Source organism: Parafrankia sp. BMG5.11 (assembly GCF_004337455.1).
On record NZ_SJXI01000064.1, the window covers coordinates 1 to 51,265 of the forward strand.

The 51,265-nt window shown below is 70.3% G+C and carries 36 protein-coding genes and 1 pseudogene; 19 read left to right on the forward strand and 18 right to left on the reverse strand.

Translation table 11 applies throughout. The features are described 5' to 3' along the window. The coding region (locus E0504_RS36340) for a hypothetical protein (protein ID WP_131626737.1) at positions 1 to 187 on the reverse strand (187 nt) is incomplete at its 3' end. Between the two features lie 572 nt (positions 188 to 759). Between E0504_RS36340 and E0504_RS36345 the strand changes: the two genes are divergently transcribed. Genes E0504_RS36345 through E0504_RS36360 form a run of 4 tightly spaced genes read left to right on the forward strand, consistent with a single transcriptional unit; the run spans position 760 to position 5,727 of the window. Beyond that, entirely contained in the window at positions 760 to 1,515 is a 756-nt protein-coding gene (locus E0504_RS36345) for an IgiC (RefSeq protein WP_020461250.1), read from the forward strand. Between the two features lie 45 nt (positions 1,516 to 1,560). Next, positions 1,561 to 3,585, forward strand: coding sequence for an FAD-dependent oxidoreductase (locus E0504_RS36350; protein ID WP_112107792.1), 2,025 nt, complete (start codon positions 1,561 to 1,563; stop codon positions 3,583 to 3,585). Positions 3,586 to 3,593: 8 nt separating this feature from the next. Next, the gene (locus E0504_RS36355; protein WP_112107791.1) at positions 3,594 to 4,802 is read left to right on the forward strand and encodes a CaiB/BaiF CoA-transferase family protein; all 1,209 of its coding nucleotides are present in this window, start codon (positions 3,594 to 3,596) and stop codon (positions 4,800 to 4,802) included. A gap of 34 nt (positions 4,803 to 4,836) precedes the next feature. Continuing rightward, positions 4,837 to 5,727, forward strand: coding sequence for a hydroxymethylglutaryl-CoA lyase (locus E0504_RS36360; protein ID WP_071066929.1), 891 nt, complete (start codon positions 4,837 to 4,839; stop codon positions 5,725 to 5,727). Positions 5,728 to 5,888: 161 nt separating this feature from the next. Here the strand turns inward: E0504_RS36360 and E0504_RS36365 are convergent, their stop codons facing one another. The 7 genes from E0504_RS36365 to E0504_RS36395 form a co-directional block, all read right to left on the reverse strand. Continuing rightward, positions 5,889 to 7,058: an alpha/beta fold hydrolase gene (locus E0504_RS36365; RefSeq protein WP_373693974.1), complete on the reverse strand. Its 1,170-nt coding sequence runs from the start codon at positions 7,056 to 7,058 to the stop codon at positions 5,889 to 5,891. Then, the gene (locus E0504_RS36370) at positions 7,051 to 7,266 is read right to left on the reverse strand and encodes a hypothetical protein (RefSeq protein WP_131626738.1); all 216 of its coding nucleotides are present in this window, start codon (positions 7,264 to 7,266) and stop codon (positions 7,051 to 7,053) included. The genes E0504_RS36365 and E0504_RS36370 overlap by 8 nt, the downstream gene beginning before the upstream one ends. Before the next feature lie 266 nt (positions 7,267 to 7,532). Beyond that, positions 7,533 to 8,117, reverse strand: a complete 585-nt coding sequence (locus E0504_RS36375; RefSeq protein WP_235014338.1) for a hypothetical protein — start codon at positions 8,115 to 8,117, stop codon at positions 7,533 to 7,535. Positions 8,118 to 8,254: 137 nt separating this feature from the next. Beyond that, positions 8,255 to 9,421 carry an SGNH/GDSL hydrolase family protein gene (locus tag E0504_RS36380; RefSeq protein WP_207974647.1) on the reverse strand — a complete coding sequence of 389 codons (1,167 nt, stop codon included), beginning with the start codon at positions 9,419 to 9,421 and terminating at the stop codon, positions 8,255 to 8,257. Between the two features lie 1,045 nt (positions 9,422 to 10,466). Further along, a complete protein-coding gene (locus E0504_RS36385) occupies positions 10,467 to 11,147 on the reverse strand; it encodes a response regulator transcription factor (RefSeq protein WP_112107788.1) in 681 nt (226 codons plus the stop codon). After that, positions 11,050 to 12,381 (reverse strand): sensor histidine kinase, encoded by a 1,332-nt coding sequence (locus E0504_RS36390; protein WP_131626739.1) that lies wholly within the window; start codon positions 12,379 to 12,381, stop codon positions 11,050 to 11,052. Before E0504_RS36390 ends, E0504_RS36385 begins: the two co-directional genes overlap by 98 nt. Before the next feature lie 100 nt (positions 12,382 to 12,481). After that, positions 12,482 to 14,704: an MMPL family transporter gene (locus tag E0504_RS36395; protein WP_131626740.1), complete on the reverse strand. Its 2,223-nt coding sequence runs from the start codon at positions 14,702 to 14,704 to the stop codon at positions 12,482 to 12,484. Between the two features lie 610 nt (positions 14,705 to 15,314). Between E0504_RS36395 and E0504_RS36400 the strand changes: the two genes are divergently transcribed. Then, positions 15,315 to 16,415 (forward strand): DUF2993 domain-containing protein, encoded by a 1,101-nt coding sequence (locus E0504_RS36400; RefSeq protein ID WP_131626751.1) that lies wholly within the window; start codon positions 15,315 to 15,317, stop codon positions 16,413 to 16,415. Between the two features lie 912 nt (positions 16,416 to 17,327). Continuing rightward, a complete protein-coding gene (locus E0504_RS36405; protein WP_112107786.1) occupies positions 17,328 to 18,422 on the forward strand; it encodes a phosphatase PAP2 family protein in 1,095 nt (364 codons plus the stop codon). Positions 18,423 to 18,555: 133 nt separating this feature from the next. Here the strand turns inward: E0504_RS36405 and E0504_RS36410 are convergent, their stop codons facing one another. Next, positions 18,556 to 19,182 (reverse strand): SAM-dependent methyltransferase, encoded by a 627-nt coding sequence (locus E0504_RS36410; RefSeq protein ID WP_235014334.1) that lies wholly within the window; start codon positions 19,180 to 19,182, stop codon positions 18,556 to 18,558. Between E0504_RS36410 and E0504_RS54520 the strand changes: the two are divergent. Then, a pseudogene (locus tag E0504_RS54520) lies at positions 19,178 to 19,305 on the forward strand (IS6 family transposase); the annotation flags it as partial. The gene E0504_RS36410 and the pseudogene E0504_RS54520 overlap by 5 nt on opposite strands. Before the next feature lie 88 nt (positions 19,306 to 19,393). Here E0504_RS54520 and E0504_RS36425 read toward each other — a convergent pair. The 5 genes from E0504_RS36425 to E0504_RS36445 form a co-directional block, all read right to left on the reverse strand. After that, positions 19,394 to 20,899 carry an alpha/beta hydrolase domain-containing protein gene (locus E0504_RS36425; RefSeq protein WP_112107795.1) on the reverse strand — a complete coding sequence of 502 codons (1,506 nt, stop codon included), beginning with the start codon at positions 20,897 to 20,899 and terminating at the stop codon, positions 19,394 to 19,396. Positions 20,900 to 20,947: 48 nt separating this feature from the next. Then, a complete protein-coding gene (locus E0504_RS36430; protein ID WP_112107794.1) occupies positions 20,948 to 21,511 on the reverse strand; it encodes a TetR/AcrR family transcriptional regulator in 564 nt (187 codons plus the stop codon). 435 nt (positions 21,512 to 21,946) lie between these two features. After that, positions 21,947 to 22,408, reverse strand: coding sequence for a VOC family protein (locus tag E0504_RS36435; RefSeq protein WP_131626741.1), 462 nt, complete (start codon positions 22,406 to 22,408; stop codon positions 21,947 to 21,949). 261 nt (positions 22,409 to 22,669) lie between these two features. Further along, positions 22,670 to 23,176 carry a DoxX family protein gene (locus E0504_RS36440; protein WP_112107758.1) on the reverse strand — a complete coding sequence of 169 codons (507 nt, stop codon included), beginning with the start codon at positions 23,174 to 23,176 and terminating at the stop codon, positions 22,670 to 22,672. Between the two features lie 158 nt (positions 23,177 to 23,334). Then, positions 23,335 to 24,282, reverse strand: a complete 948-nt coding sequence (locus tag E0504_RS36445; protein WP_112107757.1) for an NADP-dependent oxidoreductase — start codon at positions 24,280 to 24,282, stop codon at positions 23,335 to 23,337. A gap of 182 nt (positions 24,283 to 24,464) precedes the next feature. On the opposite strand from E0504_RS36445, the gene E0504_RS36450 reads away from it, so the two are divergent. Then, positions 24,465 to 24,956 carry a MarR family winged helix-turn-helix transcriptional regulator gene (locus tag E0504_RS36450; RefSeq protein ID WP_112107756.1) on the forward strand — a complete coding sequence of 164 codons (492 nt, stop codon included), beginning with the start codon at positions 24,465 to 24,467 and terminating at the stop codon, positions 24,954 to 24,956. 180 nt (positions 24,957 to 25,136) lie between these two features. Here E0504_RS36450 and E0504_RS36455 read toward each other — a convergent pair whose 3' ends face one another. Then, positions 25,137 to 25,847 (reverse strand): hypothetical protein, encoded by a 711-nt coding sequence (locus E0504_RS36455; RefSeq protein ID WP_235014323.1) that lies wholly within the window; start codon positions 25,845 to 25,847, stop codon positions 25,137 to 25,139. Positions 25,848 to 26,151: 304 nt separating this feature from the next. Here E0504_RS36455 and E0504_RS52595 point away from each other — a divergent pair, with 304 nt between their 5' ends. Together E0504_RS52595 and E0504_RS36470 are read left to right on the forward strand one after the other, a co-directional pair. After that, positions 26,152 to 27,705 (forward strand): hypothetical protein, encoded by a 1,554-nt coding sequence (locus E0504_RS52595; RefSeq protein WP_243657782.1) that lies wholly within the window; start codon positions 26,152 to 26,154, stop codon positions 27,703 to 27,705. Between the two features lie 150 nt (positions 27,706 to 27,855). Beyond that, entirely contained in the window at positions 27,856 to 30,228 is a 2,373-nt protein-coding gene (locus tag E0504_RS36470; RefSeq protein WP_112107753.1) for a WD40 repeat domain-containing serine/threonine protein kinase, read from the forward strand. A gap of 71 nt (positions 30,229 to 30,299) precedes the next feature. On the opposite strand, the gene E0504_RS36475 is transcribed toward E0504_RS36470, so the two are convergent. Next, a complete protein-coding gene (locus E0504_RS36475; RefSeq protein ID WP_165938723.1) occupies positions 30,300 to 30,731 on the reverse strand; it encodes an NUDIX pyrophosphatase in 432 nt (143 codons plus the stop codon). 317 nt (positions 30,732 to 31,048) lie between these two features. On the opposite strand from E0504_RS36475, the gene E0504_RS36480 reads away from it, so the two are divergent. The 4 genes from E0504_RS36480 to E0504_RS36495 all read left to right on the forward strand — a co-directional run bounded on the left by E0504_RS36480 (position 31,049) and on the right by E0504_RS36495 (position 41,180). Further along, positions 31,049 to 31,306: a hypothetical protein gene (locus E0504_RS36480; protein ID WP_207974648.1), complete on the forward strand. Its 258-nt coding sequence runs from the start codon at positions 31,049 to 31,051 to the stop codon at positions 31,304 to 31,306. A 288-nt stretch (positions 31,307 to 31,594) separates the two neighbouring features. Further along, positions 31,595 to 35,344, forward strand: a complete 3,750-nt coding sequence (locus E0504_RS36485; RefSeq protein ID WP_131626744.1) for an AAA domain-containing protein — start codon at positions 31,595 to 31,597, stop codon at positions 35,342 to 35,344. Continuing rightward, positions 35,341 to 38,739 carry a phospholipase D-like domain-containing protein gene (locus tag E0504_RS36490; RefSeq protein WP_131626745.1) on the forward strand — a complete coding sequence of 1,133 codons (3,399 nt, stop codon included), beginning with the start codon at positions 35,341 to 35,343 and terminating at the stop codon, positions 38,737 to 38,739. Before E0504_RS36485 ends, E0504_RS36490 begins: the two co-directional genes overlap by 4 nt. Beyond that, positions 38,736 to 41,180: an ATP-binding protein gene (locus E0504_RS36495; RefSeq protein WP_131626746.1), complete on the forward strand. Its 2,445-nt coding sequence runs from the start codon at positions 38,736 to 38,738 to the stop codon at positions 41,178 to 41,180. The genes E0504_RS36490 and E0504_RS36495 overlap by 4 nt, the downstream gene beginning before the upstream one ends. 51 nt (positions 41,181 to 41,231) lie before the next feature. Here E0504_RS36495 and E0504_RS36500 read toward each other — a convergent pair whose 3' ends face one another. Further along, positions 41,232 to 42,353, reverse strand: a complete 1,122-nt coding sequence (locus E0504_RS36500) for a hypothetical protein (RefSeq protein WP_131626747.1) — start codon at positions 42,351 to 42,353, stop codon at positions 41,232 to 41,234. A 160-nt stretch (positions 42,354 to 42,513) separates the two neighbouring features. Here E0504_RS36500 and E0504_RS36505 point away from each other — a divergent pair, with 160 nt between their 5' ends. The 4 genes from E0504_RS36505 (at position 42,514) to E0504_RS36520 (ending at position 49,180) form a co-directional block, all read left to right on the forward strand. Beyond that, complete coding sequence (locus tag E0504_RS36505) at positions 42,514 to 43,914, forward strand: S1 RNA-binding domain-containing protein (RefSeq protein ID WP_131626748.1); 1,401 nt, start codon at positions 42,514 to 42,516, stop codon at positions 43,912 to 43,914. Between the two features lie 165 nt (positions 43,915 to 44,079). Next, a complete protein-coding gene (locus E0504_RS36510) occupies positions 44,080 to 46,575 on the forward strand; it encodes a diguanylate cyclase domain-containing protein (RefSeq protein WP_306769292.1) in 2,496 nt (831 codons plus the stop codon). 80 nt (positions 46,576 to 46,655) lie between these two features. Next, a complete protein-coding gene (locus E0504_RS36515; protein WP_131626749.1) occupies positions 46,656 to 47,810 on the forward strand; it encodes an AMP-binding protein in 1,155 nt (384 codons plus the stop codon). Then, positions 47,810 to 49,180: an aldehyde dehydrogenase family protein gene (locus E0504_RS36520; protein WP_112107739.1), complete on the forward strand. Its 1,371-nt coding sequence runs from the start codon at positions 47,810 to 47,812 to the stop codon at positions 49,178 to 49,180. The genes E0504_RS36515 and E0504_RS36520 overlap by 1 nt, the downstream gene beginning before the upstream one ends. 64 nt (positions 49,181 to 49,244) lie before the next feature. Here E0504_RS36520 and E0504_RS36525 read toward each other — a convergent pair whose 3' ends face one another. After that, the gene (locus E0504_RS36525) at positions 49,245 to 49,799 is read right to left on the reverse strand and encodes a hypothetical protein (RefSeq protein ID WP_112107738.1); all 555 of its coding nucleotides are present in this window, start codon (positions 49,797 to 49,799) and stop codon (positions 49,245 to 49,247) included. Positions 49,800 to 50,173: 374 nt separating this feature from the next. Between E0504_RS36525 and E0504_RS36530 the strand changes: the two genes are divergently transcribed. After that, complete coding sequence (locus E0504_RS36530; RefSeq protein ID WP_207974649.1) at positions 50,174 to 51,211, forward strand: zinc-binding dehydrogenase; 1,038 nt, start codon at positions 50,174 to 50,176, stop codon at positions 51,209 to 51,211. The last annotated feature ends 54 nt before the right edge of the window (positions 51,212 to 51,265 follow it).

Here is a 51,265-nt window from a genome sequence, read left to right on the forward strand (position 1 = left end):
ACATGTGCACGAAGTTCGGGTCAGGAATACCGAAGATCGTCTTGATTCCCTCGGCTTCGAACAACTGGAGGATGCGCTCGTAGACTTTTACCGGCATATTCGTCCTTTCGGCAATAATCGCGAATCCGCCACGGATGCCGTCAACCTGCCTGGTTCGCGATGCGGGCGGGGCGGCCTGGACGCCCACCGCGCTCGTCGATCATTTGGTACGTGGCGACCTCTGGTGCGTGGCGACCTCGGCTGGTCAGGCCTGGCCCCGGTGGTCGCCTCGCCGGTCAGCTCCGCCCCGCGGTGCGGAGCGCGGCGTTGCGTCATCCGTCGACAGCCCGGCTTCGGCTCGCCAGCCTCGTTGGCCCGGCCTGTCTCGTTGGCCCCGGCTGCGCGGCGGCGGCCGGGATGCCGCGCTCCAGGGCGCCGCGGTCCTGTCCGTCGAGGGCCCGCGTTGGCCATCCGAACACCGCCTCAGGAGGAAGAGTGTATGCAATATAGGTCGGATGACCGTTTCGTTGCAAGGCTCTTGCAGTGCTTCCGGTCAAAGTGTATGCAATAAGGACGTCCGGCGCCGTCGGTCCGGCGCCGTCGGCCCGGCGTCCTCGGGTGCGCCTCGGTGCCTCCCGGCGTCTCCGGGCGGCTCGGGCGCGCGTCGCGATGCGCCAGGGACGAGTGGGCAGAACCCGTGAAGCACACCCGCCGGACTAAGGGCGGGCCGCGCCGGTGGCCGCGCGCCACTCGCCGGGACCCGACAGAACGGAGCTTGTGATGACGGACGCGTTAGGCTGGAGACTGAAACTGGGCGTGGTCACGCCCTCGGTGAACACCGTCGTGCAGCCCGAGTATGACGACATGCGGCCGCGCGGAGTGACCAACCATATCGCGCGTATCCATATCCCCGACTGGGTCGTCAACAACGATGAGGACTTCGACGGGCTCGTGCGGGACATCGACCGCAATGTCGATGACGCCGTGGGCTCCGTTCTGACCTGTGACCCGGCGTGCGTGGTGCTCGGAGTCTCCATCGAAGCGGTCTACGGCGACCCGAAGGCCGGTGAGGCGATCCGGGATCGGCTGCGGGCCAAGTTCGGTGAGGATCTTCAGCTCATCCACGCGGGAGACGCGATCCCGAGCGCGCTGCGGGCGGTCGGCGTCGACGAGGGGCCCATCAGTCTGATCACCCCCTATCAGCCGTCCTCCGAGCCGCATCTGCGTTCCTTCGTGGAAAGCCGTGGCTACGAGCTGCACACCGCGGTCCACCTGCGTTCTCCGACGGCGGTGCAGATCGCGCACACCTCGGGGGAGACCCTGCGGCGTGAACTGAAGCGGCTCGCCGCCGACCGGCCACGGGCGATCGTCCAGTTCGGCGCGAACATGTGCATGGGCCGGATCGCCGCGGAGGCCGAACAGTGGCTGGATCTCCCGGTGATCTCGGTCAACACGGCGACCTACTGGTATGCGCTGCGCAGCAACGGCATCGACGACCAGGCGGAGGGCTTCGGGCAGCTCCTGGCCCACCACTGACCCCCGCTGTTGAAAGCCACCGCTGCTGAGGGCCAGGAGGCACGAATGCCCCACGACCACCCGACGGCATCTTCCTCGAGCGCGTACCCGGTGACGTTCTCCCCGATCGCGCTGGGGCCGCGCACGGCCCGCAACCGCATCTGGCTCGCCGCGCACGCCACCGAGTTCTCCACCGACGGCACCTTCGCCGACGCCAGCGCGGACTACTACGCCGAGCGGGCCCGCGGCGGCGTGGCCGTGATCACCATGGAGGCGATGGCGGTCCACCCGACCACCCGGCCACGGCGCGGCGTGATCCTGGCCTACGAGGCCGCGGTGGTGGACAGCTACCGCAAGGTCGCGGCCGCCGTCCAGCCTCACGGCACGCTGCTGATGGCCCAGCTGTGGCACCGCGGCCGGCAGACCGACGGCATCATCAGCCGTCTACCCACCTGGGCGCCGAGCCCGGTGCCCGACACGGTGTACCGGGAGATCCCGCACGAGGTGACCCGGCGGGAGATCGACGAGCTGGTCGCGCACTACGTCCTGGCGGCGCGGCACGCGATGGAGGGCGGTGTCGACGGCGTCGAGGTCCACGGGCTGGCGCACGGCTACCTGCTCGGCCAGTTCCTGTCCCCGGCCACCAACCACCGCACCGACGAGTACGGCGGCTCGTTCGACGGGCGGATCCGCATCGTCCGTCGCATCGTCGAGGAGATACGCCAGGTCGTCCCGGCCGACCGGGTGCTCGGGATCCGGCTCAACAGCAGCGACGGCCCCGGGCAGAACGGCCTCGACAACGCCGACTGGGTGCGCATCGCGACGGAGATCGAGAGCTGGGGCGCCCTGGACTACATCTCCACCACGCAGGGCACCTACCTGGACCGGATGCAGATCTACGGCACCTCGGCGGCCCGGTCGGCCGGCTACGAGGTCGCCGACACCGCCAACATCACCCGCGCGGTCTCGCTGCCGGTCGTGGCCGTCGGCCGGATCACCACCCCGGAGATGGCCGAGGACATCCTCGCGAGCGGCAAGGCGCAGTTCGTCGGTATGGCCCGTCAGCTCATCGCCGACCCGCTGTGGCCCGTCAAGGCCGAGCAGGGGCGCCCGGACGACATCCGTCCCTGCGTCGGTGCGAACTGGTGCGTCGCCTCCTTCGCCCGCGGGCCGCTGGCCTGTATTCACAATCCGCAGGTCGGCCGGGAGCGGCAGTTCCGCCAGGACGAGACACGGCAGCGCCGGCGACGGCGGGTCGCGGTCGTCGGCGGCGGCCCGGCCGGGCTGCGCGCCGCGCTGACCGCCGCCGAGCTCGGCCACCAGGTCACCCTCTTCGAGCAGGACGACACTCTCGGCGGGCAGGTCAACCTGATCGCGCGGGCGCCGTCCTACCGGGAGTGGACCGGCGTGACCGACTGGCTGACCACCCAGCTGGCCCGGACCGACGTCGCCATCCAGCTCAAGCACCGGGTCACGGTCAACGACCTGGTCGGCCGGTACGAGGCGGTCGTGGTCGCCACCGGGTCCACGCCGCTGCGCCACGGCTGGACGGCCCGCCGTCCCGAACGGTGGGCCCGGGACGCCGCGGCGCTGCCGGGTTCGGACCAGTGGAACGTCTACACCCCGGTGGAGATCCTCACCGGCAGCGTCGAACTGCCGAACCGGATCCTGATCGTCGACGACACCGGAGACCGCCAGGCGTTCATCACCGCCGAGTACCTGCGCCAGCGCCGCCACGCGGTGCACGTGGTCTCCCAGTACCCCCAGCTCGGACACGCCTTCGCCGACGGCCACGACCTTCCGTTCGCTTTCGGGCAGCTGCGGCGCTCCGGCGTCACCTTCACCCCGAACGTCGAAGTGAACGCCATCGACGGGGACACCGTCACCCTCACCGACGTCTTCACCGGGGAGACCTCCCAACTGCCCGATGTCGACGGTGTCGTGCTCATCCTCGGCAACACCGCCAACGACCTGCTCGCCCGTGAGCTCGACGGCGCCGGCCTTGACATCCACCTCGTCGGCGACGCGCAGGCTCCGCGGCGCATCTTCAACGCGATCTGGGAAGCCGACACCGCGGCCCGAACAATCTGAGGAGACCAGTGGACAACGGAGAAGTGCACGGGCCGTTGGCGGGATGCCGTGTTCTCGAGCTCGGATCGTTGATCGCCGGACCGTTCTGCGGGCAGCTGCTGGGCGACTTCGGCGCGGAAATCATCAAGATAGAGGACCCCGCCGGGGGCGACCCGATGCGTAACTGGGGTAGCCAGGCGCCGGGCGGGCTGTCGCTCACCTGGCCGATCATCGCCCGCAACAAGAAGTCCATCACCTGCGACCTGCGGGACGCCCGCGGTCAGGAGCTGGTGAAACAGCTCGCGGCGCACGCGGACGTGCTCGTGGAGAACTTCCGCCCCGGCACCCTGGAACGGTGGAACCTCGGGTACGACACTCTTTCGAGTATCAATCCGGGGCTCGTCCTCGTCCGGGTCACGGGATATGGGCAGGACGGCCCCTACTCGCAGCGGGCGGGCTTCGGCTCCATCGGGGAGGCGATGGGCGGTATCCGCTACACGACCGGGAATCCGGACCGCCCGCCGAGCCGCACCGGCATCTCGCTCGGCGACTCGCTGGCCGGCACGTTCGCCGCGCTCGGAACGGTCATGGCGCTGCTCAGCCGGGAGCGCAGCGGCCGCGGTCAGATCGTCGACTCCGCCATCTACGAGGCCGTGCTGGCACTGATGGAAGCTCTGGTCCCGGAATGGGAGCTGGCCGACTTCCGGCGGGAGCGCACCGGATCCATCCTGCCCGGCGTCGCGCCGAGCAACGTCTACACCGCCGCGGACGGCGCGGAGATCCTGATAGCGGCGAACCGGGACACCATCTTCATCCGCCTCTGCGATGTCATGGGCAACCCCGACCTGGCGACGAACCCGCACTTCCAGACGCACCAGGCACGCGGTGAGCACCTGGAGGAGCTCGACAAGATCATCGGCGAGTGGACCGCGACCCAGCCCTCGGCCCAGCTCCTCGACCGCCTGCACGAGGCGGGCGTCCCGGCCGGCCGGATCTACACGGCGGCCGACATGGTCACCGACGCGCACTTCAAGGCCCGCAAGGCCGTCGTCCGCCTGTTGCACGACCGCCTCGGTGAGTTCCCCATGCAGAATGTCGCGCCGCGGCTGTCCGCCACGCCGGGCGGGATCCGCTCGCTGGGCCCGGAGCTCGGCGAGCACAACGAGTCGATCTACGGCGACCTGCTCGGTATCAGCCCCGCCCACCGCGAACAGCTCGTCGCCGACGGCGTCATCTGACCACCACCAGTCGAACACGTGAACGGAGTACCGCGTGGCCATCACGATCTGCGAGGTAGGCCCGCGGGACGGCCTGCAGAACGAGAAGACGCTGCTCCCGACCGAGACCAAGGTGACGCTGATCCAGCGCGCCGTCGCCGGCGGCGTGCGCCGGGTCGAGGCGACGGCGTTCGTGCACCCGAAACGCGTCCCGCAGATGGCCGACGCCGAACAGGTGATGGCACAGGTCCCCCGCGACAGCGGGGTCTCGTACATCGGCCTGGTCCTGAACCGGCGGGGATTCGAACGCGCCGCCCGCGCGGGGGTCGACGAGGTCAACATGGTCGTCCTCGCCACCGAGACGTTCAGCGAACGCAACCAGGGGATGACGGTCGAGGCGAGCCTGCGTGCCTGGTCGGAGATCGCGGGCCTGGCACACGAAGCCGGTATCCGGCCCTCCGTCACGCTCTCGGCCGCGTTCGGATGCCCGTTCGAAGGCGAGGTGAGCCCGGACCGGGTCCGGGACCTGGCCCGCCGGGTCGTCGAGTCGGGCCCCGCGGAGATCGCCCTGGCCGACACCATCGGTGTCGGGGTGCCCACGCAGGTCACCGAGCTGGTGGCGGCCGTCCGTGACGTCGCCCCCGGCGTCGCCCTGCGGTGCCATTTCCACAACACCCGCAACACCGGCTACGCCAACGCCGTCGCCGCGGTCAGCGCCGGTGTGGAGACCCTCGACGCCAGCGCCGGGGGCATCGGGGGCTGCCCGTTCGCCCCGGCGGCCACCGGCAACATCGCCACCGAGGACCTCGTCTATCTGCTCGACCGGATGGGCGTCGCGACCGGCGTGGATCTCGGCGAGCTCGCGGCCACCGGCCGCTGGATCGGCGAGCAGCTCGGGATCGACGTGCCGGCGCTGCTCGGCCGCGCCGGCACCTTCCCAGGCTGATACCGAGGCGACATCTGGGAGTGTCCTCGGGGTGGAGTCGGCGCGGCAGGGCGGCGATCGTTTTCTGGATCTCGGTACCGCCATCATGATCAAGATGCTGGGGAGAGATCGGGACGGCGCAGACACGTGGCAGGGGCGCGGGACGGGCCCGGATTCGGGATTTATGCATTGGGTGTCGGCATCCGGTGATGTGTGGCGGGTGGGTGAGTCCTGGCTGTCACTGAACCGCCACGGTTGCTCGGTACCCGTGCATAGGGGCCGGGCCGGCGTGAATATCTATCGCTTCCAGCCGTCTGCAGGGGCTCCGGCGTTCCCTCGCTCGCCGCCCGCGCGACGGCGCGTCCGCTGTCGCAGTCGCCCGGCGGCCGCCCGGTAGGTCGGATCGTCGAGCACGTTTCGCAGAGCATCGGCGATCGTTGCAGGAGTCGACCGTCGGGGTTACGGGCTGGACGCCTGAGGTCCGGCGGCGGTACTTTCTCGCGCACCCAGGCGGGCATGACGAAGCCAGGGCCGGGCGGCGGGATGTAGGTCGGCATGGGTGCTGTTCCGCGGTGGAACAACCACCAGTGCGTCAGTGTGCGTAGGTAGCCGGTGGCCTCGCGGAGCACCGCGTGGGTATGGTTACGCAGGACGATCAGAGTGCAGTCGGGCATCAGCGATGACAGGCTCGCGGCGTGGTCGATGAGGTCCGAGTTGGCGCCGTACACGGCGAGCACCGGCGCGGTGAACGCGGCCAGCCGAGCGGGGTCGAACGACGGAGTGGCGAGCATGTCCCGCCTCAGCGTGGTCTCGCGCAGCAGCCATCGAGCGGTGCACATAGTCCGCGCGACCGCGCGCCTGGCGTCGTTCGCCAGCCACTGCTCGACCTTCTCGTGCGAGGTCGCCGTAAGCACCCGGCTGAGCGAGTGTTCCATCTGCGCGCCGAGACCTTCGATGAGGAAGGGGGGCTCGATCAGGGTCAGACTCGCCACCTGCTCTGGGTGGGCGAGGCTGTAGGCCAACGCCAGTGTCGCTCCGTAGCTGTTGCCGACCATGTGTACCGGCCGGTCGATGCCGAGTGCGACCAGCAACCCGGACAGGTCGGCGAGGGAGCTGGCCATGTCGTACCCGTCGGGTGTCTGATCGCTGCGCCCGTGCCCGCGCAGGTCGTAGCACACGACGTCGCAGCCCGCGTTCGCCAGAAAGGTGCCGAGGCTGAAGTAAAAGCTGGACAGATTGTCGATCACCATGCCGTGCAGCGTGACGACGATCGGCGCGTCGGGATCCGCCCCGCGTGTCGGCGTGAGGTGCTGGACGTTCAGGCGGATCCCGTTGGCAATGACGTCAGCCATGGCTGGCACCGGACAGGCTATCGGCGATCAGGTAGACGACGTCACCGACGGACGATCTGATCGCTTCGGCCAGGTGCATCGTGGCCAGAAAGGCGACGAGATCGACCGATGATCCGTAACGGAGGCGCGTGCGGTCGGCCGGGGCTACGAACTCGATCCTTTCCAGGTCAGGATCCGTCTGGAACGTCGTGTCCCTTGTGACCTCCATACTGTCCGCGTGCTCCTCACCGACCACGTACCCGGGCGAGCGCAGCGAGCACGTCCTCCTCGAGTTCGTGACGGCCCTCAGAGCCGGTCGGGGCACCGGGTTTCAGTGATGTCACGGAACGTTCTCCTGTCCTCGGTGCGCATTGCTGCCGTACGCATCCAGGCCCTCTACAGTTCTCCGGCTAGGCCGCCCGACGGCGGGAGGATTCGCGTATCGCAGAGGTGACTCGGGGTCCGCCCTCGTCGGTGGCGGCGATGTGATGCGTGTCAGCGGATTCCACACACGGTTGACATGGCCAACAGTGCAATGTTGTGGAGTGTGAACTGGTCGGCTGTTGATCCGCCGAGACCGTAGCGCTCCCCCATCGAGGGGGTGGTTATTTTTCTGCTGGCAGCCATATCGGAGCAGCTGGCCTCAGCATCGCCGATAATCTGCGCGTCGGTTTTTCCCTGCGCCAGCCGAGGAAATTCCTCGCGGAATCTTCTGATATATGTTTCGGTGCCTTCCGAGTTGCCGGCATCAGTTCCCGGGCTCGCCGATACATACGTTATTCCGGTCGAGGGATTCGTAGCCGAGTTCTCATCCGGCGTGCTTGTCGTGTCACAAGCGGCTAGTGAAACCACGGCGATGGCGATGGCGATGAATGCTATTCGTCCGCTCGACCGGGAACGCCGGAGGCGTCCAGAGTCTGTGGGTGCCTGGATATCCGCAGCGCCTTCGTTTCTTTTCTGATAGAAATCCATGTCGTCAGCCCTCTCTTCTATGTCATATTTCCACCTGAACCGGGAAGGTTCAAGGGTGGTTCCGAAGCATTCATCTCTGCAGAGGAGGCGGTACGCGTTGCCCGGCACATTTCCCGCTAACTGACACCAGTCCTTGTCCGGCGGCAGGTGAGGTCGATGGGGGACCTGATAGCGGAGACGGATCGACGGGGTCGGTCAGCCAGACCGTGCGGGATGGGCGTGTGCGTGTGCGTGTGCGTGTGCGATCACGATCGGGTCGGTGGCGTCTGATGCGACATGCTTTGGAGGATCGCGTCGGCCATGCCGCGTTCGCCGCGTTCGTTGGGGTGGACGGAGGCGGCGGGGTTGAGGGGAATCAGTGGCTCGACCCAGCGGATGTCTCTCGGCGCGCAGGCGTCGCGGTCGAGGGAAGGGGTGTAGGTGTCGATGTACCCGGCGCCGGCGGCTTCTGCCTGCTGTTGCAGCATGGTGTTGAGCTCCTGCTCCTTCTGGCGCAGGTAGGTGATGTCGCCGGTTGTGAGTCCCATGGTGCGTGCGCAACCGACGCCGTCGGTGGGAAGGATTGCCGGGTATCCCACGATGTACACGTCGGCCTGCGGCGCGCGACGGGTGATCTCGCCCAGCGCGACGGACAGCTGTTGCCCTGCGGCCTGGATCTTCTCGTGTACCTCGTCGGTTCCGGCGGAGACGTACTTCCTCTTGCAGGGTGCGTAGTTCGAGGTGCCGCCGGCGAGCGCGTTGTAGAGCACGCCGGCCCGGACGCACTGATTGACCACCGAGGTGAAACCGATGTCGTTGCCGCCGATGCCGATCGTGACCAGCCGCGTTGTGGCGGAAAGGGCCGAGAACTGGGCGGGGTTGACTCCGTCCCCAGTGGACTGGGGCGAGGACAGGTCCGCGATCGTGGCCCCGGAACAGCTCATATCCGTGAAATCGGATTCCTCAAGATCCAGATTCTCGGCGATCAGCGTCGGGTAGTTGCGGTCCGAACGATCGCAGCCGCCGGGTTCTCCGATCTGGGAGGGGATTCCGGGACCGGCGGTATAGGAGTCGCCCAGGGCGACGTATGCCCCCTGAGCTGGCGCTGGCGCTGCAGTTGCAGTTGCTGTCCGAGTCGGAACCGGCGTCGTTGTCGTCTCGGGAAGCGCTGCGGCTGCCGCTGCTGGAGCTGAACCGCCGTCGTGGCGGTTGAGGGCGACCGCGGTGATCAGAGTGCCGCACGCGAGTGTGCAGACCAACCCGGCGCGTAGCTGAGTTCTTATCATTGCCTCCCACTTCCGTCTCGGGTGGCACTTCTGATGTCTGACCTGCGGGCATGGAAGGTAACCGCCGGTTGTGAATGATGCTCCGGTGTCGAGGGCGTCAGGCAGATGATCGTAGCTGCGCGGGAACGGCGAGCCGGCGTGGGTCACGATGAGTCGAACCTGAATGCCGGATCGAGTGTTGTGTTTTCTCGCGTTTCTGCAGGGATCGTTTAGGCCTGAGCCGGAAATGGCGACGCTCGGGGCAAGGTTTGCAGGTCGGGGGACGAGGCCCGGCCTTCTGGTGTCTATCGGACGGTGGCGTACCGATGGATGGTCGGTGCGCCAGGTTCGGTTGGATGCGTGGGTCGGGGCCGTGTACCGCGGCCTGGGCGTGGTGGTGTCCAGGCGCCGTGGGCCCGGCGGGGGCTACCGCCGGGCCCACGGGCCCACGCCGTGCACCCGCATTGCACAGGGCCCGGCGCGTACAAGGGGCAGGGCTGATCAGTCGCGCCCTACTTCCGGATGACGGCCTCTGTCGTCTGGCGGCCTACTGCAGCCCGCCAGGTGGTCGTGCATTTCTCGGGTCGTTCGGTCGGCGAGGAGCAGTTACAGCATCTTCTTCGCGGCTGTTCTCGGGCACCTCTTCAGTTTGTCTGAACAGGGATCGTCGGTCGTCGTGCGTTTGTCGACAACTGCCTACTGCGAACGCGGTACGCCGGCCTCCTACCCAGTACTCCTGATGGGGAGGAGTGTGATGGCTGTTAACCAGCGCGTTCGTGTCCAGGCGGAATAGGCCTCGGCCAGCCAGGCGACTCCGAGTTTTCAGTGGCTGTGAGGTTCTGGCATCCATGCTGCCTCGATCTGTTTGCGGGTTCGAGGGGGAATCTTCCCCGGCTGGTGGTGTAGCGGGCCACACCACCTCAGCCGGGCACCGGATTCGCCGTGTCGCGGGCGAGCGCGTGCCGGCATGTCAGAGGTCCTGGTACCCCTGCCCACGCAGATCGGTTTCCGGGAACATGCCAGAATCTCGGCCCGAGAACGGTACGCAGTGCCGCCGCGACGACCCGCACCGATGATTGAGAAGATAGGCATGAAGGCTGGGAGGAGGGTGGCCGGGGAAAGGCTGACGCGAGGCGGGCCTCTGGGCGCGGCCCGTCGATCGAGCGTGCGGTGGTACAGAGAACCGCGACCGGGCTGTGAGGTTCTGGGGCGGTCAGTCCGATGGGGTGGTTTGTAGCAGGCCGGACTGGTAGGCGATGACGACGAGCTGCGCCCGGTCGCGGGCGTTGAGCTTCGCCATGGCCCGGTGGACGTGCGTGCGGGCGGTCAGTGGGCTGATGACAAGGCGACGGGCGATTTCATGGTTCGAGTAGCCCTCGGCTACCAGCACCATGACTTCTCGTTCGCGGGCGGTGAGCGTCGTGAGGACTGCGGGGTTTGCCCGGGCGGTGGCTGTGGGTTCGGGGGCGGCGAGGAACCGGGCGATGAGGGCGCGGGTGGCTGCCGGGGACAGGAGAGCGTCGCCGCCGGCGATGGTGCGGATGGCGGTGAGGAGCTCGTCCGCTCCGACGTCTTTACCAAGGAAGCCGCTTGCTCCGACGTGAAGTGCCTGGGTGACGTATTCGTCGATTTCGAAGGTGGTGAGGATGAGGACGTGCGTGGCGGCGAGTGTTTCGTCGCCGCAGATGGTGGCGGTGGCGGCGACTCCGTCGGTTCCGGGCATGCGGATGTCCATGAGCACGACGTCCGGGTGGTGTTCACGGGCCGCTGCGATGGCTTCGTGGCCGTCCGCGGCCTCAGCGACGACTTCCATGTCCTCGCACGAGTCGATCAGAATCCGGAAGGTCGCTCGTAGGAGGGTCTGGTCGTCGGCGAGGAGCACTCGGATAGTCATCGTTTTCCGTTTTCGTGGGGTTTCTGGGTTGTAGTGGCAGGATGGCGGTGACGTGGAAGCCGACTTCGGGATGGTGTCCGGCCTCGAGATGTCCGCCGACGGACAGTGCGCGTTCCCGCATGCTGATCAGGCCGAATCCACTGTTCGAGGATGGGATCGACCTCACCGTGTCGGGCCTGTGGTCCCCATTGGCCGAGCTTTTCCCCCCACCACCATTAATGATCATTAGGGTGACGCTGTTGGGAGCGTAGGTGATGTCAACGCATGCGCTGTTGGTGGTGGCGTGTTTCGCCACGTTGGTGAGCGCTTCCTGCGCGATCCGGTATGCCGTGAGGTCGATGCCGGGGGAGAGCGGGGACGGTTCGCCGCGGGTGTTGATGGTGACCGTGAGTCCGGTGGCGGTGAACGTGTGGGCGAGTTCGGGGAGCTGGGCGAGTGAGGGGGCTGGTTCCAGGGGGGCGTCCGGGTCGTCGCTCTGCCGCAGGAGACCGACGGTGGCCTTGAGGTCGCGCAGTGCGGAGGAGGTGGTGGCGGTGAGACTGGCGAGGATCGGTTCCGCCTGGTCGGGGTTGGTGCGGACGAGGTGTGCGGCGGTGCCGGCCTGGGCGTGGGCGAGGGTGATGTGGTGGGCGACGACATCGTGGAGTTCGCGGGCGATGCGGGTGCGTTCGTCGGCGACTCGGCGGCGTGCCTCGGCCTCCCGGGTGCGTTCGGCGTATTCGGCGCGGGCTTTGACGGCGTCGAGGTAGTCCTGTTTGATCCGCCGCGCGCCGCCGAGTGACGCGGCCATCAGCAGCCAGGCGGTCGGGCCGATGGTCTTGAGCTCCAGGGGATAGCCGTCGGGGTCGGCGATCAGTGCGGTTGTGACCACCAGAGCGCAGGCGGGGAGGACGATGCTCAGGGTGGTTCTGCGGTCGGTGTGCGCGGCCAGGAAGTAGAGCGCGGCCATCGCGGGAGCGATCATCAGCGAGGTGAGCAGGTAGCCCAGGCCGGCCAGGACCACGGTGCAGGCGATGGCCACCACGGCGGTCGCGCGGGGGTGGCGCTCGTTCCAGAGCAGGGCCGTGCAGGTGACGGCGGCGAGCAGGACCGCGGGGTACGGGGAGCTGTCGTGGGCGACAAGCTGCGGGTTGAGTCTGCTGGCGGGGCCGGCGGCCACGAAGGCCAGGAGCGCGATCACCACGGTGCCCCGGTGATGGTCCTGGATGTGCCGCCACCGGCTGGTGATCGTCATAGCGGGTTCCTGTCGGGTGCTGTGGCCGTGGCGTTCACGGTACGGGGCCCCGTCCGAGGACCGCGGTGTTGTGCGCGGGCGGTCCTCGGACGGGCGGTGCTCACCGGGCGGACGCGGATTCCAGGGTGAGGGGCTCCTCGAGGCCGGCGGCTGGCGCGGGAGCGGCTGGCCGGCTCAGCGTCTCGCCCTCGACGTCGATGTGGGGCAGGACCCGGTCGAGGTGGCGTGGGATCCACCACGCCTTCTCCCCGAGAAGGGCGAGGACGGCGGGGACGATGGTCATGCGGACGACGAAGGCGTCGAGCAGGACGGCGGTGGCCAGGCCGAACCCGATCATTTTGATGATCGGTTCGGCGGTGCCGATGAAGCCGGCGAAGACCGCCATCATGATCAGTGCGGCGGCCGCCACCACGCGGGCGCTGTACCCGAACCCGGAGGTGATCGCGTCCCGGGCCTTCTCGCCGTGGACGTGGGCCTCGCGGATGCGGGCGACGAGGAAGACCTCGTAGTCCATGGCGAGGCCGAAGACGATACCCACCATGAAGATCGGCATCATGCTCATGATGGGTCCGGTCTGGTGGAGGCCGATGAGCCCGGCGAGCCAGCCCCATTGGAAGACCGCGACGACCGCTCCGAGGGCAGCCAGGACGGAGAGCAGGAACCCGAGGGCGGCCTTGAGCGGGACGAGGACCGAGCGGAACAGCACGAGCAGGAGCAGGAACGCCAGGCCCACCACGATGGCGAGGTAGGGGACGAGTGCGTCCTGGACCTTCTGGGCGATGTCGATGTTCACGGCGGTGGTGCCGGTGACCTGGAACGTCGCGCCGGTGGCGGCGGTGACCGTGGCGCGTTGCGCGCGGATGGTGTGGACGAGGTCCTTGGTCGCTGCCTCGCTCGGTCCGGTGGCCGGCACCGCGGTGAACACCGCCGTGTCGCCCGCGGTGTTGAACCGGGCGGCCGAGACGGAGACGACACCGGGCGTTGCGCCGATCCTCTGGGTGATCGTGGTGACCGCCGCCTGCGCGTCGGCGGAATCTGCCGCGTCGACGACGATGGTCAGCGGGCCGTTGAAACCCGGCCCGAAGCCCGCGGCAAGGTCGTCGTAGGCACGCCGCTCGGTGGTGGAGGTGGGCTTCGCCTCGTCGCCGGCCGTGCCCAGGCGCAGGTCCAGGACGGGCAGGGCGATCGCCCCCAGCGCGAGTACGGAGAGGATGAGGACGGGCAGCGGGCGGCGCAGGATCAGGTTCGCCCAGCGGGTGCCCGCGTTGGGCCCGCGGCGCTCGGTCTTCTTCCTTGTCCTCTTGCGTGCGGCGCGTGGGAGCACGGCGCGTTGGAAGAAGCCGAGCAGTGCCGGGACCAGGGTCAACGCGACTCCGACGGCGATACCGACGGTGCCCGCGGCGGCCAGGCCCATCTTCGTCAGGGTCGGGACCCCGACGATGAACAGGCCGGCCAGGGCGATCACGACGGTGAGTCCGGCGAACACCACCGACGACCCGGCGGTGCCGGTCGCGATCGCCGCGGCGTCCTGGGGTTCCAGCCCGCGGGCGCGTTCCTCTCGGTAACGGGAGACGATGAACACGGCGTAGTCGATGCCGACGGCGAGTCCGAGCATCATCGCGAGGGTGCTGGTGGTCGAGGACAGGCCGAGGGTGCTGGCCAGGGCCATGATCGAGGCGATTCCGACGCCGACGCTGACGATCGCGGTCAGCAGCGGCAGTCCGGCCGCGGCCAGGGATCCGAAGGTGATCAGCAGGACGAGTGCGGCGATCGCGATTCCGACGGCCTCGGTCACCCCGCCCGCCCCCGGTCGGGTCGTGAGCGCGTCCCCGCCCAGCTCGATGGTCAGGCCCGCTGCCTGGCCGTCTGTGACCGCGGTTCGCAGGGCTTCCTTGGTGGCGTCGGTGAGATCGTCACTGATCGCCGTGTAGGAGACCGTGGCGTAGGCGGTCGCCGCGTCCGTGCTGACGGCCCCGCTCTGGAAGGGGTTCACGGCGCTGGCGACCTGTGGGCTGGCGGTGGCCTCCGCGACGACCTGTTCAACAGCGGCGCGGTTCTCGGGTGTGGTCAGGGTCTGGCCTGGTGGGGCGACGAAGACGATGCGGGCGACCGCCCCGTCCGCTCCGGTGCCGGGGAAACGTTCGTCCAGGAGGTCGAACGCCCGCTGGGATTCGGTACCTGGCATGGAGAACGCGTCGTCCGGGGCGGCGGGCGCCCTGGCCGCGCCGAAACCGACGGCGACCAGCACTCCCACCCATAGCAGAAGAACGTATCGGCGCCGCCGGAACGACAGACGGCCCAGCCGATAAAGAAAAGTCGCCACGGGGGAGATCTCCACATCTTCTCGGGTACACGAGAAGACTGCGCGAAACCGGTGGGTCCCGTCGTCGTCCGTACGCCGGCACTTCCGGCTACAAAGAACGCAGTACCCGCGACCCGGCCCGTCATGCTTCTACTGAGCCTGCAGTAGCCGAAAATGACTGCCTCCGGCCGACGCGGAAGCGGGCCACTCCGGTGCACAGTGGTCGAGGTCCCCAACGTGACCAAGAAACGGCGTCCCGTTACCCGGCTCCGGGTTGGGCGCGACACACCACCAGCGAACGGCGATGCCGCGCCCAGGAACTCGACGCGGCGCGGAGTGGAGATGTTCGGTGAACCACACACCCGACGGCGACGAACACAAACCCGCGGACACCGCTCACGACGGCTCCGTTCAGGCACCGGGCCGGAGACCTGGCCCGGACGGCGACCGGCCAACCTGGGACCTGCACGGCCCGTCCCAGCAAGCGGCCCCGCCACGGCAGGCCCCTCATCGGCCGACTGGACCGCCGCCACCCGCCGACGCCTTCCGCCCGGGTCGACCAGTGCGTTCCCCGGCAGGAAGCGCGCAAGACGCGCCGGAGGTCACCCCGCCGCCCGGCAGGACAACGGAAATGATCGGCAGAGCCGGGATCGGCAGGAGTGTCCCGACCCCGGGCATGCCAGCCGGGCCAGAGGCCCTGTGGAGGGAGCGGATCCAGTCCATCCCATCCGCCGATCCCCAACCCGCTCACGCGGCCTGGGCCGACAGCGGAACCCACCCACCCACCGGGAGTCGCATCGGTACGCAGACCGGCGAGGACCACTACCGGCAGGCACATCCGGACGCGGGGGACAGTGCCACCCCCGCGGGTCCAGACGGTCACCCGCCTGCCGTCGGCCCCGGAGACGGATCGGTCTCCCCGAAGCGCCGCCGGTGGCGACGACGCCGACGGATCCTCGCGATCGGCGCGGTGGTCCAGCTCGTGGTGCTCGTGGCGGGCGACCGGTTCGCGGTCTCGGCCGCCGAGGACCAGATGGCCAAACAGATCGAGGCGAGCGTGACCGAAAGCCTCGCCTGCGATGTCATCCCACCGACCGTGAGCAATGTCAGCATCGGCGGATTCCCGTTTCTCACCCAGATCATGTTTGGCACGTTCAAGAACATCGGAGTGAGCGTCGAGGGAATCTCAACACCCGGCCCCCGCATCTCGTCGGTCGAAGCGCACCTCAAAGGACTTCACATTCCAGTCAAGAAAATCCTTACCAACAGCGTTGGTGAGGTTCCGGTCGACGATGTTGAAGCAACGGTCCGTCTCGACTACGACGATGTGAACACGTTTCTGGCCGACCAGCCCGGCAAGATCCAGATCAACCCGGTGGACGGCGGAGAGCAGGTCGAGGTCTCCGGCACGGCCGACGTGCCGATGCTCGGCGCCCAGGAGATCGGCGGTGTCACCACCTTCGAGGTGCGGGACAACGAACTCACCCTGGTCCCCTCCGAAGTCTCCCTGCGCGGGGGACTCAACTTCAGCATCCCCGTGCCCGGTGGCGTGGGGGAGCTGCTCCCCTCGGTCCCGATCCCAGTCGGAGGCCTGCCGTTCGACCTCAGCATCGTCGAAGCGTCAACCGACGCGTCAGGCCTGTCGCTGACCGCGACAGCCAAGGACGTCGTCCTCCCCGAGGCGGAGGCACGAACGCGCCAGTGCCCGCCGGCGGACAACAGCGGGAACTGACCTCACGCCCTCACGCCCTCCCGTCCAGGGACACGGCTGCTGCCCGAGCCTGATACGTCGACACCCCGTCTCCTCCGGGCCACGGCGCACATAGACCCGTCACAAGGTGGGTTGGCACCGTTCCCGGGCGCCGTGACGTGCTGATGCGGGTCCGCGCCTGCGGCGTCGACGCCGCCTTCCTGCGTAGGGGCGGCACACTACGCCGCCCGGATCGTCCGGTGACCCCGATCCGCCTCGGCTCGTTAACCCCAGAACGCTCCCGCCGACATGATCGGCTCCGGAGGATCGCTCGCCGCCATGCGCGAATACCTACTGATCGAAAACGCCGTGTCATTCTCTGGGAGTAAGGCGGGCGGCGTGTACTGCATTCTCCGTAGCTGGGATTGTCGGCACGTGGACGACGACGGGACTGGCCTGGTCGGACAGGCTGGCGCGGTACCTACGGAGACATCGAGATACCTACCCATCACCAGATCGTTCAGAAGGCGACCTGGTCGCAGCCACCCCCGCCAGATCGGTCAGCGACATCCTCCCTCGGCAGGCAGGCAGGCGTACGAGAGGAAGAGGCATGGCCAGACAACTCGCCTTCGTCACCGCGGCCGCCGCGTCGCTGGCCGCCTGCAGCGCGTCCAGCACACCGACCGGGGACTCCGTCGTTCATCAGTCTTCCTTGGCGCGGTGCCAGAAATTTGGCGGATCATATCATCCTCACCCTCCGCGTGCCGCGCGCGCTTCCAGTCGGTGGCGTAACGCGACGGGGATGACGGGCAATGTGTAGAGCACGGCTGGTTCTGCGCGATGAGAGCGGCGTCATAATTTCTGGGTGCTTGCCTAACGTACCGATCGGCCGGCACGAGCAGGGGGTTGAAGGGGCATGTCGGCAGAAGAGTGTGAAATGCGCCGGGGTCGTTCATGGTAAGCATGTCATTTCATGCACACGGCAAGGCGACGTCCGCATCCCGCAACGTCGCGCCGCCCCCACGGGACTCGTGGTGGCACAGATCACGGATCGGCCGCCTGACCTCGACGGCCCTGTCCATCGCCGGCCAAGTGCTCCTCCTTGACCTGCTCTACATGCTCTATCGGATGGGCCGGCATCTGGCCGTCGGCCGGGAATCGCAGGCCCTGGCGAACGCCCGGGATGTTTGGAACCTCGAACGACTGCTGTATCTCCCCAACGAGTCCGCGATCCAACAGCTCGCACTGCATTCGACCCAACTCCTGGAGCTGGCGAACCGCGTCTACACCGGCGTCCACTTCCCGGCGTCGACCGCCTTCCTCGCCTGGGTCCTGGTACGACACCGCAACGCGTGGCCACGGGTGCGGACGGTCATCCTCGCCTCGACCGGGGTCGCCCTGGTCATCCACATCCTCTATCCGCTGGCACCACCCCGGTTCCTCCCGCAGACACTGCCGGACGTGACCTTCGTGGACACCGGAACGGTCTTCGGCCCGTCCGCCTACACCGCGGGCGACACCGTAGCCAACCAGTACGCCGCCATGCCCAGCCTGCACGTCGGATGGTCGATCCTGGTCGCCTGGGGCGTGGTGACCATCCTGCGGTCACGGGCACGATGGCTGATTATCCTGCATCCACTGATCACCATCGCCGTTGTTGTGATAACGGCCAACCACTACTGGCTGGACGGCCTGATCGGCGGCGGTCTGGTCGTCACGGCGGTCCAGCTGACCCGGCCTGAGGTCCATGCCCGGATGCGGCTATGGCGCATCTCAGTCAGAGAGCAGCTACGTGGACGGGCCCACGACCTCGACCCGATAGCAGCCAGCACGCCCCCCTCGACAGACGACCTCGACGGGGCATGGCGCAGCGACCCGTGGACGGCCGATGTCGGGACCCAACAGGACCGCAGCCCTGCGGCCAGTACGGCTGCTGCCGGTGCTGCTGATGCCGGTCGCGCTGCCAGCGATGCTACGACGGCATCAGCCGCCCGGCCGGCCCTGCCTCCGGCGCGTACCGGCAAGCCGCCGCCGGCGGTCCGCTCCTGAAAAACTGAAATCTGCGCTGGCATCTTGGACATCCGACGCCGGTCTCAAAGGGCGTGGTTCGAGCGATCCCTTGCCACATGATCAAGCGCAGGACCGCGCACCCGCGACTCCATAGGAGCCTCGACTCGGCAGGCTACGGTTTGCGGGCTATTCCGCCGTACATGTGTACGTGAGCATCGTCCACGGCAGCCGCTTGCTCGTCGGGATGCCAGTGGTTGACGAGCACTACTCCGGGGTCGAGCAGTTCCAGCCCGTAGAAGAAACGCTCGACCCCCGCTTGGCCGCGCGCGACCAGCGGAATGCCGTTGGCGTTGTACGCGGCCACCCCGACTCGAACCTCCTCGGGCGCGCTGTCGGCCGTGCAGGTGGACAGCGCCAGGATGCTGCCCGCCGGCAGCGGACGCATGATCCGATCGATGAGGTCCTTGACGACGGTGTCGTCGACGATGAAGTGCACGATCGCGATCAGGCTGACCGCGATCGGCTGGCTCAGATCGAGTGTTTCCCGCAGCTGGTCGGACTCCAGGATCGTCTCCGGGTCGCGGAAGTCGGCGTCGAGATACGCGGTCCGACCCTCGGGGGTGCTGGTGAGTAGCGCTCGGGCATGCGCCAGGACGATGGGGTCGTTGTCGACGTAGAGAATCCGACATGATCGGATGGTGCATCGACGTGCCGCCCGTCCACCGGTCTCGGTCTCGGAGTTCACCGGCTTCCGGTTCCCACCCGAGGTGATCGTGCTGGCGGCCCGAAGGTTGATCATGCGCCTCCGCTCCGCCCAGACGATCAGCACCGGGCGCGCTCTGTCCAGAACATCCGCCGCGGACATTACGAACTCGCTATCGAGACCGAACCCCGGCTCCGCCTATCGGCTGCCTTCACCGACTCGCCCTCGCTGTCTGATCACCGGGTCCGACCGGGGCCTGGCACGCCACGCCTTCCCCGAATGCAACAGCCCCGTCGATGCCAGGGATCTATTGGATGCGGGTCGGTTGCGCGTAGGCGAGGAGCGCGTCGCGGTCTGCCGGCAGGACGAATCCGGCTTTGATCGTGCTGTCCGCGGCGGTGGTGTATTTCTGTAGGTAGGCGTCACTGGACGAGTAGAGCGCGGTGAGACGCTCGGCGGGCAAGGGTGTCGTGGAACCGAACAGGCTGCAGATCACGGAGGGGTTCGGGCCGGGGGTGCCCGACAGGACGTCGACCGGTACGTCTACGGGTGGGGTCCGCACGCCGCCCCGGGCGATGCCGTCGGCGTCGCGGGCGACCTGCGGCGGGCTGTTCTGGGTGACCTCGAGCCGCGGTGCCGTGGCAGGCAGCGTCCCCTCGCTTACCCATTCCTCCAGGGCGTGCAGTGCCGCCTTAACGACGACGTGCATGGGTGCATTATTGATCGCTCCGCAGCCGAGTGCGTCTGCGAACGGCCCGACTGTGTGTGCGTCAGCGTGCGCGGCCCCGGCGACCTCCCAGAGGCGGAACTGGCCGCTGTCGGGTTGGCGCGAGACGACGGAGTTCAGCGGGGCGCGTAGGTCCCCCTCGGCTTGCACCTCGAGCACCGGCACGTCGGTGTCGGCCCGGATGATCACAGGTGAGGTCGCCGTCTCGGAGCCGAGGCTGGCGGGCTCACCGGGCGCGACGAGCGGAAGGCCGCCGCTGCCCCGGCTGTGGACGAGGAAGCCGTCGAACTCGCGCGTGAGGGGTTGCACCCCGTTGAGGTAGGTGACGAGCGCGTACGCCGACTGGGACTGTCCCGCCGCGAGCACGTGCTGCGGCTTCAGGTCACCCATCGCCACGCCGCCGGCACGTACCCCGCGCGCGGCTTGGGTGAAGATGTCGAAGGAGTACCCGTCGCCGGGTTGGTTGAGCGAGCCGTACCGTGCGGAGTCGGTATTGACCAATCCGCCCGCGGTGGCGCTACCGCCGCCGGTCGGGGTGAGCGCGGGGCCGCCCATGACGCCGATGCGCTGCGCCGAGACACCGACCCACGCGTCGCCCTGCCGCATCAGCTCCTCGTGCGTGCTCGACCACACGACGTCGGAGTCGGTCCCGGAGCTGACGTTGAGCCACTCCACGACGACAGTGCCGCTGAACTTGTCCGCGGCTGGTCGCCGTACGAGCACCCGGGTGGTGTACGGGGCGGTAGTGCCGGGTTGGAATGTCCAGCGCCCGTCGGCACCGAGCGCACCCCGCGGGTCGTACGACGTTGCCGTCCCCGACGCGGCGTACTCGGTCTCGACGTACCCGGTGCCGGCCAGGTCGACCTTCGTCGGGGAACCCAGGCCAACACCATTGCCGCCGCTGAGCTCGTGTAATTCGGCAGCCGGTCCCGCGGGTCGCGGCGGTGCTGTCGGAGTCGTCTCCGTCGCCGTGTTCGACGTCGGCCCCGACCCGTCGGAACATGCCGACCCGAATACGGCGACGGCTAGGAAACAGACGAACGCCGAGACATGCCTATCTGTTGAGAACTTGCGCTTTCTGGCCACGTTCTCCAACCCCAATCGTTTCTATGGAGGACACTGCTGCCCGGGTCATCAAACGTGACCTCCGTCCGCTCGGAGGTGCTGGCCAGCGGTGACGACCGACATGAGGCGGAGCAGGCGGTCCGTGAACTCCTCGGGATCGAGCGGGTCCTCGCCGTCGATCAACCAGTCGTTGATGACCGCTGCCATCCCGCCCGAGAAAAACGCCGTCAGGTCCTCCACCGCGGCTTGGTCCAGCTCGCCGAACAACATCCGCATGACCGGCCGTTGGAGTGAGCCGAGCACACCGTTCAGTGCCCTGGTCATGGCGAACGCGCACGAGCCGGTCAGCATCGCGCGGTAGAACGACCGGTGGTGGGCGAAGTGCCGCGCCGTTGCCAGTGCCCGCCGCCGCCCGGCCTCGGTGCCGCCCTCGAGCTGCGGAAAGAGTTCCCGCCTGACCAGGTCGATCGCGGCCTCCACCAGAAGCGACTCACGATCACCGAACTGTACGTAGATCACTTGCCGGCTCACGTCCGCCACCGCGGCGAGGTCGGTGACCGGGATGGCCGCCGTGCCGCGCTCGGACACCAGGCGCACCGCGGCCGAGAACAGAGCCGCGCGTGAGCGCTGCACCCTCCGGTCGAGGGGGCGGGGTACCTGCGGCGGCTCGGGGTGCACGAATCGATAATAGACATCCGTCCACAAAGCGACAAGTGTCAATTATCGCTGCCGTCGGGCAGCTTGACCGCACCAGCTGTCCCACTGCACCTGTGGGGTCGCAGAAGTCGGCCTGGGCCTGTTACCTGGGGTGATGCGACGACGCGGGGCCGGCGGCGTGATGGTCGGCTGTGTCCGTGCGTCTGCTCTGTGCCTCGCGGGTTTTCTCGTCGCCGACGGGCACTATGTCCGTAAGATCAGCCGCGCCGTTGTGGCTCGTTCGTATTCGTTGATCAGACCACAGAGGGACAGGCAGCCCGCTGTCCCGACCAAGCAATCATCCTCGTGACCAGCAGGAACACGACTTTGCGGTGACCCTGGGTGCAGAGGGGTCCGGCAGGCCGTGTGGTGTCATAGGCGCAGCGGTCGGGCGGTCGGGTCGGTCCAGTGCGCGGGGTCGTCCCAGTCGACGCCGGGTACGTCGATGAACAGTTCGATCTCGTTGCCGTCGGGGTCGAAGATGTACAGGCTGTGCGTGAACCCGTGGTCGGTGGCGCCGCGGATGGGGACGCCGTTGGCTACCAGGGTCGCGAGAACCTCGCGCAGTTCGTCGTCGTTGTCGCCGACCTTCAGCCCGAAGTGGTAAAGGCCGACGTGACGACCACGCTGCAGCGGGGCCGCGGACCGGCCGACCTCGAGGAGCAGCAGCTCGTGGTGGGTACGCCCGCCAGCGTTGAACGCCATCCCGCGGTAGCGCAGGGGCTCGTCGCCGGAGTAGGCCGGGCGCCATCCGAGGATGTCGCGGTAGAAGTGGGCCGAACGGTCCAGGTCGCGCACGTACAGGACGATGTGTCCCAGCTCCTTGATCTGCACAGCCGTTCCTCTCGACGTGGTCCCCGGCCGGGGCCCTCCAGAGCCTCTTCACTTGCCGCAGCCGAATGTGAGCGCGGGTTTTCCGGCAGCGGGGCCCGCGAACACGTAGCTACGTCGGGTGCGGTGCCGCCGGACCCCGCGGCCGGTGTATGGCACGGTGATTGTTGATGTGGTCGCCCCCCAGGTCGTGGACCTGGGGGGCGATCGGGAATAGCAGACGTTCTTTCCCCGGGGCGAACAAGGGTGTCGGTCTGCGCGGGGTTACCCGCGGATCAGTAGGACAGTCAGGGCGGTGAGCACTGCCAGGACCAGGGCGGCGACGCCGTGGACAAGCCGGTGGGAGCGCAGGACGGGCAGGAAGCGGTCTGCCGCGTAGGCACCGGCGCCGGTCAGGGCGACAGCGGCACCGGCGACGGCGAGGAACAGCTCGTACTCGATTCCCTGTGGAGCGAAGAAGCCACCGTCCCATTTCACAGCCACCGCGTTGATCATAGTTCCGACGATCGCGGCGGCAGCCAGTGGAGTGAGTACGCCGAAGACGAGACCGAGCCCACCGAGGGTCTCGCTGAGTCCCGCAATGACCGCCATAGCCCTGCCCGTGGGATAGCCGGACATACCGAAGAACTGGCCAGTGCCGTCGAGACCGCCACCACCGAACCAGCCGAACAGCTTCTGGCTGCCATGCGCCGCCATGGTCAGCCCGAGCCCGAGGCGTAGGAGCAGCAGCCCGATGTCAGTGCCACGCGAAACCGCTGCGGTGTCGCCCACGCCAGAGAACCTGAGGGCGGTCAAGGGTTCCGGCGCGGTCCTGGTGCTGCTCGAAGAAGACACCCGTCTTATCTCCTGTCTCTGCCGTACATGTTGGTCACCTACGGTTCGGTGTGTCTCCGCGGGTGTTCCCGTCAGTGGTTATGGGGCGCGTCCTGTCAGTCGCCGATCTCGACGACGATCTTTCCGCGGGCGGTACCGCTGGCGAGAGTGGCCAGCCCGTCGGTGGCCTTCTCGAGGGGCAGGACGGTGGTGATGTCGACCTTCAGAGTGCCGGCGGCGGCCAGGGCGGCAAGCTCCGCGATGAGCTCGCGGACGGGGGCGGCCATAACGCTGGTGCCGGTCAGGCCGGCGGCGGCGAGGGCCTCTTCGTCGGCGGCGCCCAGGGTACTGGCGACCTTGCCGCCCTTGCGGACCACGTCCAGAGGCGCACTGTCAGGGGTGTAGGCGACGAGGTCGATCAGGGCGTCGACACCGTCGGGGTAGGCGGCGCGCACCTGCTCGGCGACCGGGCCGGCGGTGTAATCGACGACGGTGGCCGCGCCCAGCGCGGTCAGCCGGCCGGCGTCGGCGGCGGTGCCGGTGGCCACGACGGTGACGCCGCGTGCCGCGAGCAGCTGGACGGCGTACGAACCCACGCCGCCGCCGGCCCCGACGACGAGAACGGTCTGACCCGGCTCAGGCTCGACGGCGTCGACGGCCGTCTTGGCGGCGGCTGCGGCGAGGGGAAGCGCTGCGGCGGTGGTGAAGTCGAGGCCGGCGGGCTTGCGGGTGACGGCGGCAGCGGGCAGCAGTGCGTACTCGGCGAGGGTGCCGGCCTGGATCGGTGGGGCCAGCAGCATGTGGCCGATCACCGCGTCGCCGACGGCGACGTGGTCGACGCCGGCTCCGACGGCCTCGACGACGCCGGCGGCGTCACGGCCGAGGACCAGCGGGTAGGCGTGCGGCATCATCTCGGCCATCATTCCGGCGGCCAGGGCGTTGTCGATGGCGTTGAGACCGGCGGCCTTCACGCGGACCAGCACGGTGCCCTCTACGGGCCCGGGGACAGGCAGGTCGGACAGCCGGGGCTGCTCGCCCGCGGCCGGGACGTTCAGTGCGCGCATGTGTGCTCCCTGGGGGATCGGGATCGTTGACGACCCCGGTGGGTGAGCGTCGCGGCCAAACTCGCAGCCTCGGACACCCAGCCTGTGAGTTGAAGCTTCAATTTCAACCTAGGCGTGATCACTTGACCTGTCAAGTTGTCAACGGCCTTGGCTCGGTTGATACTTCAAGCTAGGCTGAGGGCGTGGACGCGCAGCAGCCGCGCTGGCTGACCGACGAGGAGATGCAGACCTGGCTGGCCCTGGTCAGCGTGCTGATCAGGCTTCCGGCGGCGCTCGACGACCAGCTCCAGCGTGACGCCGGGCTCAGTCACTTCGAGTACCAGGTGCTGGTGGGGCTGTCCGGGGCGCCCGAGCGCACCCTGCGGATGAGCACCCTGGCCGTATTCGCCAACGGATCGCTCTCCCGGCTCTCCCACGTGGTCGGGCGGATGGAGAAGGCGGGCTGGGTGCGCCGCACGCCGGATCCCACCGACGGCCGCTACACCCTGGCGATCCTCACGGATGCGGGCTGGGAGAAAATCGTCGCGACCGCCCCCGGGCACGTCGACGCGGTCCGCGCCCTGGTCTTCGATCCCCTCACCCGCGCGCAGCAGCGGCAGCTGGGCGACATCGGGCGCCGCATCGTCCGCGCCGTCGACCCCGACGGCAGCCACCTCGACAGGCTCTCCGGCTGACGGTCCTCTACCGCCACATCGCCCAGGGCCGCGTCGAGGGTGACCGCCCGCCGTTGTCCCCACGTCGGCTGACTCGGCTGCTGCTCACCGACCCCGCCCATCTCAAGGAATCCCGCCGCGGCCTGCCCGATGAGCTCACCGCCGCCTGCCGCGGACACACCCGAATGCCGTTGCGGCCTTCTAGCTGGCGTCCGCACCTCCGGGTGGGGTGCGGGCCGGCAGGACGCGACCGATCCCGAAGGTGATCAGCGCGGTGCAGAGGGTGATCGCGAGATCGGTTGGTGTCGACGGGGTCGTCAGGTGCGCCGCCGACAGCACGAGAACCAGGAAAAGCCCCGCCGCCGTGCCCGCCGGGACGAGACGTAGCCCACGCCGCCATGGTGCCGGTGCGGGAGCGTTCCGCCGCGCCGCGAGCAGGGCCGCCGCGAGCAGCAAGCCCGCGAGCGTGAACATGCCCAGGATGAACAGGCCGTAGGTGGAGAACAGCGAGCCGCGGACGTCGGCGTGCCCGTTCGCGGCGGCCACCGTGGCGAGATCGGTGTCACGGATCTCCACCCTGACCGGCAGCGAGCCGCTGGCCCGCCGGGCGAGGTCGCGCAGGTCGAGATCGACCGTCCAGGTCGCCGCGCCGCGGGCCGGGACGGTCGTGCGCACCCGGGTGTCGTAGTCGAAGAAGGTCAGGCCGAGCACCGTTCCACTCAGCCGCACCGAGTCGACCTCGAGCGCCGACCGGCCGAGGTTCTCCAGGCCGACGACGAGGCGCGTCGCGGCCGACGCGTCGAGGATGACGTCACCATCGAGGGGGCGGCCGTCGATGGTGACGGACAGCCGTGTCGTATTGTCGTTCTCCGCCCAGGCGGTGGGTACGAAGAATACCCCGAGCCATGTCATGCAGATAACAAGGGCGGCGAGGAGACGGCATTTTGGTGCCGTTGCCGGCCCGCGCGATCCGGAAATCACATCTCCCCTTCCGGCCGGTAGCTCACCGAATCGGATGTTACGCTGGCCAGGATGTCGGCGGCCCTTCACCGCAATCGTATTGGGTGGGGGCGGGCGCCGTTCGGGTGGCGCACTTCGGGGGCCGCGCCGCCGTCGAACTCCACCATTGGGTGGTACCGGCGATCACCGGCCCGCGTTTCGGGCGGGATCGCGGCCGGCTTTCACAATGCTGGAAAACTATTCCGGGGGTGGGTGGATGGTGAGCGGGCGACGCGCCGCTGGAATGCGCGGGAAACCGTGGGTTCTCCGTGTTCTCCTGCTCGCGTTCACCGCTCTGTTCTGCGGCGTCATCGGTGCTGTTCCGCCCGCCGGGGGCGCGGCCGTGCCGGCCTCGGCGCTCGACACCGTCGCGCCGGCGGTCACGTCCTCGTCCGAAGCGCCGGCTGTGTCGCCGTCCGAACAGCCGGCACCACCGCCACCGCCACCGCCACCGCCTGCCCCTGCGCCCGCGCCCGCGCCGTCCGTGGAGCCGGTGCCGCCGCCGGCGGGTTCCGGAGCGGCGCCGCCGGCCGGCGCTACCGAGCCGAACTCCGGCGATCAGGACGCGCCCGCGGGCACGACCGCGGGCACGACCGCACCCGGCGGGGCCGGGTCGGGAGGCGACAGCCCGACGACCGCGCCAGGCACTCCGACCACCTCGCCCTCGTGCGCGGCTGGGGGAGCGGCACCGCGCCGGCGCGGCTGCCCGCCGCCCACCCCCGGTGAGACAGCCGATCCCGGGGAGACCCCCACCCCTGGCGGGACCGCAGGCCCCACATCGAGCCCGCCCTGCGGGGCCGGCCGGGGTACCGGCTCGACGGCGGCACCGGGCGGGAACTGCGGCGGCACCGTCGTCTGCCCGAGCCTCGGCCGCCCGTTCGACGCGCTGCCCCTGCCCGGCTGCCCGCCGGGCGACCACCCGACCGGCGGCCCGTCTGACGGCGGAGGGGACTCCGGAAACGGAGGCGGCGACGGAACGAGCGGCGGCAGCGGCGGCAGCAGTGGCAGCGGTGGCAGCGGCGGGGCCCCGGTCGTGCGCTGTGACGACGGCTCGTGGGCCCGCACGGCCGGCGACTGCCCGATCCGGCGCGTCCAGTGCCCGAACACCCCGGTCAGCGTGGCCGTGGGGGAGCCGTGCCCGAAGCCGGCGTCGGCCCGGCCCGTGCCCGTCGCCTGCTGGGACGGCTCCACCGCGCCCAGCACCGCCGCCTGCCCACCCGGCCGCACGTTCTGCCCGGGCGGCGTCACCGTCCCGCTCGGGAGCAGGTGCGCCGAGCCGGCCGAGTCGGCGAAGTGCCCGCCGGGCACGGCGCGCGTCCTCGGCGCCTGTACCCCGATCGCCCGGCCGGGCTCGCCGCCACCGCCGCCCGGCGTCCCCGTAGCGCGCGAGCCCGAACCCGGGGAGCTGCGCTTCGACCGGTACGTGCTGGCCGCCGGCGACCTCCTCTACGCGCAGGGCGCCGGCTGCATCCCGGGCGCGGAGACGACCCTGACCGCCGGCGGCGAGCTCGTCGGCCGTACCGTCGCCGACCAGGACGGCCGTTTCGAGACCGTGGTGCGCTTCGCGAGCTTCCGTCCCGGCCACCGGCAGGTCGCCGCGGACTGCGGCGCCCACCTCGCCTCCGGCGTCGACATGATGCTGGTCTCCGCGGACACGAGCGCCTCCGTCCCGTCGGTGGCGCTGCCGTTCCTGCTCGCTTTCGGGTCCCTCGCCGTCCACCGCCAGACGGCCCCCCTGCGCGGCCGTCGCCCCCGGCGGCGGCAGCCGTAGCGGGTGACGGTGAGCTCGTCCAGCCTCGGTGGATCCGATGGATCCGGTGGATCCGATGGATCCGGTGGATCCGGTGGATCCGATGGATCCGATGGATCCGATGGATCTGATGGACCCGGTGGGTTCGATGGGTTCGACGGCGCCGATCCGGTGCGGGTCGGGCCGTACAGGCTGCTGCGCCGGCTCGGCGCGGGCGGCATGGGCACCGTCTACCTCGGGCTGAACGGTTCCGGGCGGCAGGTGGCCGTCAAGCTCGTCCGACCCGACCTGGCGCGGGTCGCCGAGTTCCGCGAGCGGCTGAAGCGGGAGGCGGACAGCGCCCGGCGGGTCGCCCGGTTCTGCACCGCGGCGGTGCTCGACGTGAACGTCACCGCCGACGTGCCCTACCTGGTCACCGAGTTCGTGGACGGCCCGACCCTGGCCGAGGTGGTGCGCGAGCGCGGGCCGCTGCACCCCGCCGAGCTGCACCAGCTCGCCGCCAGCATGGCCACCGCGCTGATGGCGATCCACCGCGCCGGCATCGTCCACCGCGACCTCAAGCCCAGCAACATCGTGCTCTCCCGGCTCGGCCCGAAGGTCATCGACTTCGGCATCGCCCGCGCGCTCGACACGGCGTCCGTGCTGAGCGGGGAGCACCCCGTCGGCACCCCCGCGCTGATGGCCCCTGAGCAGGCCCGCGGCGACACGATCACCTCCGCGGCGGACGTCTTCGCCTGGGGCGGGGTGCTCGTGTACGCCGCCACCGGCCGCTACCCGTTCGGTACCGGCCCGGCCGCCGCGCTGCTCTACCGCACGGTCAACGACACCCCCACGCTCGACGGCTTCGAGGACTCCCTGCGTCCGCTGGTCGAGGAGGCGATGCGCAAGGCCCCGGCCGATCGGCCCACCGCCGAGCAGCTCTACGCCCGGCTGCTCGACATGCGCGTGGACGAGGCCGAACTACCCCTGGGACCCCCGCTCGCAGAGGTCACCGCGCTCGTCCAGCCGGTCGCGCCCGGGACGCCTGGGACGCCTGGAACGCCTGGAACACCTGGGATACCTGGAACACCCGGGAATCCGTCGCCGTCGCCGTCGCTGTCATCGGTGGAGACGCAGGCCGTCCCGCCGACCCCGGTTACCGTTCTGTCCCCGCACGGCTCGCCGGCGCCGTCCACGGCCGGTCGCGCCGGAACGGATCGTCGCGCCGGAACGGCCGGGCGGGCCAAAGCGCACGGGCGGAGCCAGGGCAGGCGGAGCCGACATGGGTGGCGCGGGATCGCCCTGCTCGCGGCGATCCTCGCCGCGGTCATCGCGACGGTCGTGCTCGTCGTGGTCGACAACCGGGGCGCGCCCAGCCCGACCGGCGTGCCCGAGCAGGTCGCGGCCAGGGCGCTGCGGCTGCAGTTCCAGGACCGCCCACTCGCCCGCCGGCTCGCGCTCGCGGCCTACCACGCCGCGCCGGAGTCGGCGTCCACCCGCAACGCGGTGATCGGCCTGTTCGCGGCCGACGTCGACCCGGTGGTGGCCCCGCTGGGCAGCCGCGTCCTGAGCGCCGCCCTGCGTCCCGACGGCCGGCTGCTCGCCGCCGGGACGGAAGCCGGGACCATCGAGCTCTGGGATCTCACCGACCTCGCCCATCCCGGCCACGCCGGCACCATTTCCGGGGTCGGTGACTGGGTCTACTCGGTGGCCTTCGACCCGGGCGGGAACCTGCTCGCGGCCGGTGTCGGCGACGGAGCCGTCCGGCTGTGGGACGTGACCGACCCCGCCCACGCCGGCGCGCTCGCCACCATCGCGTTCCACCGCGACCGGGTGCGCTCCGTCGCCTTCGCCCCGGACGGCGGCACCCTCGCCTCCGGCGGCGACGACGGCCAGGTCGGCCTGTGGGCGGTGACCGACCCGGCCCATCCGCAGCGGCGGTCGGCGACCGACGGCGCCGTCGCCGGAATCCGGTCGCTCGCGTTCTCCCCGCGCGGCGGCCTGCTGGCCCTCGCCGGCGACGACGGCTCCGTCCGGCTGTGGAACGTCGCCGATCCGGCGCGGCCCGCCACCAGCTCCACCCTGCGCGGCACCGGCCGCACGGTGCAGTCCGTCACCTTCTCCGCCGACAGCTCGATCCTCGCCGCCGGCGGCATCGACGGCGCCGTGCACACCTGGCGGGCCGACGGCCCGGGATCGGTCGTCGACCTCGGCTCCACCCCCGGCGGCGTCGGCGGGGTGACCAGCGTCGCTTTCAGCCCCGACCGCGCCATCCTGGTCTCGGCCAGCGAGGACGAGACCGTCCGGCTCACCGACATCTCCGCCCCGGCGGACCCCGTCCTGCTCACCGACCTGCGCGGGCACACGAAGGCGGTGAGCGCGGCGATGTTCGTCCCCGGTGGGCGGACCGTCGTGTCGGCCAGCGGCGACGGCTCCGTCCGACTGTGGACGGTCGACCCCGCGGTGCTCACCCGCAACGCCTGCGCCGACCCGTCAAACCAGATCGGCTCCAAGGAGTGGTACGCCAACTTCCCGAACACGCCCTACGCCCCACCCTGCCCCTGAGGCGGTGCCGGGCGTGCAGAGATACCTGATCGCCGTGTCTGGCCGCTCCGGCGCCTCGGCTGCGCGCGGCGTCAGGCGGGCCCGCTGGCGCGGCGGTGCTGGCTGACGAGCTTCCAGGTGTCGCGGTTGCTGTCCCAGTACAGCGCCTCGGGGACCTCGGCGGCGGGGAGCCACTGGTGGTCCTCGTGCTCGTCCGGACTGATGGTCACTGTGGTGGATGGTGTCGATACGGCGTAGAGGGTCTTGTCGATGGTCAGCGTCGGGGTGATGGCGACCGTGATGCCCGCGGCGATCTCGGTAAGGCGGGTCTCGTCGAGGTCAAGACCGGTCTCTTCACGGATCTTCCGGAGAGCCGCCTGCACCGGGGTCTCCCCGGCTTCGATCCCGCCGGTGATCGGCTGCCAGAAAGCGTCGTGCCTGCCGCGCTGGGCGGGCACCCGCAGAAGGAGAACCTCACAGTCTGGACCGATGATCCAACACTCGATGCTGTATCTGATCGCCACGGAGCGATGCTCCTCCAGCGCGGGGCGTGCGTCTCACCGGCGCTCCGATACGCACCTGAGCCCGCCCTGCCTCTGACGACCTACTCGCGTATGCGGGCGATGAGCTTGGTGAGGTTCGGAGATCACCGACCCCCACAGGTTCGTCAACCAGGTTGCCGAGATCGTGGAGAAGATCCGCCGGCCGCAGGTGGCCGCACCGTGACCGCCGTCCGGGATCCCGAAGAGCTGGTCGACGAGCTGCTGCGGACGGCCGACCTGCTGCTCGCCGGGCACCTCGACACCACGACCGCGGCGCGCCACCGCGGCGCGTCCTGGCCTTGCGTACCGCGCTGGAGATCGCCGTCAACCAGAGGCTCGAGTCCGCGCTCCCCGGCCTCGCCGACACCAACATGCGCGCGAAGCTGCACTGCCTCCACCACTACGCCGGGCCGCGGACGGCCCATCGGGTGAGCGCGACCTGGTCTCAGGTCTGCCTCGGCTGCCACTACCACCAGTACGAGATGGGCCCTACCCGTGCGCAGGTCCATACCTGGTGGCGTGAGGTCGACGCCCTGGTCAGGCATCTCTTTCCTTGACCTGCGACAAACCACCGCACGACAGGACTTCGGGGCGGAACCGGGAGTCCGATGAGCCGCGAGTCCACCGGCGCCCACAGGGGGAGTGCCGGTGACTCGCACCAGCCAATCGCAGGAAAGGGAGCCCGTCACCAGGTCGGGGACGTGCCGCGCGGCGGCGATTCCGACCCGATCGACGATCCGGGTGTCGCAACACGAAGGCGGACAGAGCGCTGGTAACGTGACATCCTGATACGTCCGGGGGCCGACCATTATGTCGGGTAGCGTGTTTCACGGGGAGTCGCCAGAATGTCGATCCGCGACGTCGATGCCATCGTCACCGCATTCCTGATGACCGACGAGGCTGGCGTGCGACCTTACCGGCCGCTGGCCGGCGGCACCCGCCTGGACGGCAGCGAGGTCCTCCCCGGTCTTCTTTACCGCTATCGCCTGCTCGACTCCCGGTCCCGCACGGTCTCCCTCCAGGTATTCCTCGGTGTAGGTGAGATCGGTGGCCGGCTGTGGGACCAGGAGGTGAAGGTTCTCCTGCGAGTGGCCAACCTGAGCCACCCGGCCCTTCCCGAAATTCTTGACGGCGGCCACCTTGACGCTGACAGCGTCGCCGCCGAGCTCGATGGTCGTCGGTACAGCGTCGCGTACGTGCGGACGCTCAGCGAGGAAGGCATCGAGGCTGGCGAAATCCGCGATCTCACCGCGCTGATGCGCGACGACCCTGTCCTCGCGCTCGGCCACTTCTGGCGGCTCGCCGACGCCCTGGCGATCCTGCACGATGCGCGGATCGCGCACCGCAACCTGTGGCCCGGAACGCTGCAGTACTACTCGGACGACGAACGCCCGGCGCTGCGGATCAGCCGGTTCGAGATGAGCGCGCTGTTATCGAACATTCTTCGGGCGTCGACCGTGGACTCGTCGGGTCACCAGACCGTTCGTGACCTTTACCTCTCGCAGGACGTGCGGGCGCTGCGCTATATGCCTCCCGAGCGGGCCCGTTTCCTCCTCGGCGGGTCTGATCCGGCGACGTCGCGTTCCCCGGCGGACGGGCCAGGCTCCGCGGAAGCCGACGTCTTCGGCCTCGCGATGATCGCGGCCGAATGGTTCCTTGGCGGCTTCGACTCCGCCGCTCCCGCCGCAGGCACCCGGCCTGAGCTATCCGACCTGCTCACGTTCCAACGCCAGATCCGGGTTCAGGCGCGGACCTCGCCCGACGTCCCGCCGGCGCTTGGCGCGTTGCTCGACGACATGCTGGACCCGGAACCGCGCGGCCGACCGACCTCGGCGCAGGTGCTCGAGCGCCTCAGCCGCAACCACGACGGCATCGTCACAGTGCTCGAAGGGAGGACGGGGGACGTCGACGCGCCGCCCCATCTCCTGCTCTACCTCCAGGAGACCCGCAACAACCTCGCCGAGTGGGGTCTGATCGACCCCACGGAGACAGACACAAGCAAGATCGTCCAGGTTATAGAAAAGGATCTGCGTGGCGCTCTGGTCGTGGAGTCGCCGGATGGCGCGGAGCCTTATCTCAGAAACTGGCGTGGCACCGCGCCGGAAAAGCTCAGGCAGGCGAAGTGGGTACTGATCGGCCCCAGGGCTGCGTGGTTCTGCCGTCCCTACGAGCGCAAAGCAAAGTTCCAGCGCACGGGCGAGCTGCTGACCGACGTCTTCGTCATCGGTTACGTGGCATTGCGAGAGAAGCTGGCCGGGCTCGAGCGCGACCGACTACGGCGGCTGGAAGATGTACGGCTGCGGCGCCGGATCGGATCGGTGCATGTCGAGTCGGACGAAATCGCACCGGAGGTCCTGGACCGGCTGCGACGCGGCCGGCCTGACTGGAAACGGCTGTTCGAGACGGTGCGTGAACCGGCGGGGCTGAGTCCGCGGGAGCGCGATTTCAAGCGCGCACTGGACTGGCTCCTCGAGTACCAGGCGGCGCAGCTGGCCGCCCGTACCTATGCCTTCCGACGTGATTCCGACTCGCCGCCCCACGCCGCCGAGGTCGTCCTGCACTGGGACCGGCAGCGGGATCGGGAACGCCGGGACCGAATGCCGCCGCTGTCCGCCAAGCTGCTTGGCGACAGCGCGGCACGGCCGGCATTCGGGCACTTCTTCGCGGAGGTCGCGCAGGGTGACGAGGCCTCGCTGTCGTACCTTCGGATCGCCGACGACGACCGGGGGTCAGCTGCGAAACCCGGCGGATTCCGGTTCGTGCGTCACCGGGGCGAGGACACCGTCGTCGTCACCTCGGTCGCCGGCGCCGCCGTGCCGGAACACGGGCTGCTGAGCCCGCAGGACGACGACGGGACCCGGGCCGCGCTGTACCGCCAGCGGGAAGCACGGGACGAGTTGGTCCGCAACCGCGTTCTCGTCAACCGCCTGCTCGATCCCGTCAGCATCCGGGGCGACGCCAGCCGCTGGCGCGGTGCCGCGGGCCGGCTTCAGGGCGAAGGCGCCGAGGTCGTCATCGACATGCTCTGTCACCAGCCGATGTTCGCCTTGCAGGGGCCGCCGGGGACCGGCAAGACCGAGATCAGCTCGCAGGCGGTGCAGGCATACCTGCGGGCCGATCCCGGCGCGCGCATCCTGGTCTCGGCCCAGTCGCACTACGCCCTGGACAACCTGGCGGTCCGCATCCTGGTCAAGCTTGGTCTGCTGGACGAGCAGGGCCGTCCGCAGGACGCCGACCTCATGGCGATCCGGATCTACACCGACCGAGCCCAGGACCGGGTCGACGAGCGGCTGCGCAAGTTCAGCCCCGGCGAGACCGCCGTCCGGATGCGGAACACGATCCGGCGCCGCGTGCGCGACCGGCTGAACTCTCTGGTCGACGGGCCCGAGGTACGCCAGGTCGCTACATCGTGGCTTGGGCAGTTGGACGGCAGCGAGATCGAACTCGGTGAGCGGCTACGGCGGGGGGCGAACCTTGTGTTCGTCACGTGTGCGGCGGCCACCCAGGCGAAGCTGGTCGACAACGGGGCACGCGAGCCGTTCGACTGGGTGATCGTCGAGGAGGCGGCGAAGGCGTGGCCGACCGAGCTGGCCATGCCGCTGGTGCGCGGGCTGCGCTGGGCGATGATCGGCGATCACCAGCAGATCGGCGCCTACGGCGCGGCCGAGGTGGAGCGATTCCTCAACTCCTGCATGGACGATCCGGATCCGACTATCGCCGAGCACTTCGCCCATCGAGCGACGTATCTCGAGACCTTCCAGGTTTTTGGAACCATGATCGCCCGTGTCGCTCCGGCGAGTCCGAGGCAGCCATCCGGCCCGGTCCGCACGCTGCACGAGCAACGCCGGATGCGTGATCCGATCTCACAGGTGGTAAGCCGGTCCTTCTACCGCGTGCCGGCAGCGTCGTCGGCCACAGCCGCACTGTCCGTCCCGGCCACGGCGTCTGTGCCAGCCGCCCCGGCCCCGGCCTTGCCCCTGTCCCCGACAGCCGACGGCAACGGTCCTGTCGGTATCCCGGAGGGCCTCCTGGTGACCCGACGAGCGGACGCGGGCAGCGCCGTCGAGTTTCCGGAGTGGCTCCGCGACGACGCGTTGATCTGGCTGGACACCAGCGGGATGCGTCAGGACGAGGGGTACTGGTTCAACCGGCATGAGGCGGAGGTGGTGACCCGGCTGGCCCGCGCCCTTCGCCCGGCCCCCCGCCTTACCGCGAGGCACGAGAAGGAGAGCCGGCGCGGCCTGGCGATCCTCACACCCTACCGTCGACAGGTCGACGCGATCTGCCGGGCCGGACCGGAGCTCAGCGGCGTGGTCAAGACCGTCGACGCATTCCAGGGCCGGGAAGCGGACCTGGTCATTGTTTCGCTCGTCCGGGACACCACGCGGGCGCCCTGGGACCGGCCTTTAGGCAACATCGGGCACCTGGCTGACGCCGGCCGGGTGAACGTGATGCTCAGTCGCGCGCGCGATCTGCTGGTCCTGGTCGGCAGCTTCGAGCACTTTGCCGGCAGCGGCGTGCCGATCTGGGAGTCGATCACCGCGACCGTGTCGCACTACGGGGTCCGGCGGCCCGCATCGGCGGTGGAGGCGTGAACGACGTCGTGATCTACGTTCCGTGCCGAATCTTCGAGGTCCGGGTCACCGTCGGCGCGGGAAGCTCGCTGTCACCGCTCGAGCAGCACGTCCTCAAGGCCGTGCACGCGGGTGTCGAGACGGTTTCCGGCCTCGCGGCCGTGCTGGGAACCAGCCCACGCATGATGGTCGACCTGCTGGGCGACCTCTGGCGAGCCGGCCATGTCGGCGTTGACTTCCTGGACGAGCGGGTATCGATCTCCCCGGAGGTCGCCCGGCTGGCCGCGGCGGACGCGCTGCACACCCTGCCCGGTGCAGAGACGGCCGACGAGCAGCGCCCGATGATGCTCAATGCGCTCACCGGCGGACTCAGCCCAGTGAAGGGGCTGTTCCGGGCACCCGACGCCCGGCTCGAGCTCCCCGAGCACGGTGACGAGGCCCAGCTGGCCGGTATCGACCCGGCGGAGCTGGCGAACGCGGTCACGAAGGCGCTCAACGAGGCCGACGAGGTGGCCGGTGCGGCACCGGCCGAAGGCAGGCGTAAGCGGGTGATCCGCGCCTACCTCGCCCCGGCGTCGTTGACGATGCCGAGCTCGGAACGGCGCTACCAGCCGATCGGTATCCGGGTGGCCACCAATCCGGATGGCCTGCTCGTGGTCCGGATGGCCGAGGAGTCGCTGTCCCGTCGCCATCAGGAGGTCGCCCAGGCGCGGCTCACCCGCCTCGTCGAGAGCCAGCCGACGAGTGCGTTCGTCCGTGCGCTGGAGTCGGCGGCGGGCGGTCCGCCGCAGGAGCCAGCGACGCTCGCGAGCGCGCTCGCTGCGCTCGCTGATCTGGCGGACGCGCTGTCGAGCACACCACCGCAGTCGCGGTGGGCGCGCCACCAGGAGATCGCCACCGAATGCGGGCGGATCGTCCGGAGGCTGGGCGGGCTGGCCCAGCAGGAGGCGGACGTGGACCTACTCGTCGGCCAGGCGAAGCACGAGGCGGCGGTCCTGCAACTGATCCGCGGCGCGCGTACCCAGGTGGTGCTCGCCTGCCCGGAGATCGACTACGACGGGCTGACCACTTATATCGAGGCATTGGAGGAGGCAATACGGCGAGGCGTGCAGATCGTCCTGCTGCGCGGAGCCGGCCGGCCGGAGCCCACCGCGCCCCGGCCGGTGGACAACGCGATCAACGCGCTGCGTCGTGGAGCCAGCGGCACCCCGGCTGCCGCTCCGTTACGCGTGCTGGTCAGCCCACCATCCTCCGCCGTCATCCACGCCAAGGTCGCCATCGCCGACAACCGGCACGCGATCGTCACCAGCCTGAACTTCCTCCAGCCGAGCCGGACGGGCCGCCACGAGCTCGGCGTTCGGGTTGCTGCGCTGCCTGACCGGCGCAACCCGGCGATCGATGAAATGCTCACGTGGGCTCGTGACACGATGCCGGACTACGCGGTGGCCCAGGCCATCATCACCGATTCGGCATCCTTCGGCACTCCGGTCGGCGCAGGTGGGGATCCCAGCTCCCCCGGCGCGGCCAGGGACGTCCGTACGGGGGTGGGCACGTTCAGCGAGAACCGGCACCGGGGAGGGCGGCCGGCCCCCATCGACGGGGACGACCCGCCGCTCACGGCAGCGGCCAGCGACGCACCCGCCGGCGACGCCGCTGCGGTCGCATGGGCCGCGGCGTGGCGCGGCCGTGTCGAGGAACTTGCCGCCGCGGCGTTTCCTGAGCATCCGTCGGTCCGCCTCATCCGCGACGGCGAACACCGGGACCTGCTCTGGAGCGCGCTGCGTACCGCCCGGCACCAGCTGCTGATCACGTCCGAGACACTGGCGGAGGACGTGGTCGACCAGGCATTCGTCGACAGTCTCGAGGCCTGCTTACGCCGTGGCGTCAACGTGACACTGATCTACCGAAGAGCTCGGCGGGAGGAGGGGCGACGGGCCGCGCAGCGTCTGGCGGAGCTGGCGGAGCAGCCGGCCGGGGCCGCCGGACGGCTGTCTGTGCGGGAGGAGAACAACCACGCCGGCGTGCTCGTGGCCGACGACGAGGCGGTGGTGACCAGCTTCAGCTTCCTTGCCTTCGCCGGGTACTACGGCGGAAGCGGACGCCGCCGGGCGCGCTCCGAGGCCGGCGTGTGGATTCGCGGTGCCGAGTTCGCCTGGTACCTGCTGGCAACCTTCGGCGTGGCGGCTGAGCGGCCGGCCGGCCGCAATCCCGCTGCCGCCGCCGAGCGGCGAGCCCTGTCGACCGCGCAGCGGGTGCTCGCGCGGCTCACCGCCGCCGAGGCGCCGACAGGCGGCGCCGAGCTGGCCGAACTCATGGGCCCGGCTCCCGACGCACTCGCAGTGCTGGACGCGCTGAGCGCATGCGGCGCGCCCCTCAACGTGGTCGAGCCCGCGGTGGCGGCCGTGCTCGGGCACACCGACGCGAGTGGTCCCTCCGTGGACCGCTGGTGGACGTGGCTGTTCAGGCGGCGGTTCGAGGCGGGTGACTTCACCGTGGCCGCCGCGCTGCACAGCCTCGTCGCGGATCCCGTCGCTCCTGCCAGTGGCACGGGCGGCGACGGCGGCACGGGCGGGGCGCTCGCGATCCGGCCGAGGCGGGTGCTCGTCGACGTTGCCGCCCAGCGCGGGAAACCCACGCTTGCCACGCTGCTCGGTGACGCCGTGCTGCGCGATGACCTGACGGACGCGGAGTGGAACGTGCTGTTGGCCGTCGCGGTGCACGGACTGCTCTCGACCGGGTCCCACGACCTCGCGGATGCTGTGGCGATCGCACTTCCCGCGTCCCGGCAGCCCTGGACGGCGCTCGGCACGGTGGCGCGGCGTTGGTGGGAGGAGACCGGGCAGCCGCTGCCGGTCGAGCGTGTCCGGCGCGGCGAGGCGCTACGTCACAGGGAGGCCGGCGCCGCCGGCCGGTGGGAGGATCTCGCTCGCGCGCTGGCCGCGTTCGACCGGTTTTCTCCGCCGTTCACCGTGGGAAGCGGGACGCAGCGCTTCCTGCTTCGCGCTGGCGGACCTTTCAGCCTACTGGCCCAGGCGGCCCGTGGCCGCGACCGGGCCGCGGTGGCGAGCTGGCTGGAGGATCCCCGGCTGGCTGACGTGGGCGGTTGGGTGGACGCGGCGACGCGCGACGCCGGCAGCACCAAGCTCATCGAGGGCCACCTACGGCCGCCGTTCGTCAACCGGGTCACCGCCATCGTCGACGTCGCCCGCGCCGTGGCCGCGCTCGACGAGGCGGGTGCAGCGGCGCCGGAGATCTTCGACGACGCGATCGACGCCGCTCGGGACACCACGGCGTCGCTGCGCGCCGCCCTGCCTCGCGCCCGCGTGGCGCTGGCCGACATTGAGCTGCCCGAGCGCGCCCTCGCGGACGTGGCGCTGGTGGATCTGGAGAATCTGATCGGGAAGGCGCCGTCGTGACGGACCTCGTGGCCCAGCAGGATCTGGTGGCCATTGCCGACGTGTGGCGATTTCCCGAGCTGGCCGTTCGGGAGCGGTCGTCCGAGCCGATCGAGCCGCGACAGCGGGCGCGGCTGCTGGCCCGCGGCATCGCGGATCGGTGCCAGCCGGCCGACGCGGTCGGCCGCCTGATCGACGACGGCGAGTACGACGCGGCGGAGGACATCCTCGACCAGGTCGCCGGCCTGCTCCAGGAATCGTCCACGAAGGGGCTCGCGCGGCGGATGGCAGCCGAGCGGGCTGCCGTCGTGGACGACCTGACGATGCGCGCACGGGTGTTCCGGGATCGGGCCGACCGGATCGGCGGGATCACCGTCGATGTGGCGCTGATCGGCAGGCGCGCGAGGTCCCGACGGGGCGACGGCGAGGCGCTCCTCGCCACGCTCGCGAAGCAGGTCGACGCCGCCGAGCAGGTGGAGATCGACCGGATTCATCGGCGGCGGCGCGACACGCTCGGCGATCAGCCGACCGATGCTGCCCGCGTGTGGGCGGATCAGGTCGCCGCGTTGCTCGAGGTCCGGGAGATACGGGCCGCTCGCCAGGTTCTCGAGGACGGGCCGGGCGCGTCGGCGCTGCTGCCGGTGGAGGAGCCGACGGCGGCCTGGCCATGGCGGGCCGTCCCTATGGAGGAAATCCTCAGGTGGTTCGACTCCAGCCTGCTCGCGCCGCCAGGGCTACGCGAGTACGTGGTCGACGAGGCGGGTCAGACCCTGGTCGGGGCGATGCGGGCGGTCGCGAACGAGCCAGCCGATCAGGCGCACGCTCTGCTGGCCTCGGCGATCCAGCAGCTCATCGGAGTGGAGGGGGTGCCCCCGCGGCTCACCCCCGTGGACGACGGCGACCACCTGACGACCCTTCTGGTTCCCGATGAGTTCCGGCTGCCACCCCTCAGCTTCGTCGGTCGCGGTGAGGGCCTGCGCGTGCGGATCGGTGACGCGCCGTCGGTGGACCCACCGGCAGCTGTATGGCTGGTTCCCCGGATCCGGGAGGAGCGGCGGCGACGAATGATCGTGGTCACGCTCGCCGACCTGCTCAGCCTGCTGCAGTCCGAGAAAACGCGGTCGGGGCGGCCGCGCACGGCGACGTCGCGCCGGATGGGACTGATCAGGACAATCTGCCAGCAGCGCGCGGTGAAGGACGTGGTCACCGCCGACGCCTTCGTCGAAACTCCCGGAACGCACCTGCGTAACCAGGTCTGGTGGTTGTTGCACGTTTTCGGCGTGACCCCGGACGGCGTGTCGGTCGACACTGTGCTCTACGAGTCCGGGGCGCATCCGGTGCCGCTGGTCAAGACTCTGCACCACCTGGTCGAACAGGCGCGGAGCCGCGGGCAGGCGCGTCTCGAGCCCGCCACCTTCGTGGAGCTCCGGGCGTCCACGCCATACCAGGACGATCTGCGTGCGGGCCTGCTCGCCGAGCTGGGCGACGCGGCCGCCGCAGGCCTGTTCGCGGCGGTCTTCTTCGCCTCCGCCGACGACCTTCGGTCAGCGCTCGACACCATCGCGGCCGACGCCGAGCTCACGGTGCCGATCGAACGACTCATCGACATCGGGGAGGTCACGGCGCGACTGCGCGAGACCGGGCATCTCGTGGCCGACAATAGCGGGTGTTTAGCCCTATGCGACTGTGGAATCACCCATCTGCTGCGGCTCGGTAATCCCCACGAGGTCGCCAAGGAGGCTTTGCGGCGGCTGGCCCGGGACCTCGACGATCGCACGCCCGACGATCCCGGCGATCCCGCGGCCCAGCTACAGGAAGCCCAGTTTCAGCAGCGGCTGGCAGAGATCCGGCTGCACGACGAGCGCGAGCGCGCCGACCGGGCCGAAGCGGCTCTCGAACTAGCCCAGGGAGCGGCCGCGCTCATCCGCGGCGACCGCCAACGCCGCGAGGACCGGCGGAGGGTCGACGCGTGGCGAAGCGAGCGCGTTGAGATCGACCTACAACACGCCTGCCGAGAGGTGGCGGCAACGTTCGCCAGGTACGGCGACCAGGTAGACATCATCGTGATACCGGGCGAGCCCGTCACGGTGGTGGGCAGCAGCATGGCTCTTGACATCGCACTGCGGAACATCATCGGCAACGCCGAGCGAGCCGCCAGGGATCATCGTCCGCCAGGAGAGGGCACGGTCAGCGTACGCATCTCGCTGGCCTCGGACGGGCAGCGCCAAGCTATCGTCGATGTCTTGGACAACGGTCCCGGCTTCCCGGAGGCCGTGCTCGCGCGGACGGCACGGGGACAGGCGCCTCCGTCCGGACACCACGACGGCGACGGGGAGGGGATCATGGGAGCGAAGGTTCTGCTCGCGCTGCTTGACGGCGATCTGGAGGTGCTGCCGACAGCGGCGCCCGAGCTCGGCGGCGGCCACGTGCGGCTGCGTCTCGCCCTGCCTGCCGCGCGCTGATCGAGCCGCCGACCGGCGTTCCGGGAGCGGCACGGTGACCCGCCCGTCGAACTATTCGGGCAGCCATCGGTCGTTGAAGTCCGCCATCGCGCGCCGGATGTCGCCCACCGATCTCTGCTCGCGGATCATCAGGCGGATCTGGTCGACATGCTGGCGCATCTGCCGCCGGCCGATGTCACTTCCCCCAGACAGCCTGATGAGTTTGGTGGCCTTCCGCTCTCGCCGGGCGAGTTCCTCATCGAGGCGCGGCAGCAGTATCTCCTTCGGGTCCGCACCCACCAGATCGTCGACGAGCGCTCGTAGATTGGTGAAGTCGGTCCCCGGCGAGTTCCCCGCCTTGACGTAGTAGGCGAGCAGGTTGTGGCGACGCACCACGGCCTCGGGCTCACCTTCCCGCGGGCGATGGGTCATGAGGATCGCGGCCACCTTCGAACGCCGCAGGGCCTGCAGCACAGCGAGGCCCTCCGCGCCACCGGTGCCCTCGGTCAGGTGCAGGTCGACCAGGATCAGGTCGAACAGCTCGTCACACTTGTCCGCGACCGCCCAGAACTCCTCGACCTTGGTCATCACCGTGTGCGGATAGTCACCGAACAAGGCCGCGATGTTGTGACCCACCAGATCGTCGAGAATGAGAAGACGCGGCCTGCGGCGGCGATCCCGCTCGGCCAGCAGCGTCGCTCGCGCGGCGCGAACCCCGGTGCCAAGGGCGCTGCGTAGCCCCGTCCCCTCGGTGGGATCCCCCCGCCAGAGCGCGAGCGCCTCTTCGAGAGCTTCGTCGCTCGGTGGCTCAGCACCGCTCAAAGACTCCGCGCATGCAAGGAGCCGCCATGCGTCCACCCGGTCCGGACTGAGGTCCAGCCGGTACCGGCCGCCGGGATGCTCGTGCCGAAGGCAGGATCGGAGCCCCAGCTCCTTGAGACGGCGGATGGCGGTGTGAAGCCTGGCTGTCGGGGCATCCTCGCGCCCGTCCCAGGTCTCACGCTCGAGGAACTGGGCGGAGACTCCCTTCGCAGATCCGAGTGCAAGCACGATCAGCAGGCGTGCCAGCACGGGCTTGTGGGTCAACGGGACGGACACACCGTCGACCCGCAGCCGCGTGGGCCCGAGGATGTCTATCCACAGATTCCCGCCGAGGCCGCGATCAGTTCCCGAGCCGTCCGTCTCGGCCGTCATGCCGCCATCCTCCGATTTCCTGCTATACCGCTGACGCCCAGCTTAGCGATGTCAGCGCGATGTCAGTCGGCTCAGCTGGGAATGTCAGTGGCGAAGCCCGACAGTCCTGCCAAGCCGCTCGGGACAGGCCCGGCCGGCACCAAACCACAGGACGGACAGCATGACGATCAAGTTGATGCGGGACAGCCGGCCGGAGCCGAACACCGCTTTCTTCGCGACCCAGTTCGGCATCAAGGAACTCCGCAACGGGCAGACCTTTGACTTCGACGTGTTCACCACCAGCGTCATCGCGCCGACCTGCGCCGGCGCCGGGCTCACACTGCTCCGTGCGGACCAGGTCTACGGCAGGGGCGACCTGACCGACACCGCCTGGCACGGCCTTCAGGTCGCGCAGCTGGTTCTCGTCGACTTCTCCGGCCGGTCCGCCAATGTCGCGGCCGAGTTCGCGCTGGCGCTGGCGCTGGGCAAGCAGATCATCGTTCTGGTCCAGGACCCGGACGACATCCCCTCGGACGTGCGCGGGCACTTCCGGTACATCCAGTACGGCAGCGACTGGCAGTCGATCGAACGCCTGAAGGCGGAGCTCGGAAAGGAGCTGCCCGCCGCGCTCGCCCGGAAGTCCACCGAGATGATCCTCGTGCCGATGCACCCCGGTGCCGCGACGCCCGTGCCCGGCGAGGTGGTCATCGCCGACAAGGATTTCGTCATGGTCCTCACCGACGACCGGCGCCGGGTGGTGCTCAACGCCGCGGACGTCGACCCGCGGCGGATCATCCCCGACATGGCGAAGCGGTTTCCCGTGGGGACCCGCGTGACGGGCTCCTTCGAGGTGGATCTCACCGGCGATACCAGGTACACCCTCATTCCCGGCCAGGCGAACCCGTGGTCGGCACTCGAGGCCGAGTTCCCACCCGGGACAGAGTTTCGCTCCCGGGTTGACAGCGTCATCCCGGGGCTTGGTGTCTTCGTGCACGTCGCCCACGGTGTCAACGGTCTCGTCCCGGCGCACAAGCTCAACGGCCGGCAGGTGGGCGTCGGTGACACCGTCGAGGCGGCGGTGACCACGTTTGACGCCGAGCGTCGGCGCATCGGGCTGCGGCTCGACCGCGTGCTGCACGTGGTGCCCGAACGGCAGCCCGGTCCGAAAGTCACCCAGCCGGCTCCGCGCCACACGCCCGACGCGGGTTCGCTCGGCGGGCGGCGCGCGGCTCTGCCGGCTTCTCGGCTGGATGCGGTCTCGCTGCCGGCCGTCGGGGCCACGCTGCGGGGCGAGGTTGTCCGCGTGGTGCAGGAGAGCGACGGTTCGGGCGGGTTCATCCTGCTGCGCGTCGAAGGCCTCGCGCGGCCGGTGTTGCTGCACCACACGGCGATGACCGAGGATCTGCGCGCTGACCTGGCGGGTGGGTTCGTCGAGATGGGCGAGGAGATGGCCATCGAGATCGTGAAGGTGGACGCCCTCGCCAACAAGGTCCTCGTCAGGGACCTCCCCGAGATCGACTCCAAGCCTCTGGACGAGTGGGCACGGGACCAGGCCGGCCACGGGCTGGCAGCGGCCGGTTGACATCCCAGGGCTGGGAGCGGCCGCCTCCGGGCAACCCCCGGAGGCGGCCGCTCCGCTGTCGCCTCCGCTCGGCCTGAACTGGGCGACGAAGGGGGATGAGGAGCCTCCTGTCACCTTCCGTAGCGAGCCGGATATCCCCGCCCGGCGCGGGGCAGGAGAGGAGGGATGGGCCGTGGCCCGGCGGCGGCGCTGGTCACGCGGCCTGGAGGCGGTGAGCGCGTGATGTCGGAGACGTCCGTGCCGCCAGCCGGGCAGTCGCGGACGGTACCGCGCCAGGCGGCCGGCAGCGGCTACTTCTGGCCGGCGGTGGTGATCAGCGCGCTGCTGATCGTCGGATCGGCGGTCGTCGCGGTCGCCCTGCCGGCCCGGCCGGCACTTCTCACCGTCCGCCTGATCATGATTTTCTGTCTGCTGCTGGGCGGCGGGACCTGCGTGGTGACGGGCCTGCGCCGGCGCGGCGCGGAACGCGCGTGGCGGCTGCTGGTCGCGGGGATGGTGCTGGGCATCGGCGCCGGCGCGGCGGAGATGTTCCCGGCCATGGCCAGCCGCGGGCCACCGGTCCCGCGGCAGGACGCGTCCTCGCTCGCCTACCTGATCCCGCAGGCGTTCGGGCTGGCCGGAGTGCTGTGCTACCCGACCGACCCGTTCGACCTGTCGCTGCGGCCGCCGGGGCGGGGCCGCGACCGCCGCTGGTACGTGATCACGATCATGGACGGTCTGATCGTGGCCGGCGCGGTGACGCTGCTGGCCTGGATCGCCATCCTCGAGGACGCGATCGCGGCGCGGGGGCCGCTGGGTGACGGGCCCATCTACTCGATCGTCCTGTCCGCCAACACCCTGATCATCGCCGTGGTGGTGATCCTGGTCGCGGTGTTCCGCCAGCCGCGCTCCGGCGGTGGCCTGAGCCTGCTGATCATGGGGCTGCTCACCGTCACCGCCTCGATCGCCAGTTACATGGCGGTGGTCGTCCGTGGTGGGACGGACGTCCCGCGGCTGCTGGACCTGCTGCTGATCGCCGGGCCGCTGCTGGTCGGGCTGGCGGCGCTGGCGCCGGAGACGTCCCGGCCGGGGCGCGCCGCCGTGGACGGGAGCGGTGACACGTTCGTCCCCTCGCGGCGCCGGCGGTGGCACGCCATGCTGCCGTACCTGCCGCTGACCGCGGCCGGCGTCGCGACGCTGCTCGGGCTCTCCAGGGAGGACCTCGCCCAGCAGGAGGAGATCTGGGCGCTGCTCGCCCTGCTGCTGATCGCGCTGCTCCGGCAGATGACCACGATGAGCGACAACATCCGCCTGCTCGGCCAGGTGGAGGAGAAGCAGCACCAGCTGCGCTACCAGGCGTTCCACGACCCGCTCACCGGGCTCGCGAACCGCGCCCTGTTCACCGAACGGCTCGACTCGGCGCTGCGCCAGCGTGACCTGGGCGCCGGACGTCTCGCGGTGCTGTTCTGCGACCTGGACGGATTCAAGCGGGTCAACGACGAGTTCGGGCACGCCGCCGGCGACGACCTGCTGCGGGTGACCGCCCGTCGGCTGGCCGGGTGCGTGCGGCCGGCGGACACGGTCGCCCGGCTCGGCGGGGACGAGTTCGCGATCCTGCTGGACGCCGACGCCGAGGACCCCGGATCGGTCGGGCGGCGGCTCGCCGCCGCGGTGCGGGCGCCGATCCGGCTCGCCGACACCACGTTCACCGTCGCGGCCAGCACCGGCCTCGTCGTCGTCGACCCGGCCACCGGGCCTGTCACCGCGGACGCCCTGCTGCACCGCGCCGACCTGGCCATGTACGCGGCGAAAGCCCAGGGGGACGGGCGGCAGACGGTCTACACCCCCGATCTCGCCGTGCCGCGCTCGGGCTCCGCGCTGCGGGCCGCGCTCGACGCCGCGGCCCGCGGTGAGCCCGCCGACGGCCGGCTCGCCGTGATCTACCGGCCCATCATCGACCTCACCACCGCCACCCCGGTAGCCCACGAGGCGCGCCTCGCCTGGGTACACCCCGACCTCGGCGCCACCCGGCCGCTCCCCACCGACGATGCCCTCGGCCTGGTGCCGGCCCTGGACCGGATCCTGCTGCGCGCCGCCTGCCGTGCGGACGGGTCGGGCCGTCCGCTGCCCGTGCACGTCACGATCTCCGCCCGCCGGGCCGGCCAGCCGACCCTCGTCGACGACGTCGCCGCCGCGCTGCGGGCGGCGGACCTGCCGCCCGCCGGCCTCGTCCTCCAGATCCGCCCCACCCCGCGCGCCGCCGGCCCGGCCGACTTCGGTGACGTGGTCAGCCGCGTCCGCGCCAGCGGGGTCCGGATCGGGCTCGCCGAGATCGGGGCACCGGACACCCTGATCGACGCCGCCATCGGCATTCTCGGCAGTGCCCCGGTGGACATCATCACCGTCCATTCCGACCTCACCGCGACCTGGACGGCCCCCGGCCGCGATGATCCGGCCGCGGCCCTCGCCCGCACCGGCCTCGCGACCCTGATCGGTCTCGGCATCACCGTGGTCGCCGACGGGGTGGACGGCCCGGCCACCGCGGCCCGCCTGCGGGAACGCGGCTGCCGGCTGGCCTTCGGTGATCCCTGCGGTCGTGCCCTCCTGCCAAGCCCGCTCCCGCACGCCGACGCAGCCGATCACGCCGATCTCCGGCATGCCGACCGGTGCCGATCGCCATGACGGCCAGCGCTCGTCGCGGCCCGCCGCCCGGCCGGTGATCGGCCCGGGAAATCGCATCAAGCGTGCTGGAGGAGGACAGAATGTCGCATCGTTCCGATCCTGTGCTGGAGCCCGATCCTGTGCTGGAGCCCGATCCTGTGCTGGAGCCCGATCCTGTGCTGGACGCCCCCTTCGGGGCCGAGCCGGAACCGGACGCGCTCATCCAGGCGGCCATGCGCTGGCATTTCTCGCCGGAGACGGGATCGCCGTTCTGGCTGCGGACGGCGGAGACCTTCGATTTCGACCCGCGCCGCGACGTGCGCACGTTCGCCGATCTCGCGCGCTTCCCCAACGTTGTGAACCAGCTCCGCGACGTCCGGGTGCAGGATCTCATCCCGCGCGGCTACGGGCCCGACCCGGACGTGGTCGGCGTCTACGAGAGCGGTGGGACGACCGGGGCGCCCAAGCGGGTGGTCATCCTGGAGGACTGGATGCGGCGCCTGGTGGCGAACTCGCAGGACCTCAGCGACCGGCGCGGTGTCCCCAACGGCGTCGGCTGGCTGTCCGTGGCGCCGAGCGGCCCGCACGTGTTCGGCGAGTTCGTCGGCCGGCAGGCACGGCAGCGCGGCTCGGTCCGTTTCACCGTCGACCTCGATCCGCGCTGGGTCCGCAAGGTGCTCGCGGACGGCCGTCCCGAGGAGGCCGAACGCTACGCCGAGCACGTGATCGACCAGGCCGGGCGCATCCTCGAAACCCAGGACATCGGGGTGCTCGTGACGACGCCGCCGCTGCTGGAACGGCTCGCGCGCCGCGACGACCTCGTGAAACTCGTCAACGAACACGTGCGGGTGATCACCTGGGGTGGCGCGCACATGGACGCCGACACCCGGTCGATCCTCCGGGACGAGGTCTTCCCCGAGATCCAGATCTACGGCGTGTACGGCAGCACGATGGTGCTCGGCGCGGCGCACGAGCGGCTCGGCCTGACCGCCGACGACCCGTGCGTCTTCGACCCGTACTCGCCGTACATCTCGTTCGAGGTCGTCGACCCGCAGACCCGCCGTCCGGTCGGGTACGGCGAGCGCGGCCAGGTGATCATGCACCACATCAGCAGGAACGCCCTGCTGCCCAACAACCTCGAACGCGACCTGGCGACCCGGATCGAACCGCCGCCCGGGCAGATGGGGGACTCGGTCGCCGACGTCGGCCCGGTGGCGGTCTTCGACGACGAGCCGCTCATCGAGGGGGTCTACTGATGGCCGGCCTGATCGATCTCGACGCGCTCGGCCCCGCCGGCCCGTACCGGGCCCGCAACCGGGAGACGATCCCCGACGTCACCGGGCGGCCCGTCGCCGAGCTGAGCCTGGTACCGAGCCTGTTCGTGCGGCGCGGGATGGCCGCCCTGCACCGGGCCGACACCCTGACCGCCGACCGCCGCGCCGCCGCGCTCGCCCACGCCGGCCAGATCTTCGCCACCGGGGTCATCGACGGGATGTCCCGCGACGAGTACGAGCACACGGTCACCAGGGTGTGCGGCCTGCCGATCTCCGTCGTGCGGGCCGCGACCGACGCGGTCGCGCTCGCCGCCCAGGAGGCGTACGCCTCGGCCGACGCCGCCCGGCCGGCCGCGGCCGTCGACGACTGGCACGACCCGCTGACCAGGCAGGGGCGGGCGCTGTGGACCCGGCGCGGGAACGTCTTCGCGGTGCACGCGGCGGGCAACCATCCCGCGGTGCACTCGCTGTGGCTGGAGGCACTCGCGCTCGGCTACCGGGTGGCCGTCCGGCCGTCGCGGCGCGAGCCGTTCACCCCGCACCGGCTGATCCTCGCCCTGCGCGAGGCCGGCTTCCCCGACGACTCGGTGCTGCTGCTGCCCACCGACCACCGGGTCGCCGACGAGATCATCGACGGTGCGGAGCTGGCGATGGCCTACGGCGGGGACGACGTCGTCGCCAGGTACGGCCGGGACCCGCGGGTGCTCACGCAGGGCCCGGGCCGGACCAAGATCCTGCTCGACGACCCGGACTGGCGCTCCCACCTGGACGTCGTCGTCGACTCCGTCAGCCACGAGGGCGGGGCCGCCTGCGTCAACACCACCGCCGTGTTCGTCGCCGGCGACCCGGCGCCGGTCGCCGCGGCCCTCGCCGAGCGGCTGGCGGCCATTCCGACGCTGCAGCCGGAGGAAGAGAAGGCCGTCCTGCCGGTGCGGGGCGCCGCGGCCGCCCACGCCGTCGAGCGCTACCTGCTCGACCACGCCGGCGACGCGCGGATGCTGCTGGGCGGCGACGGCGTGGCCGACGAGCTGGGCGACGGCAGCGCCGCCCTGCGCCCGGCGGTGCTCCAGCTGGACAGGTCGGACGCGCCCCAGGCCGGCATCGAGCTGCCTTTCCCCTGCGTGTGGATGGCGCCGTGGTCCCGCGAGGACGGCGTCGGGCCGGTGCGGGGCTCCCTCGTCCTCACCGCGATCACCGCGGACGACGCGCTCCTGGACGAGCTGGTCGCGGAGCCGACGATCAGCAATGTCTACATCGGCGACCACCCGACCTACTGGATCCGGCCGGGCATCCCGCATGACCGCTATCTCGGCGAGTTCCTCATGCGGACGAAGGGCATGATCCGTGACTGAGCCGGGGTCGCCCGCGGGGCCGGCGCGGTCGCCGGGGCCGGTGCGGTCGGCCTGGCCGGCGGGGTCACCCGGGGACCGTCTCCCGGGCCGTCGCCGGCACCTCGTCGGGCGCGTCAGCGGGCGCGTCGGCGACCGGGCGCCAGGTACCGTCCGTGTCGGCCCAGCCGTGGCCCCGGTCGTAGGCGGCGTTGAGCTCGGCGGTCAGGCGCGAGCCCCGCTCGGGCAGGGTCAGCCCGTGGTCTTCGGCGTGTTCCCTCAGCCACGCGCGGACGTCGGTCGCGGACGCCGTCTGGTGCGGGCGGCGTGGCCGGGAGCGGGCCGGCACCGGGCGTTTCGGAGCGCTCTCCGGCGCCGGTGGCGCAATAGCGTCGTTCTTCTCCACGTCCGTCCACGCCGTGTCTATCTTGGCCGTTCGGGCGATGGCCACCGTCTCGCCGTACTCCGCGTACTCGCCGAGCACGGACGCTATTTCGTCGCGGCATTCGTCGCACACGTCGAGCCGCACCAGCCTGCCGTCGTAGGCGAGCACCGCGGTCCTGGTGGCAGCGATCCTCTCCGTACCGTGGTTCCCGACGTTGTCGCACCAGACGTTGATGAGCGATATTACTTCGCGTGCCATCAGAAAGACCCCTCTTCGTGTTCGGACGCCCATCGTCCGGGTGTTTCCGGACACCAGCCTAGTGGGGTCGAAGAAGGGTGGCAAATGGAGTATGGATCGTACTGTTCGCATGTCGGTCAAACCGATAGGCGGCGCCGCGGAATACCGTTGGCCGTCGCCGCCGGGTAGAGCCGGCGTGGGGGGTTCTGCCAGTGCTTGGTCGGGCAGGGACTCCCACCCGCGCGTGCCAGCCTGTTCGCTGGAAGCACGCAGCACGCAGCACGCAGCACGCGGCGCGCAGGCGCGCGGCGCGGTGCGCACGCCCCTCGAGGGCGGGCCACGGGTCAGCCCCGCCGGGGCGGCCACCCCCTCGACAAGCACCTCGGAAGAGACCCATGCGAGCGACATACATGTACGGCGCCGGCGACGTGCGGATCGCCGACGTCGGCGACCCGGCGCTGGAGCAGCCGACCGACGCGCTGGTGCGCGTCGTGCTGGCGTGTATCTGCGGCAGCGACCTGCACCCGTATCACAGCCTGGTGGCAACCCCGGCGGGCGTCCCGATGGGCCACGAGTTCATCGGCGTCGTCGAGGAGGTCGGCGGCGAGGTGTCGACGCTGCGCGCCGGCGACCTCGTCATCGCCCCGTTCGCCTGGTCGGACGGCACCTGCGAGTTCTGCCGCGAGGGCCTGCACACCTCGTGCCGCACCGGCGGGTTCTTCGCGGCCGGCGGCGTCGGCGGCGGCCAGGCCGAGGCGATACGCGTCCCGCAGGCCGACGGCACCCTGGTGAAGGTCCCGGTGGCCGAGGACTCCGCCCTCCTGCCGTCCCTGCTGACCCTCTCGGACGTGTTCGGAACCGGCTACCACGCTGCCGTCCGGGCCGGCGTGAACCCGCGCACCACGGTCACCGTCATCGGTGACGGCGCGGTCGGGCTGATGGCGGTGCTCTCGGCCCGCCGGCTCGGCGCGGAGCGGATCATCCTGATGGGGCGGCACAAGGCCCGCACCGACCTCGGCCTCGAGTTCGGCGCGACGGACGTCGTCGCCGAGCGCGGCGAGGAGGGCGTCGCCCGGGTGCGGGAGCTCACCGGCGGCGACGGCAGCCACGCGGTACTCGAGGCCGTCGGCTACCGGGCCGCCTACGACCAGGCCCTCGGTGTGGTCCGGCCGGGTGGCGTGATCAGCCGGGTCGGCGTGCCCCAGTACGCCGACGCGCCGATCGGCTTCCCCAGCCTCTTCGGCCGCAACATCACCCTCACCGGGGGCCCGGCGCCTGTCCGGGCCTACATCGAGACGCTGCTGCCCGCCGTCCTCGACGGGGAGGTCGAGCCCGGCAAGGTCTTCGACCGCACCGTCTCCCTCGAGGGCGTCCCCGCCGGCTACCGCGCGATGGACGACCGCAAGGTCCTCAAGGTCCTCGTCCGCCCGTAGCGGCCGCCCGGGGCCGGCCGCCACGCCACCGGGGGGTGAAATCTGCTGTCGTGT

What these genes read in the sequence shown, in the direction of transcription:
- E0504_RS36345 (WP_020461250.1), top strand. Translation starts at nt 760, where the DNA reads ATGACGGACGCGTTAGGCTGGAGACTGAAACTGGGCGTGGTCACGCCC.
- E0504_RS36350 (WP_112107792.1), top strand. Translation starts at nt 1,561, where the DNA reads ATGCCCCACGACCACCCGACGGCATCTTCCTCGAGCGCGTACCCGGTG.
- E0504_RS36365 (WP_373693974.1), bottom strand. Translation starts at nt 7,058, where the DNA reads ATGGCTGACGTCATTGCCAACGGGATCCGCCTGAACGTCCAGCACCTC.
- E0504_RS36370 (WP_131626738.1), bottom strand. Translation starts at nt 7,266, where the DNA reads ATGGAGGTCACAAGGGACACGACGTTCCAGACGGATCCTGACCTGGAA.
- E0504_RS36385 (WP_112107788.1), bottom strand. Translation starts at nt 11,147, where the DNA reads ATGACTATCCGAGTGCTCCTCGCCGACGACCAGACCCTCCTACGAGCG.
- E0504_RS36390 (WP_131626739.1), bottom strand. Translation starts at nt 12,381, where the DNA reads ATGACGATCACCAGCCGGTGGCGGCACATCCAGGACCATCACCGGGGC.
- E0504_RS36400 (WP_131626751.1), top strand. Translation starts at nt 15,315, where the DNA reads ATGATCGGCAGAGCCGGGATCGGCAGGAGTGTCCCGACCCCGGGCATG.
- E0504_RS36405 (WP_112107786.1), top strand. Translation starts at nt 17,328, where the DNA reads ATGGTAAGCATGTCATTTCATGCACACGGCAAGGCGACGTCCGCATCC.
- E0504_RS36410 (WP_235014334.1), bottom strand. Translation starts at nt 19,182, where the DNA reads ATGATCAACCTTCGGGCCGCCAGCACGATCACCTCGGGTGGGAACCGG.
- E0504_RS36445 (WP_112107757.1), bottom strand. Translation starts at nt 24,282, where the DNA reads ATGCGCGCACTGAACGTCCCGGCCGCGGGCGAGCAGCCCCGGCTGTCC.
- E0504_RS36455 (WP_235014323.1), bottom strand. Translation starts at nt 25,847, where the DNA reads ATGACATGGCTCGGGGTATTCTTCGTACCCACCGCCTGGGCGGAGAAC.
- E0504_RS52595 (WP_243657782.1), top strand. Translation starts at nt 26,152, where the DNA reads ATGGTGAGCGGGCGACGCGCCGCTGGAATGCGCGGGAAACCGTGGGTT.
- E0504_RS36485 (WP_131626744.1), top strand. Translation starts at nt 31,595, where the DNA reads ATGTCGATCCGCGACGTCGATGCCATCGTCACCGCATTCCTGATGACC.
- E0504_RS36500 (WP_131626747.1), bottom strand. Translation starts at nt 42,353, where the DNA reads ATGACGGCCGAGACGGACGGCTCGGGAACTGATCGCGGCCTCGGCGGG.
- E0504_RS36505 (WP_131626748.1), top strand. Translation starts at nt 42,514, where the DNA reads ATGACGATCAAGTTGATGCGGGACAGCCGGCCGGAGCCGAACACCGCT.
- E0504_RS36510 (WP_306769292.1), top strand. Translation starts at nt 44,080, where the DNA reads ATGGGCCGTGGCCCGGCGGCGGCGCTGGTCACGCGGCCTGGAGGCGGT.
- E0504_RS36515 (WP_131626749.1), top strand. Translation starts at nt 46,656, where the DNA reads ATGTCGCATCGTTCCGATCCTGTGCTGGAGCCCGATCCTGTGCTGGAG.
- E0504_RS36520 (WP_112107739.1), top strand. Translation starts at nt 47,810, where the DNA reads ATGGCCGGCCTGATCGATCTCGACGCGCTCGGCCCCGCCGGCCCGTAC.
- E0504_RS36525 (WP_112107738.1), bottom strand. Translation starts at nt 49,799, where the DNA reads ATGGCACGCGAAGTAATATCGCTCATCAACGTCTGGTGCGACAACGTC.
- E0504_RS36530 (WP_207974649.1), top strand. Translation starts at nt 50,174, where the DNA reads ATGCGAGCGACATACATGTACGGCGCCGGCGACGTGCGGATCGCCGAC.